The 54,337-nt window shown below is 70.1% G+C and carries 62 protein-coding genes and 1 tRNA gene (2 of these 63 running past the window's edge); 27 read left to right on the forward strand and 36 right to left on the reverse strand.

Going from position 1 to position 54,337, the window contains the following annotated elements; translation table 11 throughout:
* Together deoD and AB0N78_RS08845 are read right to left on the reverse strand one after the other, a co-directional pair.
* A protein-coding gene (gene deoD, locus AB0N78_RS08840) for a purine-nucleoside phosphorylase (protein WP_363388610.1) crosses the window boundary here: on the reverse strand, positions 1-690 show its 5' portion. 24 nt of this gene lie to the left of the window's left edge; 690 of the gene's 714 nt are visible here — the first part of the coding sequence; it begins with the start codon at positions 688-690; its stop codon lies off the left edge, out of view.
* A complete protein-coding gene (locus AB0N78_RS08845; protein WP_363388613.1) occupies positions 690-1,094 on the reverse strand; it encodes an FKBP-type peptidyl-prolyl cis-trans isomerase in 405 nt (134 codons plus the stop codon). Before AB0N78_RS08845 ends, deoD begins: the two co-directional genes overlap by 1 nt.
* 141 nt (positions 1,095-1,235) lie before the next feature.
* On the opposite strand from AB0N78_RS08845, the gene AB0N78_RS08850 reads away from it, so the two are divergent.
* From AB0N78_RS08850 to AB0N78_RS08860, 3 genes are read left to right on the forward strand one after another with little or no spacing between them, the layout of a single operon-like run.
* On the forward strand, positions 1,236-2,486 hold the full coding sequence (locus AB0N78_RS08850) for an FAD-binding protein (protein ID WP_363388615.1): 1,251 nt from the start codon (positions 1,236-1,238) through the stop codon (positions 2,484-2,486).
* Positions 2,487-2,511: 25 nt separating this feature from the next.
* Positions 2,512-2,769, forward strand: a complete 258-nt coding sequence (locus AB0N78_RS08855) for a hypothetical protein (protein WP_363388618.1) — start codon at positions 2,512-2,514, stop codon at positions 2,767-2,769.
* Positions 2,766-3,146 (forward strand): PIN domain-containing protein, encoded by a 381-nt coding sequence (locus tag AB0N78_RS08860; RefSeq protein ID WP_363388621.1) that lies wholly within the window; start codon positions 2,766-2,768, stop codon positions 3,144-3,146. Before AB0N78_RS08855 ends, AB0N78_RS08860 begins: the two co-directional genes overlap by 4 nt.
* A gap of 36 nt (positions 3,147-3,182) precedes the next feature.
* Here the strand turns inward: AB0N78_RS08860 and AB0N78_RS08865 are convergent, their stop codons facing one another.
* Both AB0N78_RS08865 and AB0N78_RS08870 read right to left on the reverse strand, forming a co-directional pair.
* A complete protein-coding gene (locus tag AB0N78_RS08865; RefSeq protein WP_363389875.1) occupies positions 3,183-4,580 on the reverse strand; it encodes a cystathionine beta-synthase in 1,398 nt (465 codons plus the stop codon).
* A gap of 102 nt (positions 4,581-4,682) precedes the next feature.
* Entirely contained in the window at positions 4,683-5,582 is a 900-nt protein-coding gene (locus AB0N78_RS08870) for a Bax inhibitor-1/YccA family protein (RefSeq protein ID WP_363388623.1), read from the reverse strand.
* Between the two features lie 192 nt (positions 5,583-5,774).
* Between AB0N78_RS08870 and AB0N78_RS08875 the strand changes: the two genes are divergently transcribed.
* The 5 genes from AB0N78_RS08875 to AB0N78_RS08895 all read left to right on the forward strand — a co-directional run bounded on the left by AB0N78_RS08875 (position 5,775) and on the right by AB0N78_RS08895 (position 10,623).
* Positions 5,775-6,569 (forward strand): hypothetical protein, encoded by a 795-nt coding sequence (locus AB0N78_RS08875; protein WP_363388626.1) that lies wholly within the window; start codon positions 5,775-5,777, stop codon positions 6,567-6,569.
* A 157-nt stretch (positions 6,570-6,726) separates the two neighbouring features.
* Positions 6,727-7,677, forward strand: coding sequence for an ATP-binding cassette domain-containing protein (locus tag AB0N78_RS08880; protein WP_363388628.1), 951 nt, complete (start codon positions 6,727-6,729; stop codon positions 7,675-7,677).
* Complete coding sequence (locus AB0N78_RS08885; protein WP_363388631.1) at positions 7,674-8,531, forward strand: ABC transporter permease subunit; 858 nt, start codon at positions 7,674-7,676, stop codon at positions 8,529-8,531. Before AB0N78_RS08880 ends, AB0N78_RS08885 begins: the two co-directional genes overlap by 4 nt.
* A 2-nt stretch (positions 8,532-8,533) precedes the next feature.
* Positions 8,534-9,955, forward strand: coding sequence for a histidine kinase (locus AB0N78_RS08890; RefSeq protein ID WP_363388634.1), 1,422 nt, complete (start codon positions 8,534-8,536; stop codon positions 9,953-9,955).
* The gene (locus AB0N78_RS08895; RefSeq protein ID WP_363388637.1) at positions 9,952-10,623 is read left to right on the forward strand and encodes a response regulator transcription factor; all 672 of its coding nucleotides are present in this window, start codon (positions 9,952-9,954) and stop codon (positions 10,621-10,623) included. Before AB0N78_RS08890 ends, AB0N78_RS08895 begins: the two co-directional genes overlap by 4 nt.
* A gap of 3 nt (positions 10,624-10,626) precedes the next feature.
* On the opposite strand, the gene AB0N78_RS08900 is transcribed toward AB0N78_RS08895, so the two are convergent.
* Complete coding sequence (locus AB0N78_RS08900) at positions 10,627-11,865, reverse strand: MFS transporter (RefSeq protein WP_363388640.1); 1,239 nt, start codon at positions 11,863-11,865, stop codon at positions 10,627-10,629.
* An 80-nt stretch (positions 11,866-11,945) separates the two neighbouring features.
* On the opposite strand from AB0N78_RS08900, the gene AB0N78_RS08905 reads away from it, so the two are divergent.
* Positions 11,946-12,401: a MarR family transcriptional regulator gene (locus tag AB0N78_RS08905; RefSeq protein ID WP_363388643.1), complete on the forward strand. Its 456-nt coding sequence runs from the start codon at positions 11,946-11,948 to the stop codon at positions 12,399-12,401.
* Positions 12,402-12,508: 107 nt separating this feature from the next.
* Positions 12,509-13,417, forward strand: coding sequence for a siderophore-interacting protein (locus AB0N78_RS08910; RefSeq protein ID WP_363388646.1), 909 nt, complete (start codon positions 12,509-12,511; stop codon positions 13,415-13,417).
* Here AB0N78_RS08910 and AB0N78_RS08915 read toward each other — a convergent pair.
* Complete coding sequence (locus tag AB0N78_RS08915) at positions 13,414-13,683, reverse strand: sulfurtransferase TusA family protein (RefSeq protein ID WP_363388649.1); 270 nt, start codon at positions 13,681-13,683, stop codon at positions 13,414-13,416. The genes AB0N78_RS08910 and AB0N78_RS08915 overlap by 4 nt on opposite strands.
* A 48-nt stretch (positions 13,684-13,731) precedes the next feature.
* Between AB0N78_RS08915 and AB0N78_RS08920 the strand changes: the two genes are divergently transcribed.
* On the forward strand, positions 13,732-14,037 hold the full coding sequence (locus AB0N78_RS08920; protein WP_363388652.1) for a DUF3467 domain-containing protein: 306 nt from the start codon (positions 13,732-13,734) through the stop codon (positions 14,035-14,037).
* On the opposite strand, the gene AB0N78_RS08925 is transcribed toward AB0N78_RS08920, so the two are convergent.
* Both AB0N78_RS08925 and AB0N78_RS08930 read right to left on the reverse strand, forming a co-directional pair.
* Entirely contained in the window at positions 14,029-14,445 is a 417-nt protein-coding gene (locus AB0N78_RS08925) for an ImmA/IrrE family metallo-endopeptidase (protein WP_363388655.1), read from the reverse strand. The genes AB0N78_RS08920 and AB0N78_RS08925 overlap by 9 nt on opposite strands.
* A gap of 47 nt (positions 14,446-14,492) precedes the next feature.
* Positions 14,493-14,945: a helix-turn-helix transcriptional regulator gene (locus AB0N78_RS08930; protein ID WP_363388658.1), complete on the reverse strand. Its 453-nt coding sequence runs from the start codon at positions 14,943-14,945 to the stop codon at positions 14,493-14,495.
* Positions 14,946-15,196: 251 nt separating this feature from the next.
* On the opposite strand from AB0N78_RS08930, the gene AB0N78_RS08935 reads away from it, so the two are divergent.
* The 15 genes from AB0N78_RS08935 (at position 15,197) to AB0N78_RS09005 (ending at position 25,429) form a co-directional block, all read left to right on the forward strand.
* Positions 15,197-15,436 (forward strand): helix-turn-helix transcriptional regulator, encoded by a 240-nt coding sequence (locus tag AB0N78_RS08935; RefSeq protein WP_363388661.1) that lies wholly within the window; start codon positions 15,197-15,199, stop codon positions 15,434-15,436.
* Positions 15,433-15,696 (forward strand): WhiB family transcriptional regulator, encoded by a 264-nt coding sequence (locus AB0N78_RS08940; RefSeq protein WP_363388663.1) that lies wholly within the window; start codon positions 15,433-15,435, stop codon positions 15,694-15,696. Before AB0N78_RS08935 ends, AB0N78_RS08940 begins: the two co-directional genes overlap by 4 nt.
* 189 nt (positions 15,697-15,885) lie before the next feature.
* On the forward strand, positions 15,886-16,386 hold the full coding sequence (locus AB0N78_RS08945; RefSeq protein ID WP_363388666.1) for a hypothetical protein: 501 nt from the start codon (positions 15,886-15,888) through the stop codon (positions 16,384-16,386).
* Positions 16,383-16,568: a hypothetical protein gene (locus AB0N78_RS08950; RefSeq protein ID WP_363388669.1), complete on the forward strand. Its 186-nt coding sequence runs from the start codon at positions 16,383-16,385 to the stop codon at positions 16,566-16,568. The genes AB0N78_RS08945 and AB0N78_RS08950 overlap by 4 nt, the downstream gene beginning before the upstream one ends.
* Before the next feature lie 158 nt (positions 16,569-16,726).
* Positions 16,727-17,320 (forward strand): hypothetical protein, encoded by a 594-nt coding sequence (locus tag AB0N78_RS08955; protein WP_363388672.1) that lies wholly within the window; start codon positions 16,727-16,729, stop codon positions 17,318-17,320.
* 94 nt (positions 17,321-17,414) lie between these two features.
* Positions 17,415-17,762 carry a hypothetical protein gene (locus tag AB0N78_RS08960; RefSeq protein WP_363388675.1) on the forward strand — a complete coding sequence of 116 codons (348 nt, stop codon included), beginning with the start codon at positions 17,415-17,417 and terminating at the stop codon, positions 17,760-17,762.
* Positions 17,763-17,842: 80 nt separating this feature from the next.
* Positions 17,843-18,184: a hypothetical protein gene (locus AB0N78_RS08965; RefSeq protein WP_363388676.1), complete on the forward strand. Its 342-nt coding sequence runs from the start codon at positions 17,843-17,845 to the stop codon at positions 18,182-18,184.
* A 15-nt stretch (positions 18,185-18,199) separates the two neighbouring features.
* A complete protein-coding gene (locus tag AB0N78_RS08970; protein WP_363388679.1) occupies positions 18,200-20,122 on the forward strand; it encodes a hypothetical protein in 1,923 nt (640 codons plus the stop codon).
* Positions 20,122-20,973: a hypothetical protein gene (locus tag AB0N78_RS08975; RefSeq protein WP_363388682.1), complete on the forward strand. Its 852-nt coding sequence runs from the start codon at positions 20,122-20,124 to the stop codon at positions 20,971-20,973. Before AB0N78_RS08970 ends, AB0N78_RS08975 begins: the two co-directional genes overlap by 1 nt.
* A 2-nt stretch (positions 20,974-20,975) precedes the next feature.
* The gene (locus tag AB0N78_RS08980; protein WP_363388685.1) at positions 20,976-22,085 is read left to right on the forward strand and encodes a hypothetical protein; all 1,110 of its coding nucleotides are present in this window, start codon (positions 20,976-20,978) and stop codon (positions 22,083-22,085) included.
* Between the two features lies 1 nt (position 22,086).
* The gene (locus tag AB0N78_RS08985; protein WP_363388688.1) at positions 22,087-22,656 is read left to right on the forward strand and encodes a hypothetical protein; all 570 of its coding nucleotides are present in this window, start codon (positions 22,087-22,089) and stop codon (positions 22,654-22,656) included.
* 33 nt (positions 22,657-22,689) lie between these two features.
* Complete coding sequence (locus tag AB0N78_RS08990; RefSeq protein WP_363388691.1) at positions 22,690-23,739, forward strand: hypothetical protein; 1,050 nt, start codon at positions 22,690-22,692, stop codon at positions 23,737-23,739.
* A 19-nt stretch (positions 23,740-23,758) separates the two neighbouring features.
* Complete coding sequence (locus AB0N78_RS08995) at positions 23,759-24,151, forward strand: hypothetical protein (protein ID WP_363388694.1); 393 nt, start codon at positions 23,759-23,761, stop codon at positions 24,149-24,151.
* Positions 24,152-24,311: 160 nt separating this feature from the next.
* Positions 24,312-25,151, forward strand: a complete 840-nt coding sequence (locus AB0N78_RS09000) for a CHAP domain-containing protein (RefSeq protein WP_363388696.1) — start codon at positions 24,312-24,314, stop codon at positions 25,149-25,151.
* Complete coding sequence (locus AB0N78_RS09005) at positions 25,151-25,429, forward strand: hypothetical protein (protein WP_363388699.1); 279 nt, start codon at positions 25,151-25,153, stop codon at positions 25,427-25,429. The genes AB0N78_RS09000 and AB0N78_RS09005 overlap by 1 nt, the downstream gene beginning before the upstream one ends.
* On the opposite strand, the gene helR is transcribed toward AB0N78_RS09005, so the two are convergent.
* The 26 genes from helR to AB0N78_RS09135 all read right to left on the reverse strand — a co-directional run bounded on the left by helR (position 25,420) and on the right by AB0N78_RS09135 (position 51,872).
* A complete protein-coding gene (gene helR / locus AB0N78_RS09010; protein ID WP_363388702.1) occupies positions 25,420-27,534 on the reverse strand; it encodes an RNA polymerase recycling motor ATPase HelR in 2,115 nt (704 codons plus the stop codon). The genes AB0N78_RS09005 and helR overlap by 10 nt on opposite strands.
* Positions 27,535-27,651: 117 nt before the next feature.
* A complete protein-coding gene (locus AB0N78_RS09015) occupies positions 27,652-28,215 on the reverse strand; it encodes a hypothetical protein (RefSeq protein WP_363388705.1) in 564 nt (187 codons plus the stop codon).
* A complete protein-coding gene (locus AB0N78_RS09020; protein ID WP_363388707.1) occupies positions 28,212-29,393 on the reverse strand; it encodes an MFS transporter in 1,182 nt (393 codons plus the stop codon). The genes AB0N78_RS09015 and AB0N78_RS09020 overlap by 4 nt, the downstream gene beginning before the upstream one ends.
* 45 nt (positions 29,394-29,438) lie before the next feature.
* Positions 29,439-30,188 carry an ABC transporter permease gene (locus AB0N78_RS09025; protein WP_363388710.1) on the reverse strand — a complete coding sequence of 250 codons (750 nt, stop codon included), beginning with the start codon at positions 30,186-30,188 and terminating at the stop codon, positions 29,439-29,441.
* Complete coding sequence (locus AB0N78_RS09030; RefSeq protein ID WP_363388713.1) at positions 30,185-30,943, reverse strand: ATP-binding cassette domain-containing protein; 759 nt, start codon at positions 30,941-30,943, stop codon at positions 30,185-30,187. Before AB0N78_RS09030 ends, AB0N78_RS09025 begins: the two co-directional genes overlap by 4 nt.
* 28 nt (positions 30,944-30,971) lie before the next feature.
* Entirely contained in the window at positions 30,972-31,301 is a 330-nt protein-coding gene (locus tag AB0N78_RS09035; protein ID WP_363388716.1) for a DUF1048 domain-containing protein, read from the reverse strand.
* Positions 31,298-31,636 carry a PadR family transcriptional regulator gene (locus AB0N78_RS09040; protein ID WP_363388719.1) on the reverse strand — a complete coding sequence of 113 codons (339 nt, stop codon included), beginning with the start codon at positions 31,634-31,636 and terminating at the stop codon, positions 31,298-31,300. Before AB0N78_RS09040 ends, AB0N78_RS09035 begins: the two co-directional genes overlap by 4 nt.
* A gap of 105 nt (positions 31,637-31,741) precedes the next feature.
* Positions 31,742-31,815, reverse strand: a tRNA-Leu gene (locus tag AB0N78_RS09045).
* A gap of 74 nt (positions 31,816-31,889) precedes the next feature.
* On the reverse strand, positions 31,890-33,317 hold the full coding sequence (locus AB0N78_RS09050; RefSeq protein WP_363388722.1) for an NAD(P)/FAD-dependent oxidoreductase: 1,428 nt from the start codon (positions 33,315-33,317) through the stop codon (positions 31,890-31,892).
* Between the two features lie 186 nt (positions 33,318-33,503).
* A complete protein-coding gene (locus AB0N78_RS09055) occupies positions 33,504-34,454 on the reverse strand; it encodes a Ppx/GppA phosphatase family protein (RefSeq protein WP_363388725.1) in 951 nt (316 codons plus the stop codon).
* A 92-nt stretch (positions 34,455-34,546) separates the two neighbouring features.
* Positions 34,547-35,056 carry a DUF501 domain-containing protein gene (locus tag AB0N78_RS09060; protein ID WP_363389876.1) on the reverse strand — a complete coding sequence of 170 codons (510 nt, stop codon included), beginning with the start codon at positions 35,054-35,056 and terminating at the stop codon, positions 34,547-34,549.
* Positions 35,057-35,143: 87 nt separating this feature from the next.
* Complete coding sequence (locus AB0N78_RS09065; RefSeq protein ID WP_363388728.1) at positions 35,144-35,944, reverse strand: septum formation initiator family protein; 801 nt, start codon at positions 35,942-35,944, stop codon at positions 35,144-35,146.
* A gap of 141 nt (positions 35,945-36,085) precedes the next feature.
* A complete protein-coding gene (gene eno / locus AB0N78_RS09070) occupies positions 36,086-37,366 on the reverse strand; it encodes a phosphopyruvate hydratase (protein WP_363388730.1) in 1,281 nt (426 codons plus the stop codon).
* Between the two features lie 108 nt (positions 37,367-37,474).
* Complete coding sequence (pntB, locus tag AB0N78_RS09075; protein ID WP_363388733.1) at positions 37,475-38,968, reverse strand: Re/Si-specific NAD(P)(+) transhydrogenase subunit beta; 1,494 nt, start codon at positions 38,966-38,968, stop codon at positions 37,475-37,477.
* Entirely contained in the window at positions 38,968-40,533 is a 1,566-nt protein-coding gene (locus AB0N78_RS09080) for a Re/Si-specific NAD(P)(+) transhydrogenase subunit alpha (protein WP_363388736.1), read from the reverse strand. Before AB0N78_RS09080 ends, pntB begins: the two co-directional genes overlap by 1 nt.
* Before the next feature lie 181 nt (positions 40,534-40,714).
* Positions 40,715-41,146 carry a hypothetical protein gene (locus AB0N78_RS09085; RefSeq protein WP_363388739.1) on the reverse strand — a complete coding sequence of 144 codons (432 nt, stop codon included), beginning with the start codon at positions 41,144-41,146 and terminating at the stop codon, positions 40,715-40,717.
* Positions 41,147-41,234: 88 nt separating this feature from the next.
* Positions 41,235-41,714, reverse strand: a complete 480-nt coding sequence (locus AB0N78_RS09090; RefSeq protein ID WP_363388741.1) for a hypothetical protein — start codon at positions 41,712-41,714, stop codon at positions 41,235-41,237.
* A gap of 124 nt (positions 41,715-41,838) precedes the next feature.
* Complete coding sequence (locus tag AB0N78_RS09095; protein WP_363388744.1) at positions 41,839-42,276, reverse strand: hypothetical protein; 438 nt, start codon at positions 42,274-42,276, stop codon at positions 41,839-41,841.
* A gap of 41 nt (positions 42,277-42,317) precedes the next feature.
* On the reverse strand, positions 42,318-43,505 hold the full coding sequence (locus AB0N78_RS09100; RefSeq protein WP_363388746.1) for a hypothetical protein: 1,188 nt from the start codon (positions 43,503-43,505) through the stop codon (positions 42,318-42,320).
* 409 nt (positions 43,506-43,914) lie between these two features.
* Entirely contained in the window at positions 43,915-44,547 is a 633-nt protein-coding gene (locus tag AB0N78_RS09105) for a MazG family protein (protein ID WP_363388749.1), read from the reverse strand.
* Complete coding sequence (locus AB0N78_RS09110; protein WP_363388751.1) at positions 44,544-45,098, reverse strand: hypothetical protein; 555 nt, start codon at positions 45,096-45,098, stop codon at positions 44,544-44,546. The genes AB0N78_RS09105 and AB0N78_RS09110 overlap by 4 nt, the downstream gene beginning before the upstream one ends.
* Before the next feature lie 68 nt (positions 45,099-45,166).
* A complete protein-coding gene (gene mfd, locus AB0N78_RS09115) occupies positions 45,167-48,769 on the reverse strand; it encodes a transcription-repair coupling factor (RefSeq protein WP_363388754.1) in 3,603 nt (1,200 codons plus the stop codon).
* Between the two features lie 70 nt (positions 48,770-48,839).
* Positions 48,840-49,274, reverse strand: coding sequence for a GNAT family N-acetyltransferase (locus AB0N78_RS09120; RefSeq protein WP_363388757.1), 435 nt, complete (start codon positions 49,272-49,274; stop codon positions 48,840-48,842).
* Positions 49,275-49,345: 71 nt separating this feature from the next.
* Positions 49,346-49,861, reverse strand: coding sequence for a DapH/DapD/GlmU-related protein (locus AB0N78_RS09125; RefSeq protein ID WP_363388760.1), 516 nt, complete (start codon positions 49,859-49,861; stop codon positions 49,346-49,348).
* On the reverse strand, positions 49,861-51,024 hold the full coding sequence (locus tag AB0N78_RS09130; protein ID WP_363388763.1) for a glycosyltransferase: 1,164 nt from the start codon (positions 51,022-51,024) through the stop codon (positions 49,861-49,863). The genes AB0N78_RS09125 and AB0N78_RS09130 overlap by 1 nt, the downstream gene beginning before the upstream one ends.
* Positions 51,021-51,872 carry a glycosyltransferase family 2 protein gene (locus AB0N78_RS09135; protein WP_363388766.1) on the reverse strand — a complete coding sequence of 284 codons (852 nt, stop codon included), beginning with the start codon at positions 51,870-51,872 and terminating at the stop codon, positions 51,021-51,023. The genes AB0N78_RS09130 and AB0N78_RS09135 overlap by 4 nt, the downstream gene beginning before the upstream one ends.
* Positions 51,873-52,013: 141 nt before the next feature.
* Here AB0N78_RS09135 and lhgO point away from each other — a divergent pair, with 141 nt between their 5' ends.
* A complete protein-coding gene (gene lhgO, locus AB0N78_RS09140; RefSeq protein ID WP_363388769.1) occupies positions 52,014-53,207 on the forward strand; it encodes an L-2-hydroxyglutarate oxidase in 1,194 nt (397 codons plus the stop codon).
* A gap of 4 nt (positions 53,208-53,211) precedes the next feature.
* On the opposite strand, the gene AB0N78_RS09145 is transcribed toward lhgO, so the two are convergent.
* On the reverse strand, positions 53,212-54,168 hold the full coding sequence (locus tag AB0N78_RS09145) for a glycosyltransferase (protein WP_363388772.1): 957 nt from the start codon (positions 54,166-54,168) through the stop codon (positions 53,212-53,214).
* Positions 54,165-54,337 carry the final stretch of a polysaccharide deacetylase family protein gene (locus AB0N78_RS09150; RefSeq protein WP_363388775.1) on the reverse strand. The gene runs 652 nt beyond the window's last position, so the window shows 173 of its 825 coding nt (coding positions 653-825); its start codon lies off the right edge, out of view; it ends in the stop codon at positions 54,165-54,167. The genes AB0N78_RS09145 and AB0N78_RS09150 overlap by 4 nt, the downstream gene beginning before the upstream one ends.

Below are 54,337 nucleotides of genomic sequence, written 5' to 3' on the forward strand. Positions count from 1 at the left end.
ACCCAGCTGCACTGCACGGTCGAACAGGTGCTCGCGTTCCTGGGCGGACAGCTCCTCGGAGCGGAACAGCAGGTCGGAGACCGAGCAGATGGCCAGTGCCTTCTTGTGCTCGCGGTTGGCCACGCCGTACAGCCCGGCGGCCTCCATCTCCACTGCCAGCGTGCCGTGCGCGACCAGACCGGCGCGCATCTCCGGCTCGTCGTTGTAGAACGAGTCCGAGCTGAACAGCGCCCCGGCGTGCACCGTGGCTCCGTCCACCTGCTGCGCAGCGGTGTAGGCCGCCATGGCTAGCCCGAAGTCCGGGGTGGCCGAGTAGTTTGCGCCCGGGACCAAGCGGCGCAGCACGTCGGAGTCGGTGTGCGCGGCGGTGCCGATCACCACGTCCCCGATGTTGAGGTGCGTCGCCATGCCGCCGACGGTGCCGATCCGGATGATCCGCTCCACCCCGAAGAACCGGAACAGCTCGGTGGCGTAGATCGAGATCGACGGGATACCCATGCCGGAACCCATCACCGAGACCGGACGGCCCTGGTAGGTGCCGGTGTAGCCGAGCATGCCGCGGACCTCGGTGACCAGGCGGGCGTCCTCCAGCACGGTCTCCGCGATGCGCTTGGCACGTCGCGGGTCGCCGGGCATCAGGACGTCCGGGGCGAAGTCACCGTTCTCTGCGGCGATGTGCGGGGTGGCCATCAGTGCGTGGAGACGATGTCGACCACGAACACCAGGGTGTCCCCGCCGCGGATGCCGGCCTGCGGGACACCACGGTCGCCGTAGCCCAGGTGCGGCGGGATCGACAGCAGCAGACGCGAGCCCACCGGCTGACCGACCAGGCCGTCATCCCAGCCGCCGATCACGGCTCCGACACCGATCGGGAAGCTGATCGAGGAGCCGCGGTCGTAGGAGTTGTCAAAGACGTTCCCGTTCCAGCTCTGGCCGAGGTAGTGCACCTCGATCTCGTCACCGGCCTCGACCAGCTGGCCGGTGCCCGGCTCGAGGACCAGAACCTCCAGCTCGGCGGGGGCGTCGCCCTCAGGGAAGGTCAGGGTCGGCTTCTGGCCGAAGGTGCCAGTGGCCTGGGGCAGCGTGGCGGACATGGTTGAACTCCTCGCGGGGTGGGGATGCGCGGTCATTCCCCATCCTGCCTGGTCCGCGGCGGTGGCGGCGAACGGATGGTCGACAACTCGACCGTCGTATTACGGTCGGGCAGCCGACGAGGGCAAAGGAGAGGGCACGCCATGACGCTGACCACCTGGGCGGGGAACCTGACCTACCACCACCAGCAGTTGCACCGGCCGACATCGATGTCCGAGCTGCAAGACCTCGTGGCACGCAGTCGGCACATCCGGGCACTGGGCACCCGGCACAGCTTCAACGATCTGGCCGACACCACCGGTGACCTGGTGCAGCTGCACGGTTTCCCGTCCCAGGTCGACATCGACCCGCAGGCGCGCACGGTGACCGTCTCCGCCGGGGCACGCTACGGGACGGTCGTCCAGGAGCTGGATCGTCAAGGCTGGGCGCTGCACAACCTGGCCTCACTGCCGCATATCAGTGTGGGCGGGGCGATCAGCACCGGAACACACGGGTCGGGCGACCGGTCGCAGAACCTGTCTGCCGCGGTGACCGGGCTGGACCTGGTCACCGCGGACGGCGAGCTGCGCCGGCTGCGCCGCGGCGACGGGATGCTGGAGGGGGCGGTGGTCGGGCTCGGCGCGCTGGGCATCATCGCCCGGGTCACGCTGGACATCGAGCCGACCTACGACGTCGCCCAGGAGGTGCATCTGGACCTGCCCTGGTCGGCGGTGCTCGAGGATCTGGATGCGGTCACCGGCTCGGCGGACTCGGTCAGTCTGTTCACCGACTGGTCCGGGCCGACCGTGCGGCAGTGGTGGCGCAAGACCCGGCTACCACGGGGCGAGGCGTACCAGCCCCGCGGTGAGTTGTTCGGCGCCCGACCCGCGCTAGGGCCGGTGCATCCGCTGCCCGGCATCGACCCGGTCAACTGCACCGAGCAGCTCGGGGTGCCCGGCCCCTGGCATGAGCGACTGCCGCACTTCCGGTTGGCCTTCACCCCATCCAACGGCGACGAACTTCAGTCCGAGTACCTGGTGCCGCGCACCCAGGCCGTCGCCGCCATCGAGGCCATGCGGGCGCTGGCACCCTCCGCGGCACCGCTGCTGCAGGTCGCGGAGATCCGCACCGTGGCCGCCGACGACCTCTGGCTGAGCAGCGCCGCGGACAGCGACCGGGTCGGGCTGCACTTCACCTGGCAGCCGCGACAGCCGGAGGTCGAGGCGGTGCTGCCCCTGATCGAGTCCGCGCTCTACCCGCTGGGGGCCCGACCGCACTGGGGCAAGCTCTTCCACACCGTGGACGCGGCGGCGAGCTGGCCCCGGTGGGCGGACTTCCGGGCACTGGTCGGTCAGGTGGACCCGGGGCAGACCTTCGCCAATGCGTTCCTCCGGCGAATCGGGGTGTACCACTGAGCGAATCGGTGACACACTAGGGCCTATGCCCACCACACTGCCCCGCACCCAGGTCACCCACACCGAGGTTGTGCGGCACGCCCTCGACATAGCCGAGGAGCGGTGGCCCGGGCAGTCACCGGGGGCACTTCTGCTCCGGTTGATCGAGGCGGGGGCCCAGGTAGTGGAGGACGAGATGAACGACGCGCGACGGCAGGAGCGGGTGCGGCTGATCGCCGGGCGGTACCCCGGGCTCTACGGCCCCGGCTACCTGGATCAGCTCCGCGAGGGCTGGCCCGAGTGATCGTGCTGGACGCGTCGGTCCTGATCGCCCTTCTGGAGCCGACCGACGCCCACCACCAGCGTGCGATCACCGATCTGGCCGGGCTGAACGGAGAGCTCGGCGTGCACCCGGTCACCATGGCGGAGATCCTCGTCGCCCCGTTCAAGGTCGGCCTGGCACCGCAGGTCCGCGCCGATCTGGCCTCGATCAGCGTCCGGGAGGTCACGCCAGGCCCGGATCACCCGATGGTGCTGGCAGAGATCCGGACCCGGGATCGACTCCGGATGCCGGATGCCTGCGTCCTGGCACTGGCCGTCGAGCAGGACAGCCCGCTGGTCACCTTCGACCAGCGGTTGGCCGCTGCGGCCCGCAGCCGGGCGTTGCTGTTCGGGGCGTGAGGGCTCAGCGGGCGCTGCTGTTCGGGGCGTGAGCACTCAGCGGGTGAGGAAAGCCAGCAGGTCGTGTCGGGTGAGCACACCCACCGGCTGACCGTCCTCCACCACCATCAGCGCGTCGTCGGCCTGCAACGCCCGCTGCGCGGACTCCACCGACTCCCCCGCACCGATCAACGGCAGCGGATCGGCCATGTGCCGGTCCACCCGATCGGACAGTTGCGCCTTCCCGGCGAACACCGCGTCCAACAGTTCCCGCTCGGAGACCGCACCGGCGACCTCCCCGATCCGGACCGGTGGTTCAGCGCCGACCACCGGCATCTGCGAGACACCGAACTCGTGCAGGATCTCGATGGCATCCCGGACGGTCTCGGTGGGGTGAGTGTGCACCAGCGCGGGCAGCGAGCCGTCCTTGGTGCGCAGCACATCCCCGACGGTCGACCCGGTGCCGCCCGGCAGGAAGCCGTAGGACCGCATCCAGGAGTCGTTGAAGATCTTGGCCAGGTAGCCGCGTCCGCCGTCGGGCAGCAGCACCACGATCACGGCCCGCGCCGCTGCGGCCGGGTCCTCCTCCTCCAACCGCCGGGCCAGGCGCAGCGCACCCTCGACCGCCATCCCGCAGGAGCCGCCGACCAGCAGCGCCTCTTCCCGGGCCAGCCGCCGGGTCATCGCGAAGGAGTCGGCATCGGAGACCGCGATGATCTGGTCCGGGACGCTCGGGTCGTAGGTGGACGGCCAGAAGTCCTCGCCGACCCCCTCAACCAGGTACGGACGCCCGTCACCACCGGAGTAGATCGAGCCCAGCGGGTCGATGCCGACCACCTGGACCGGCCCAGAGGCGCGGTCAGCGGAGACATCGTGCAGGTACCGCCCGGTACCGGTGATCGTGCCGCCGGTGCCGACCCCCGCCACAAAGTGCGTGACCAGGCCGTCGGTGTCCGCCCAGATCTCCGGCCCAGTGCTGGCGTAGTGGCTGGCCGGTCCGTTCTGGTTCGCGTACTGGTTGGGCTTCCACGCGCCCTCGATCTCGGTCACCAGCCGGTCGGATACCGAGTAGTAGGAGTCCGGGTGATCCGGAGCGACCGCGGTCGGGGTGATGACCACCTCCGCGCCATAGGCCCGCAACACATCGATCTTGTCCTTGCCGACCTTGTCCGGACACACGAACACGCAGCGGTAGCCCTTGCGCTGAGCGACCAGGGCCAACCCGACCCCGGTGTTCCCGGAGGTGGGCTCGACGATGGTGCCGCCGGGCTGGAGTTCGCCGGACTGCTCCGCCGCCTCGACCATCCGCTCGGCAATCCGGTCCTTGGCCGACCCGCCCGGGTTGAAGTACTCCACCTTGGCCAGGATCGTGGCGGACAGACCCGCGGTCACGGTGTTCAGCTTGACCAGGGGCGTGCTGCCGACCAGGTCGGAGATGTGCTCGGCGTACTTCACCGCGGGTGACTCCTGTCGCAAGGGATGACGGCTGCGGGCGGCGGACATGCCGCGACCCCGGCGCTCAGCGTAAGCCGGGCACCGGGGTCGCGGACATGCAGGTCAGTCGCGGCCTTGCAGAATCGCCAGGATCCGCAGGATCTCCAGGTACAGCCAGACCAATGTGACGATCAGCCCGAAGGCGGCGGACCAGGCGAACTTGGCCGGCGCACCGCCCTCGACGCCGCGCTTGATCGAGTCGAAGTCCATGATCAGGCTGGCGGCGGCCAAGCCGACCGCGACCAGGCCGACCAGCACGCCGATCCAGCCAGAGCGCAGCGGACCGAAGTCGCCACCCATGAAGAACGACAGCACCAGGTTCAGCACGCTGAACGCCAGGTAGCCGACCAGGGCCACCATCAGCCAGCGGGTGAACTTGGGGGTGACCCGGACCCGGCCGGACTTGAAGAGGAACAGCGCCGCACCGAAGGTGGCGAAGGTGCCGAGCACGGCCTGCAGCACGATCGGCTGCGCGCTCTCCTGGGCGATGTAGATGTTCTGGAACAGGTAGCTGATCCCACCCAGGAACACACCCTCGGCGACCGTGTAGGCGATGATCAGCGCGGGGCTCGGGTTCTTCTTGAAGGAGTTCACCAGGCCCAGGACCAGGCCGACGACCGCGCCGATCATGTACAGCGCGGGCATCTGCGGCGTGACCCACCAGGTGGCAGCGGCGACCACGACCAGCAGGGCCAGCAGACCACCGGTCTTGACGATCACGTCGTCGTAGGTCATCCGCCCGGTGTCCCGGGTGGTGGCCGCCGGGGCACCGTACATCTGGTCCAGCGTGGTGGCGTCCACCGTCGACGTCGGGCCGGTCTGCTGCTGGGGCTGGCCGGTGTAGTAGCCGTCCAGGTAGCCGGGCTGGGCGGTGGTCGCGCCGGGCTGACCGGCACGGGCCCGCTGCTTGCGGGTGCGCGGGTCAGCGAAGACGGCGCTGTTGTTGAACACCGGGTTGCTCATGGGTCCTCCGGGTCGGATCGGTGGTCTACCAGCCTAGAACGTGCATGGCCGGTGCACAGTTCCCGGACGCGAATGTCATCCCTGAGGACGATCGGAATCGTCCGGGATGCGGTTCCACAGCCGGAGGCACCCGCCCTAGCGTCATGCCGTCCCGACCACTCAGCCGCGATCCACGACCCTGAGGAGATCGGCATGCGCCCACGGGCAACCTTCCTTCGACTGCTGCGAGCGGAGTGGATCCGCCTGTGGTCGTTGCCGTGGACCGGCCGGGTGTGCGCCGGTGTCGTCGTGGTGCAGACGGCGTTCACCACCGTGCTCGCTGCCACAGCGAATCTCGGTGCTCTGGGGTACTCCCCGCACGAGGTCGGGCCCAATGTCATCAACTCGGCCTATCCGGTCGGACAGCTGGCCATGGCCGTGCTGGGGGTGCTCGCGGTGACCGGGGAGTACGACAGCGGGGCGATCCGGTCAACCTTCGCGGCAGCGCCTCGACGGACCGGGGTGATCCTCGCCCGAGCGCTGGTCCTCGCCGTCACAGCGGGGCTGACCGGCCTCGCGACCACCCTGGCGACCTGGGCGGCGCTGACCCCGTCGCTCACCGGTGCCTATGCCATCGACCCCCGCGACCCGACCCACCTGCGCATGCTGGCAGCCATGCCGCTCTATCTGATCGGCATCGCGCTGTTCGCCTGCGCGATCGGATGGGTGGTGCGCCGCACCGGGGCCGCCCTGGGCCTGGTCCTGGCCGTGTTCCTGGTGGTGGACACCCTGGCGATGATGTTGCAGCGGATCAGAGTGGTCCAGATCCTGACGCCGTTCCTACCCTCCGCGTCCGGGACCCGGTTGCTGACCACGGACACCGGCCCGATGCTCGGCGCCCGGGATGTGGTGGTGCTCGGCCCGTGGCAGGGCTGGGGCGTGCTGATCGCCTGGGCGGTGGCCCTCGGGACCGCGGCCGTGGTGCTGGTGCGTCGGCGCGACGTGTGAGCGCCAGCCTGCGGGAGTCATCCTTGAGGACGATGCCCTCGGTCGCCGGGAGGAGAGCCGACCGGAGCCAAGATCCGCCGTCCGACTGTTCCGCCGAACCACGGCCACCCACCACACTGATCAGTACATCGCTGTTACCGACTCGTGCGAGGACACCATGATCGAGGCCCACGGCCTGACCAAGAGATACGGCGCCAAGACCGCCGTCAATGGCATCAGCTTCACCGTCCAGCCGGGCAAGGTGACCGGGTTCCTCGGTCCAAACGGCGCCGGGAAGTCCACCACGATGCGGATGATCATGGGGCTGGACAGCCCCACCGCCGGCACAGTGACCGTCAACGGCAAGCCCTACGCCCAGCACCGTTCACCGCTGACCGAGGTCGGCGCGCTGCTGGAGGCCAAGGCCGTGCACCAGGGCCGCTCGGCCACCAACCACCTGCGCGCGTTGGCCGCCACCCACGGGATCGGCAAGAAGCGAGTCGCCGAGGTCATCGAGATGACCGGCCTCGGGCAGGTCGCCGGTAAGCGGGTCGGTGGGTTCTCCCTCGGCATGGGTCAGCGCCTAGGCATCGCCGCCGCGATGATTGGTGACCCGCGCACCCTGATCCTGGACGAGCCGGTCAACGGACTCGACCCGGAGGGAGTGCTCTGGGTGCGCAACCTGGTCAAGCACCTGGCGCACGAGGGCCGCACGGTCTTCCTGTCTTCGCACCTGATGAGCGAGATGGCCCTGACCGCCGACCACATCCTGGTGATCGGCCGCGGCGAGATCATCGCGGACGCGCCGGTGCAGGACATCGTGTCCGGTGCCTCCGGCCAGTCGGTCCGGGTGCGGAGCCCGCAGGCCACCCACCTGGTCGAGCTGCTGGCCGGGCCGCAGGTCACGGTGACTTCGCTGGAGGCCGGACTGATCGAGGTCACCGGCACCGACGCCCGTGCAGTCGGCGAGCTCGCCGCCGCCAACGGTGTGGTGTTGCACGAACTCACCCCGGTGCAGGCTTCGCTGGAGTCCGCCTACATGTCACTGACCGCCGACGCGGTCGAATACCACTCCAGCACTGGCGCCGAGCAGTCGGCCCCGCAGACCCGGAAGGAGGCCCGGCGATGAGCGCCGCGACCGCAACCCTCGACCCGATGTCCACGCTGGGCAGTCCGGGGGTGAGCTTCCCGAAGCTGGTCCGCTCGGAGTGGATCAAGCTGTGGACCCTGCGCTCCACCTGGTGGGTGGTGGCCATCACGGTGCTGGCCCAGGCCGGTTTCACCTGGATGGGCACGTACTTCACGTTGCAGAACATCACCCCGGAGGAGCTGGGGCTCGAGGGCTCGACAGTCGGCCCAGGCTTCTTGCAGAGCGGGATCATGATCGGGCAGCTGGTGATCTCCGTGCTGGCCGTGCTGGCGATCACCGGCGAATACTCCACCGGCTCGATCCGGTCGACGTTTGCCGCCGCGCCCAAGCGGGTCGACGCGGTGCTGGCCAAGGGTCTGGTGGTGCTGGTCGTCGCCTTCATCACCGGTGCACTGGCGACCGTGCTGTCCTGGGTGCTGATCACCCCCTCGCTCGGCGCGGACTACGGCATCGACCTGTCGAACGAGATCCACCGTCGGGTGCTAATCGCCATGCCGCTGTACCTGATGGGTGTGGCGCTGTTCGCCTTCGCGGTGGGTGCGCTGCTGCGGGTGTCCGCCGCTGCACTGGCCACCGTCTTCGGGGTGTTCCTGGTGGTGGAGACGCTGTTCGGAGCCTTCCCGAACATCCGGTGGATGGCCGAGGTCAGCCCGTTCCTGCCGTCGAATGCCGGGTACCAGGTGCTGTCCACCTCCACCGAGTCCATCGACGTGCTGAAGGCCGCCAGTGACGTCACCGTGCTCACTCCATGGCAGGGCTACGGCGTGCTGATCGCCTGGGGCGTGGTGCTGCTGTCGATCGCCCTGGTGCTGGTCCGCAAGCGCGACGCCTGAGCATGACCGCGTACACGACGCCCGCCCCAGAGCCAATCGGCTCGGGGGTGGGCGTCGTGCTGCCCGCAGCCGCTGGGGAGTTCACCGAGTTAGATGCCCGGCGGATGAACCGGGTGCGGCGGTTCTTCGCCCAGCATCCCCGGGCGTCGGACGTCCTGGTCTGTGTCCTGGCGGCTGCCGACCTCGTCACCACACTGATTTCCAGCCTCGGCACGATGGGCGCGATCCGGTGGATCGTGGCCGCCGTGTTCGGCGTGCTGGGTGTGGTCGCGCTCTGGTTCCGGCGGCGGTCGCCGGTGGTGGTGCTAGGGACCCTGACCGTGCTCGCTGCGGGGAACATCGCCGCCACTGGTCGGCTCTCACATTTCACGATGGCGCTGGGCTTCGGCATCTACGCCGTGGCTGCCGGCAGAGCTCCACGGATGACCTGGCTGACTGTCGGCGGCGCACTTCTGCTCGCCTTCGTCGCGTTGATGGTGGCGGATAGCGCCGCTGTCGGGGCGTTCGGCGAGGGATTCTCCGAGGGGTGGGAGAGCGTCGACGGCGTCGACAGCGGCGTCGCCGTTTCGGTCGTGCCCGACTTCTACTCGGACATCTCGGCTCTGATGTTCGTCGGCCTGATTTCGCTCGCCATCGGCACCAGCGTCGCCAGTCGCCGCGCCCATGTGCGCGCGCTGGTCGCCCGACACCGGGAGCTGGTCGACGCGGGTGAACAGGCGGCGACCCTGGCCGCGGCGGCGGAGCAGACCCGTATCGCCCGGGAGATGCACGACGTCGTGGCGCACGGGCTGACCGTCATGGTGGCGCTGGCCGACGGAGCGCGCACCGCGATGCGCCGCTCCCCGGACGACGCCGACCACGCGCTGGAGCTGCTGTCCGAGACCGGCCGCACCGCCCTGACCGACATGCGGCGGATGCTCGGGGTCCTCCGCGGCAGCGATGCGCCGTTGGAGCCGCAACCGCAGGACCTGGATGAGCTGGTGCAGTCCTTCCGCGCGGCCGGGATGACGGTGCATCTGACCACCTCCGGCCCGCCGCTGCCAGAGGACCCCACGCTGGCGCTCACCGTCTACCGGGTGGTGCAGGAGTCGTTGACCAACGCCCTGCGCCACGCGGGCACGCATACCCAGGCGGATGTCATCATCGCCCGGACCCGCCACGAGGTGCTGATCGAGGTCACCGACGACGGCCCGACGGGCACCGCCACCGACCGGCCGTTGATGGCACCCCGCGGTGAACGCATCCGGGCCCGGCTCGCCGGTGACGATGGCCCCGCACTGCCCACCCCACCCCGGACCGGCCGCGGACTGGTGGGCATGCGGGAGCGGGCCGCGGTCTACCGTGGCAGCGTCACCGCCGGACCCCATCTGGGCGGCTGGCGGGTACGAGTGCTGCTCCAGATCGACCCCGAGGAGGACCGGTGAGCGCGATCCGCGTGCTGCTGGTGGATGATCAGCCGTTGCTGCGGATGGGCTTCAAGCTGGTACTGCAGGACGAGGACGATCTGGAGGTCGTCGGCGAGGCCGGGGACGGCGCGCAGGCGGTCGCCCAGGTCGCCGCGCTGAACCCCGACGTGGTCCTGATGGATGTCCGGATGCCCGGCACGAACGGCATCGAGGCGACCCGGCAGATTGTCGCCTCCGGCGCGGCAGCCCGGGTGCTGATCCTGACCACCTTCGATCTGGACGAGTACGCCTTCGCTGCGCTGCGCGAGGGGGCCAGTGGGTTCTTGCTCAAGGACGCCCGGCCCACCGAGTTGGTGGCGGCGATCCGGTCGGTGGCCAGCGGTGACGCGGTGGTCTCGCCCCGGGTGACCCGGCGGATGCTGGAGATGTTCGCCGGGGAGATGCCGTCCGCCGGTCAACCCGCCCGGACCGCGGTCGACCCCCGGGTGGAGTCCCTGACCGCCCGCGAGCGCGAGGTGCTGCTCGCGGTGGCCGAGGGGCTGTCCAACGCGGAGGTCGCCGCGCGGCTGTTCCTGTCCGAGGCGACCGTGAAGACCCATGTCGGTCGCATCCTGACCAAGCTGGAGGTGCGGGATCGGGTGCAGGCGGTGGTGCTGGCCTACCGTTCGGGGCTGGTTCAGAGCTGAGGCTCAGACCTCCCCGATGGCCTCCTCCGGGCTGAGCTCGGCAGCGCGGGCCGCGGCGTCCGCCCGGCGTCGGGTCCAGGGCAGGGACTCCCCCACCGCGTGCGCCATGCCGTGGCCCTTCCAGACGAAGGCCAGCACGCCGATCACCAGCACCCCGGCGCCGACCCAGAACGGCAGCACGTCGCTGATCGGGTGCAGCAGACCGGCGATCACCGGAGCCGGCGCGGCCAGTCCCCAGCGGATCAGGTTGAACGCGGCGGTGGTGGTGCGGCGGTCCTGGCCACCGATGCCCAACGCGAGGTCGGTGAGGTTCGCATTCGCGATGCCCATGCATACCCCGGCGAGCACCAGCACGATGATCGACTCCGCCGTGCCCGCCGAGGTGGCCAGCAGCACCAGGGTGATCAACAACCCGCCGATGGCGGTGCCCACGGTGGCGACTGCGCCCATCCGGTGCGCGAGTCGGTGCCCGATCACCAAGATGCCGAGCGCCAGACCCACCCCCCAGGCGGTGAACACCAGACCGAGCGGGATGACGTCCAGGCCCAGGAACACCGGGGTGTAGCCGAGCACGATGAAGAACACGAAGTTGTAGGCACCGGTCACCACGCACAGGGTGCGGAACGCGGGCCGCCGGAACGGTGCGAGCACATCACCGATCCGCAGCGGTCCGGGGGCGTCCGCGGGGTCCTTCAGCCGGGTGATCGACACCGCGAGCGCCACGATCATGAACACCCCGCAGGCGGCGAAGGGGATGCGCCAGGAGATCTGGCCGAGCAGTCCACCGAGCAGCGGTCCGACCGCGAACCCGAGACCGACGCAGGTCTCAAAGAGTTCCACCACCCACTCGCGGTCGTTCGCCAGCGCGACCAGCAGCACCATCGCGGTGGCGAAGAACATCGCGTTGCCCAGACCCCACAGTCCGCGCAGCACAGACAGCTCCAGGATGGTGCCGGACGCAGCGGCGAGGATCGCGGCGACCGCGACCACGGTGACCCCGGTGGCCAGAATCTTGCGGTATCCGAACTTCCCGGTGGCGATCACAGCCGGGATCATCCCGACCGCCATCACCAGCAGGTAGGCCGTGAACAGCAGCTCGATCTGCCAGGTGGATGCACCGATCTCCTGGCCGATTACCGGCAGGATCGGGTCGACGATGGCGATGCCGGCGATGGCGAAGAACGCGGTGAGAGCGGTGGCGTAGATCGCGGTCTTATTCGGTTCAGCGTGGCGGCTGGGCACAACTCTCCTCGGACAGCACGACAATGGGATTACCTGCATCATACAGCCGTCTCGTGAGAACTGCGTGCCACACTGACGCCATGGCTCAGGACCCGTCCGTCAGCACCATTGAGGCCGAGGTGGCAATGCTGCTGCGACTCTCCGAGCGCAACCGGCGGTCTTCGGCTCGGCGACAGGGTGAGATCGACCGCTCCGCCTACCTGGTACTTGGCGTCCTCACCAGTCAGGGGCCGTGCAGCGTCAACACCATCGCCGACGCCCTCCGCCTAGACCCGTCCACAGTGACCCGCCAGGTGCTCGCGATGGAACGGGCCGGTCAGGTCAGCCGCAGCGCGGACACCGTCGACCGCCGGGTCACTGTGGTCTCCCCCACCGAATCCGGGGTGCACGCACTGGAACGCAGCCGGGAGATCCGCGCCGGCATCTACAGCGAGATCCTCGCCGCCTGGACCCCTGAAGAGCGGGCTGCACTCGCCACCGGCCTGCACCGACTGAATCTGGATCTGGACGACTGGGGCCGTCAGCACGCAGGCTGACTCAACACCGAGACCGAGGTCACACCGCCTCAATCAGTAAGGCTGCCCTAAGCTCGACGTCGGTGGTCCGCACCGGATCGCCCGCCAGCCGAGGGAACGGAACCGCGATGAGCGCGCCCGCACAGCAGACCGCCGGACACCGGGGCGGGCCCCGCGGACCCAGGCCCGGGATGCCCGCCGTCGTCCGCGCCACCGAGCGGATCACGCCGGAGATGGTGCGCCTCACCCTGGCCGGACCGGCACTGAGCACTCACTACCGACACAACCCGCACGCCGACTGCTACGTGAAGTTGCTGTTCCTGCCCGGCTCGCCGGATCACACCGGTGCAGCCACCCTCGCCCAGTGGGCGATGCCCGATGGCCGGATCGACCTGGATGCCGCCCGCGCCGCGCTCCCGGCGGAGCAGCAGCCCCGGATGCGCACCTACACCGTCCGGGACTGGGACGGGGAGCGCATGCTGATCGACCTGGTGGTGCACGGCACCGACGGCCTGGCCGGGCCATGGGCCGATCAGGCGCAGCCCGGAGAGACGGTGCTGGTGGTCGGACCCGGCGGCGGCTACTCCCCCGACCCGACCGCCGACCACCACCTGCTGGCCGGTGACGCCAGTGCACTGCCCGCCGTGGCGGTCGCCCTGGAACGTCTACCGGAGAACGCCCGCGGCCATGCGGTGATCGAGGTGCTGGGCCCGCAGGAGGTGCGGCTGCTCACCGCACCGACCGGGATGGACGTGCACTGGGTCATCGCCGAACCTGGCGCCCCCGGAGCCGCGCTCATCCGCACGGTGCGCGACCTACCGTGGCCTGAGGGGCGGGTGCAGGGTTTCGTGCACGGTGAGGCCGGAGCGGTCCGGGAACTGCGCCGCTACCTGCGGGTGGACCGTGGTGTGCCGATCACCGACCTGTCGATCTCCGGGTACTGGCGGCTGGGCGGCGACGACGAGGCCTGGCGGGCGAGCAAGCGCGAGTGGCTGCGGGCCATCGAGGAGTCCGAGGCCGAGGCGGGCGTCGCCTAGTCCGTCACCCGCCAGGGCGAGCCTTCGGCCGTGTCCCGGGCCTGTGCGACCACCCGCACCGCGTAGGTCGGGACCGCGCCAGGCACCGTGCCCAGATACTCGTGCCCGGTCATGTGACACCACACCGGCAGGTCGATCGGTGCCACCGGGTCGACCGTGCTCAGATGCACCACATCGCCCGCGGGCAGCTCGGCCACCCGGGCACGTAGCAGCACCAGCAACCGGGCACAGCCCAGGTCGCCGCCGTCCAGCTGGTGGGTGGTCACCGCGCGAGGCTATCTGGCGGACCTTGACCGGCGCGGCACACTGGGACAATGAACCAGCGCCCGACCAATGTGTCGATCACCATGCCGCCGGAGCAGGTCACCGGAGTGCACGCGGACTTTGTCAGCGCCTGGCACACCCAGGACGTGTTCGTGCTCGACTTCGCCGCGGTGGTGGGGCCCGGGCGTCCTGCTGAGGGGCCGGACGGGCAGCCGATCACGCAGGTGGACGCCCAGGTGATCTCCCGGGTGAAGCTGCCACCGAGTCAGGTGTTCGAGATCATGAAGGCATTGGAGCAGCAGCTGTCCGCGTGGGAGGCCGAGACCGGTCACCGTGCGACGCCGCCGTCACAGTGACTCCTCCCGGGCGGCGATGACCCGGTCGATGGCGTCTTTCTCCTCCTCGGTGAGTGAGCCGAGCCGGGTGCGGACCACGTCGATGTCGACCCAGAGATCCAGGGCCAGCTCCTCCTCGCTCATCGCCCAGACGATCGCCTCGGCCAGCTGATCCACCGGGACGAGCTTCGCGGCGGCGACCTCGTCGATCCGGCGTTCCACCGCGGGGGTCTGACAGCCGGTGTCCCCCGCCCGCAGGTGCTCCAGCTCGTGAGCGATGGTGGAGCGACGCTGGGCCTGGCGCTGCCGCCGGTCCATCCAGACCGTCTCGCCGTCACCGAGCGCGAGCACCCCGTCGGGAAGCTCGACCCATTGCACGTCCACATGCGTCATCGCACGCAGCGCCCGCCACGGGTGGTACATCTCCATGGGTTCGACGCTATCCCTGCGCGCCGACATCGATGCTGGTCAACGCCTCACTCCTGAGCGTCGGCCGGGCGGTGCAGCGCACCCCGCCGGGCGGCGGCGGCCCCGACCTCGGGCACCGGCTTCCGGCGGCGCGCGTCCAGCTCGTCGAGCAACGCCGGGGCGGGTACCTGGACGGCCTCACGGGCGGCGAGGCGGTGCGCGAGCTCCCGCAGCAACTCATCGTCGGGCACCCGGGAGGCGTCATAGACGACCACGGTGCGACCGACCGGAATGCCCATCGCCTCCCCGACCACGCCGAGCAGGACGTCGCGGTCCACCGAGAACGCGGCGGCGAGTCCGTCGATGGTGTCGCGGGCCGGGAGCATGCGCAGCTCGTCCCGGTCGTCATTGAGCAAGTTGCTCAGCACCTGCTTGGACACGCCGGAGCGCTTGGCGAGCTCGACCGGCTTCCAACCGCGGCGGTCCATCTCGCCCTGGACGTACTGGCGGAGCGCATGCATCGGGGTTCCTTCCCTGGGACTCGACCGGTGACCGGGAGAGGGCCGGGCCGGGCGGTGCGAGGACCCAGGCTAGTCACACCTGGGCGATCCCGCGTCAAGCAGTGCGCGACCGAGCCGCGCGTGCCCACTGTGCAGGAGACGAGGGGTTGACGTCAACCATAGGTGGACTTCGAGTCGCCTTCTGATTGACATTAAGCCACCTCGCTCGGGACACTGGGGGCAACATCCGCACCGATCACCCAGGGGGATCCATGCATCTGCGCGACGCGCACCAACTCACCCGCTACCTGCACGCCGGCGGGCTCAGCCAGGCCGATCTCGGCCGCGCCGTCGGCGTCTCACGCCAGTTCATCCACATGCTCACCACCGGCGCCCGGCGAGGCTGCACCGGCCCGGTCGGAGCTCGCATCGAGGAGGCCCTGCACCTGCTCCCCGGCACTCTTTTCGCGCCCAGCGAGTCGCCCGATGGGCGACTCGGAGTCAATCGATGATTCCACAGCGCCAGTCCCGCGACGCCGTTGAACCCTGGCAGCACCACGGCGCCTGTGTCGGCCGCTCTCCTGCCCTGTTCGAGCCCGACGACCGCGGCACCCCGCTGCCCGACGCCTGGGATCTGGCCCGGCGGATCTGCGCCGGCTGCCCGGTGCGGGAGATCTGCCTGGCAGACGCCCTCGACCCCGAACGTCGCGCCGACTTCGGGATGCGCGGCGGTCTGACCCCGGCCGAGCGCCGCGCCATGCGGATGGCCTGACCACCCGCGCCCATCGACCGACCACTGTGGAGGAGATTCATGACCCACTGCCTCACCGACTGCCGCACCACCGGAGCGCACGACACCGGCTGCACCGCACCGAACTGTCGTGGTTGCCTACCTCGACCCGCTGACCACGGACGACTCTGCGCCTGGTGCTGGTCGCGTCTGGTCGACGCCCTCAACCAGGTGCCCACCCTGATCGACCGCCTTCGCGAGATCGGTGAGCCCACCACTCGTTCCCGCGCCCTGGACCGTGCTCCCCGCGGACATGCCGACCCCAGCACCCTGTCTGTGCTGCCCCCGGCCTGGTTGGACGCCGACGACCTGCTCGGGCTGCTCGACTCCTGGGCCGACCTGATCCTGGACGAGCACCCGCATGCGGCGGCCCGGATCGGCGACCGTGCGAGCTGGCTGATCGGCTACCTGCCCTGGTGCGTGCAGCAGGAATGGGTCGGAGATCTCCGCCGCGAAGTGTGCGAGACCGTGGACACCCTGCGCCGCCGCTACCCGGCCGCGGACGAGTCGATCCGCCCCCAGCAGGTGGATCGCCCGTGCCCGGCATGCGGGCTGTTCGCGCTCTACCGCACCCCGCCGCAGGCCCCGGGCGACCCGGTGCGGGTGGAATGCTCCGACCCGGATTGCGCGCGGGTGTTCACCGAGGACGAGTGGGAGGCGATGTGTCGATGACCGAGCAGTGGGCACGGGTCGACGACGCCGCCCGGGCGGTCCGAGTCCGCCCCGGGACGATTCGGGTCTGGGCCACCCGCGGCAAGGTCCGCACCGACGTCTTCGCAGGTCGGAGGGTGGTTCATCTCGGCGACGTGCGCCGGGCGGAGAAGAATTGGCGCGATCGGATCACCGCCCCGTAACGTCATTGGCACGCGGAGCTCTGCCCGCAGGACGATCCCACCGAAGCCCCGACCTCGACCTCACGAGGCCGGGGCTTCGTCGTACCCGGACCCGTCCGCACCGACATGCGCGGATCGCATGTCGCCTCTTTCCATCTACCTCAAGGAGGACGCCTGCCATGGCCACCCCCGAGTACATGCAGACGAACAACACCGAGCTGGTCCGCCTGGTCAAGAACGGTGCGATCTTCATCCGCAAGGCCGGCAGCGCCACGCCGCCGACCGGCGTGGACTGGACCCCGACCGAGGCCGATGGCCGTCTCGGCTACTACTCCGACGCCGGTTTCACCCTGTCCGCGGTGCCTGGCGACGAGACCACGATCTCGGCGCACAACGGGGACAGCGTCTTCGCCGAGTTCGCCCCGGGCTACTGGACCCTGACCTTCTCCGGTCTGGAGGCCAACGCGCAGAACGCCGAGGCCTACTTCGACACCGAGATCGCGGCGGACGGCTCCCTGGAGGTCACCTCGGCCGCCGCCTCCCGCCGGTACGACATCGTCACCGTCGGGCTCGACCAGAACGACGCGCTGGTGCTGGTGCACTACCCGAACGTGCAGATCAACGCCCGCGAGGACATGGCCTTCAACCGGACCACGCTGCTCGCCTACGGGATGACCTTCCGGACCTTCTCCGGCGGCGCGGACGCCCCGTACCACTTCAAGGCCTGGGGCTTCGTGCAGGAGCAGCTGGAGAACCCCAGCACCGTCGGCTGAGTCCCACCCCCGCATCCCCGCCGGGCCGACTGACGGCAACCAGTCGGCCCGGCGGTTCCCGTTGCCGCGTTGCCCGCACCACCAGGAGCACCCCATGACCGACTACCTCGAGATCTCCCCCGCCAACGACATCGTCTCCAGCACCGACCTGTTCCGGTTCACCATCGACGGCGAGCGATTCGAGCTGCCTGCCCTGATGTCCGCGGACATCCCGCTCGGCCTGATCCCGGTCGTGCTGACCCTGCGCACCGAGTCCGCATCCGACTCCGACACCCAGCTGCGGGTGATCGGGGCCTTCGTCGGATGGTTGCAGGAGGACCAGCCGAAGCTCTGGCAGGTGATCAAGCGGCAGCAGACCCCGCTGGCGTGGGTCGGCGGCCTGTTGGCGCAGTGGGCGGAGCACTCCCGGCTGGACCCCACTCCGCCGGTCTCTGGGCGCTGATCCGAGACCACCGACCGGCGCTGGAATACGACTGGCGCACGCGCTTCGGCCTGGGTCTGACCCCGTTCCTGCGACGGGAGATGACCTGGGCCGAGGCGTGGGCCCTGACCTCTCAGATCCTCCGCGACCCCGACTCCCACACGGTCGCATCGCTGCTCAACTGGTCCTACGTGCCCGGCTCGGCCCGCCAGATCGGCGTGGACCTGTTCGAGGGCTATCTCAACGCACACCGGGGCAAGCACACCCGGCCGCAGTCGCTGCCCCGTCCGTGGACCGCCGGCACTGCACCGGACTCCGGTCCGCTGCGACCTCTCACCGAGGAGGACCGCGCCCAGCGCGCCCTGCTCGACGACCTGCTCTTCGGCCGATCCGCCGCGGAGCCCACCGAACCCGGGGGCGGAGCCACACCGCCCTCGCCCTGACCCAAGGAGGGCGGCGTGAGCGAGAACGCCACAGTCACCACCCAGGACATTTTTCCCCGCAGTGTCTCCAAGGAGGTGGAATCCGGCATCGCCGGAGCATTCGACCGCGCGGTGAGCGCGGCCAAGGGGAGCTTCGACAAGTTACTCGACGCCATCCCGGACGGGGTGAAGGAGGCGGCTGCCTCCATCCGGACGATCGTGCCACGGGCCGCCGAGGAGGCGATGCAGCTGTGCGCCGCCGCCTTCTCGAAGTTGGGCAGCCTCGCGTCCACGGGGCTCGGTGCCGCACTCGGTGGCCTGTCCGCCCTGGGCGGCAAGATCTTCGCTGATGTGTCCTTCGGCGATGCCTTCGGGCCCCTGGACGAGTCGCTGAGCCGGATCGGGACCAACCTGACCTCCGGCCTGATGCCGGCCGCAGAGTCGGCGCTCGGTGGGCTGGTCGGCATGCTCGGCCCGGTCGAGGCGGCCGCCCAGAACGTCGGTGACCAGTTCGCCGCGCTCGGCTCCGGTGCGCCGATCGCCGAGGTGCTGCCGCAGGTGGCCGAGTCCGTGGCAGCAGCCCTGCCCGGTCTCGCCTCCGCTGCGACCGAGATGGTCACCACCCTGTCCAGCACCGTGTCGGAGGTCGCTCCGGCCCTGCTGACCGCGGTCGCTGACCTGCTGCCCCAGGTGGCGACCACGCTGATCGGGGCGCTCCCGGGCATCGTCACCGCCGGGCTCGACCTGTTCAACGGCCTGGTCACCGCCCTGGCCGACACACTCCCGACTCTGATCGACACCCTGGTCGGGGAGGTACTGCCCCAGCTGATCACCACCCTCGGTGGGATGCTGCCGCAGCTGTTGGAGTCGGCGCTGACCCTGTTCACCGCCCTGGTCACCGGTCTGAGCACCATGCTGCCGCTGCTGATCGACTCCCTGGTGAACGAGGTGCTGCCGACGCTGATCGACACCCTGGTCACCGTCGTGCTGCCGGGGCTGCTGGACACCCTGGTGACGATGCTGCCGCAGCTGGTCACCGGCGCGTTGGACCTGTTCCTGGCGCTGGTGGAGGGGCTGAACACCGCCCTGCCGACCCTGGTCGACACCCTGCTCACCGTCGGTCTGCCGACCCTGCTCGAGACGCTGATGACGATGCTCCCGCAGCTGATCCTCGGGGCGATGGACATGTTCCTCGCCCTGGTGACCGGGCTGACGCAGATGTTGCCGACCCTGGTCGACACCCTGCTCACCGTGGTGCTGCCGAACCTGCTGGTCGCCCTGGCCACCATGCTGCCGGAACTGATCACCGGGGCGGTGACCATGTTCTTCGGTCTGATCGACGGGCTCGCCCAGGTGGTCCCGCAGCTGATCCAGGCCGTGATCGGGATGCTGCCCCAACTGGTGGCGTCCCTGGCCACCGGGGTGATGCTCATGCTCGCCGCCGGTGGTGACCTGATCCGCGGTGTCTTCCAAGGCATCGAGCAGGTCTGGCCGACCGTTCGGGACTGGTTCGCCGGGCTTCCCGACCGGATTCTCGGCTTCGTCGGTGACGCGGGGAGCTGGCTGCTGGATATCGGCGGCAAGATCATCGACGGCCTGATCAACGGGATCTCCAACGCCTTCGGCCGAGTCCGGGACGTCTTCACGAACCTGACCGACCTGATCCCGGACTGGAAGGGGCCGATCAGCCGGGACAAGGTCCTGCTGGTCGGTGCCGGTCGCCTGATCATCGGCGGACTGGTGGACGGGTTGGAGTCCGAGTACGGCGCCGTGGAGCACTCCCTCGGCCGGCTCACCGCGTCGATCGCCCCCACCGTCGAGGCCTCCATCGGGGCCGTCGACATCCCCACCCCGTCGCGGAACACCAACCGGACGGGCACGACATTCAACATCACGACGCCGGACCCGCTCGCCGCTGCTGCGGCGGTGGCGCGCCGGCAATGGCTGCAGGAGGTGTGATGCGACCGCTCTCACGTGAGTACATGACCATCGGCGATCTGGTGATCAGTGGCCGGGACGACGAGGCCGGGGTCAGCATCGTCCTCGGCGACCTGGACGGGGCGGCGGGTTCGCCCGCGCCCACCCTGGCCACCACCCAACGGTCGCTCGGGCACGGGGTCTGGACCGGCGGGTCCTACCTCGGGGGCCGGAGCATCGCCGTCTCCGGCTGGATCCACGGCGACGACCCGGAGGCCGCCGCCGCGGGCCGGGACCGCCTGAAGTCCGCGATCACCCTGGATCGCACCGATCTGGTGCTGGTGGACGGAAAGGACCGCCGCTCGACCACGGTCCGCCGTGACGGCGAGGTGATCGTCACCCGGATCACCGACCGAACCTTCAGTTGGTCCGCGCAGGTGATCGCGGAGGACCCGCGCTGGTACGGCGAGTGGCAGGAACGCTCCACCGGAGTGCCGACCTCCACCGGCGGTCTGGCCGTGCCGTTCACCGTCCCGGTGGTGATCGCCTCCACCGTGACCAGCGGTGAGGTCTCGCTGATCAACGCCGGGACGATCGCCGCACCGGTGACCGTCCGATTCGACGGGCCCTTGACCGGACCGTCAGTGCGGCACACCCGGACCGGGCGCACCGTGGCACTGTCCTCGGCGCTGGAACTCGCCGAGGGCGAGCACCTGATCGTCCAGATGGACACCCGTCAGGTCCTGGCTCAGGGCACGGCCTCACGGTCCCGACTGCTGACCCGGCGGGAGTGGTCCGAGGCGCTGCCCGGGGAGAACACCTGGGCGTTCACCACCGCCACCGCCGGACCGGGTGCCCGGATGACCGTGACCACGCGATCGGCCTGGGAGTGAGCATGGGATACCAGTGGATCGCCACCGAGCTGCGCACTGGCCGGATCATCTGCGACCTGCCCAGCTTCGCCGTGCCCTCGGTCTCGGTACGACTGTGCGACTACAGCACCGCCAACGGCACTCTGCCGGTGACGCAGGCCCCGGCCGAGTGGGAACGGGCCACCGCACCGCTCGGATCAGCCCTGGTCCTGCTGGACGACGACGGCGACCCGGTCTGGGGCGGGCTGGTCCTCAAACGGATCCGCTCCGCCGACGATCAGGTCACGATCACGCTCGCCACGATGGAGACCTATCTGGGCCGCCGCTATCTGGGCACGCTCAGCTACACCGCACGCGAACAGTGCGCTCTGGCCGCCGACTTGGTCACCCGATCGGTGCTCGACGGCTCCATCGCGCTGCGGGTCCAGACCCGGCCAGGCCACACCACCCGGACCCGCAGTTGGACGCACGACTCCGACACCACGGCCCTCGACGCGCTGGACGACCTGGCCTCAGCTGCCGGTGGTCCGGAGTTCACCGTCCGGTGGGATCGGGAGACCGAGGCGGACGGCACGCTGCGCTACGTCCCGGTGCTGGAACTCGCCGATCGGATCGGGTCCGCCGCCGGGGCCCAGCCACCCGCCGCTGTGCTGGACCTACCCGGGGCGCTCAGTGACCTCCAGATGGTGGAGGACTGGGCGGAGGGCAAGGGCGCGAACCGGGTGATCGCCACCGGCAAGAGCGCGACGTCCGGTGGCACCCGTCCCGAGTCGACCCCGCAGGTGCACGACGACCCCGACCGCCCGACCGTCGAGCATCGCTGGTCGCCGGGCAGCGCGACCTCCACCGCTGTGCTGAATGAGGCCGCCGCCGGGGCGCTCACCGTGCTGCGGGACGGCGCGCAATCCCTGGCGCTGACCGCCCGGGCCGACCGCCCCCCGCTGCTCGGCACCGACTGGGCTCTCGGGGACGACATCGGCTACCACGTCGACCCCGGTGTGCCGTCCTTCCCCCGCGGGCTGGACGGCGTCGCCCGGTGCATCGGTTGGACGCTCGACCTCGACCCGGCAGCGCCCACCGTGGTGCCCGTACTCGCCGACACCGAGGCCCTGATCACCATCGAGGAGGACTGACATGCCCGGCGGAATCGCCGCACACCATCCACCCGGTGAGGACCATCTGACCCGGCAGATCGCCGCGCTGCGCACCGAGCTGCGTCGACTCCGGGCCGAGGTCGCGACCACCGTTGCCACCGCGAGCGGGGTGACCGCACGTGTCACCGCGAGCGCCGTGGCCGCCCGCACCGTTGCCCCGCCAGCCGCGACTACCGTCGACGGGTTTGCCGCCGACACCGCGGTGGGTTTCACCGGTCCGGTCCTCGCGCTCCCGGTCACCGGTCAGGTCCGGGTAAGCATCGACTGCGACCAGGTGCTGATCGACCCCGGGACCGGCTCCGCCACCGCTGGGCTGGCCTGGGGCGTCGAGTCGGCTGACGGCTCCGATCTCATCCCGCTCCACCCCGGGCCGGGTTCTCGCTCAGCTCTGCTGCGCACTGACGCCGGTGTGATCGGTGGCTCGTTGTCCCGCTCCGGCACCACCGACGGCACCGGTGATCGCCTGGTCGCACGGGCGTGGGTCCACTGCACCGACCCCGCCGCCACCGTCACCTTCGGCCCCTGCACCCTGCGGGTCGACCCGCTCTGACCACCCTTCCCCTTCATCTCAGGAGGTTCTCCGATGGCTCACGCCTGGCCGCTCGATTCCACCGACGGCACCACCCCCACCTACACCGGCCGGGCCCTGCGCCTGGCCCAGGTCTCCCCCTTCCTGTCCGGCGCCACCGCCGACCGTCCCTTCGGGGCGCGCTCGGGTGTCCGCCCGGGCACCTCCCCTCACACCGTCACGGTCAGCGGATCGACCTGGACGGTGCACCCCTGCGCCGGGGTGATCGATCCGCATCTGTCCGCTGCGGCCGGGCCGTACAGCTGGGCGGTGGCCGAGCCGGAGTCGGGCACGATCCCGTCGGCGTCGCAGGTGTACACCCGCTGGGACGGCATCTGGCTGGTGCTGGACGACCCCGCCGAGTCCGAGGGCGAGACTGCCCCATCGGCTCGAATCGAGTACCGCGCGGGACAGGCCTCGGCTACCCCGACCATGCCCACGGCGCCGGAGCGCTCCATGGTGCTGGCCCAGGTCGTTGTGCCTCCGGCCGGATCTGGCGAGCCGAGCGCCGTCTGGACCGCGCCCCAGATGTCCGCCGCCGGGGCACCGATCCGGGTGCGCTCGACCGCCGAGGCCACCGCACTGCTTGCGACGATGGGCGCCTCGAACGAGAGCCCGCTGTGGGTCGAGCACATCGGGGAGACGAACGCCTTGAGCGGACGATTGTGGCGGCACGACGGCACCGGGTGGCAGACGCTCGCGCCAGCTGTCGCACCGGTCATCGCGACCTTTGACAACGGCAAGATCGCCACAGGCGCGGTCGCTGGGACCGTCGTGATTCCGGCGGTGCCGTTCCCGACCGTGAATGTGATCTCAGTTTTGGCCACCGGTGGTTTCGACACCGGGGCTCGCAAGGTCCAGATCGCGCTGAGCGTGAGCGCAGGGACGTTGAGCGGACGCAACCTCTTCCCCGTCTCCGCGCCGGCCGCTGGCTGGGCGACGTTCGCAGCGCAGCAACGTTTGGTCCTTCCGGCGAACATGGCGTGCACCGTGACACTGAAGTCCGCATCGGATGGCCCGAGCTATCACATCGGTTCGGTCGCGGTGCACCGCACGCTGAACTGACCACACCGAAGGGAGGATCATGACCAGCACCGACCTCCTCCCGATCCTGGCCGGTGGTGGTGCGGTCGCCGGGCTCGCCAGCCTGCTGGGTGCCTGGTGGCAGCGCCGCCGATACCGGGCCGACGCCCACCTGATCGAAGCGCAGGCCCTGGCCACCGAGGAGGAGACCAAGGACGCGCACTGGGAGCGCCAGGTCCGCACCCTCACCGAACACATCATCGAACCCCTGCGTGAGGAGATCGGCGGTCTGCGGGCCGAGGTCCGGCAGCTGCGCGCAGAGGTCGACGTGGTGCGCACCCGGTACTGGCGTGCCATCACCCACATCCGGACCCTGATCGCCTGGGCCGGGGCGCTCGGCCATGCGCCGGAGGAGTTGCCGCCCTCGCCGCCGGAGATCAGCGCCGACATCTGACATCCATCCCCACGGCCCCGCCCGGTGCACCCACCGGGCGGGGCCTCGCTGTGTCTGGAGCACCTATGGACCCCACCCCGATCGACACCTCCGCCTTCGACCCCGACGGACCGCAGCCGCAGGTGTCCCAAGACCCGCACTGGACCCCCGAGGAGGACCGATGAGCACCGCCGCCCGCGTGTTGGAGATCGCCCGGTCCCAGCTCGGCACCGTCGGCGGTGCCCGCTACCAGAGTGCGCACGGCGTGCGCAGCGGCGCCTGGTGCGCGTACTTCGCCACTTGGGTGCTGCGTGAGGCCGGGCTGTCCGAGTACCCGTGGACCGGCTGGACCCCGGCGCTGGTGACCTGGGCCCGCGCCCGTGGCCGGTGGAAGACCACCGATCCGCGGCCTGGGGATCTGGTGCTGTACATGTGGCCCGGGGTGTCCCCCTCCGGCCGGGGTTCCCCGCCGGTGTGCCACACCGGAATCGTCGAGGCCCGCAGCGGCGGCGGCCTGTACGCCATCGAGGGCAACACCTCGGCGGGGACGGCGGGGTCGCAGTACAACGGCAACCGGGTCGCGCGGCGGTTGCGGTCGTCGGCCATCGTCGGCTACGTCGACCTGCAGAACCTCTACGGGGCGACGAGCGCGGCCGGGTCGGCGGTGATCGCGGAGGACGGCGTGCGCGGACCGGCGACGATCACCCGGTGGCAGCAGGTGCTCGGCACCCCCGCCGATGGGGTAATCAGCCGACCAGTGTCCAGCCTGATCCAGGCGGACCAGCGCTATCTGAATGCCACGGTCCCGACCGCGCACATCCGCGACCTGACCGGTGCCGCGGCCCTGGTGGTGGACGGCATCGAGGGTCCGGCCACCATCCGGGTTCGGCAGTTCTGGCTGTTCAACACCCAGGGTCAGTCCCCGACCGTCGCCGACTTCGACGGGATCGCCGGACCGGCCACCACCCGCCTGCACCAGCGTGCGCTGAACCGGGCGTCGATCGGCTCGGGGAGGTACTGATGACGGCGGACACCCCTCGGCACGCCCGGGCGGGCACGCCGTGGTGGCGGCGGGTGGGCGGCACCCTGCGCCGGGTGCTCGCCCTGGAACCGGTGGCGGTGCAGGCCGTGCTGCGGGCCGTGTTCGTCCTGGCCGCCGCCGTCGGGCTGACCGTCTCGCAGGAGGTCCAGAGTCGCATGCTCGCGGTCGTCGCGGCGGTCTACGCCCTGGTGGAGGCGGCGACCACCGCGTGGGCCCGGTCGCGGGTCAGTCCGGTGCCGCCCGACGGTCAGGCCTGATCCGCCAACACCACCAGATCCCCGGTGGCACGGGTCATCGCCACGTACCGGTCCACCGCCCCCTCGATCCCGGAGCCGAAGTCCGCGGGGTCGACCACGACGACCAGGTCGAATTCCAGGCCTTTGGACTGTTCCGGGGTCAGGGAACGGACCCGGTCGTCGGTGGGGCGGTAGTCCGGGGCACCGATCACACCGGCGATGCCGTCGTGTGTGGCCAGCCACCCGTCCACCACGGCGTCCAGCTCGGCCACCACACCGTGCCGGACGGGGCGCCCGCTCTCCCGCACCGAGGTGGGCACGTTGGCCTCGGGCAGAGCCGCGCGGATCACCCGCTCCGCCTCGGCCATCACCTCGGCCGGGGTGCGGTAGTTGACCGTCAACGAGGCGACCTCCACCCGGTCCAGTCCGACCCGGCGCAGTCGCTCGGTCCAGGACTCCGCGAAGCCGTGCCGGGCCTGGGCGCGATCCCCCACCACGGTGAAGCTTCGCGACGGACAGCGGGCGATCAGCATCTGCCACTGCGCGTCAGTGAGCTCCTGCGCCTCGTCCACCACCACATGGGCGAACGGCCCGGCGAGCTGATCGGGCTCGGCCACCGGCAGCGCGGCATCGTGGACCAGGGCGGAGCGCAGATCATCGCCGCGCAGCATGTGCATCACGCCCAGAGTGGAGTCGTCGGCGGCGATCAGGTCGTCGATCACGTCGGCCATCCGCGCCCGATCGGCCGCCACGGAGGCGTGGTGCACCTCTGCCCGGCGGGAGGCCTCGGGGTCTCCGAGCCGGGTCCGGGCGGCATCCAGTAGCGGCAGGTCGGCGACGGTCCAGGCCCGGGGGTCATCCCGACGCAGCGACGCGCGTTGCTCCGCGGTGAGCCAGGGCGCGCACAGGTGCAGGTACGCGGGGACCTCCCAGAGGTCGGCGACCAGATCCTCCGGGTCGAGTAGCGGCCAGTGCTGCCGCACCGGTTCCCGTAGCGCCCGGCGTAGCTCCGTCTCGGTGACGTCCTGCGGGGCACGGTCCACCAGGATCGCCAGCAGCCCGTCGCGCACCTGATCGCGGGCCTCGTTGTGCGGGGTGCCGGGCTCGACGCCGTCGATGGCCTCCGCCCAGTCTGCCGGGGTGAGCACCAGGTCGACGGTCGGGGTCTCGATCACGGTGTCGGTCCGTGGCGGGCGCTGGTAGAACCGCACCGCGGGGTCAACGGCGTCCACCATCCTCCGGTCCGCCTTCAGCGCCGCCGCGGGATCGGTCTCCTCGACCGCCGCTGCGCCCTCGGGCACCAGATCGCGCAGGGTGCACACGCTGACCCCCTCCTCCCCGAGGCTCGGCAGCACATCGCCGACATAGGACAGGTACGGTCGACTCGGCCCGACGAACAGCGCCCCACCGCGGCGGTGTCCCAGCCGCGGATCGGCGTAGAGCAGGTAGGCGGTGCGGTGCAGGGCCACCACCGTCTTGCCGGTGCCGGGGCCGCCGTCCACCACCAGCGCCCCCGCCGATCCCGCCCGGATGATCGCGTCCTGGTCGGCCTGGATGGTGCCGAGCACATCCCGCATCCGCTCCGAGCGTGAACCGGCGAGGCTGGCGATGAACGCCGACTGGTCGTCCAGCGTCGCGCTGCCGTCCCACTGCTCCGCGTCGAAGACCTCATCCCAGTAGTCGCTGATCTGTCCACCGGTCCACCGGTAGCGACGCCGACTGGTCAGGCCCATGGGATCGGCGTGGGTGGCCCCGAAGAACGGCTCGGCCACCGGCGACCGCCAGTCCACCAGCAGCCGCCGTCCCGCCGGGTCGGTCAGGCCGATTCTGCCGACGTACACCGGATCGGCCCCGTCCGCGGGCAGCATCCGCCCCAGGCACAGGTCGAGCCCGAACCGGCGCAGCAGTCGCAACCGGGCACTGAGCCGATGGATCTCCTGATCGCGTTCCAGAGCGGCGGTGCCCTTGACCCCGGGTGCCCGGCGGGCCGCGTCCAGCCGCTCGGTCAGGTCGGCCACCGAGTCGGCGAGTGTCGCGGCGATGGCATCGAAGTGCCGCTGGTCGTCGGCGATCAGCGCCGGATCAGCCTTGGCGGCACGAGTGTCGGGGAGCGCGAAGACAGCCACAGAATCCTCCGGTCGGACCCGGCCACGGTGGTGGGGTCCGACCGGAGAGTCTGGGTCCACAGGGGGGCCTTGCCGCAAGACCCCCACTGCGCTATAGCTTGGTAGTGGCGGAACAACTCATGACTGCGTGAGTCTGGCCAGCGGGGCGTCGAACTCAGGACCGCCGGCATCGTGCGCGGCGACCCAGTGATCGTGCAGCCACATGTGGGTATGACGACGGGACTCGCTGCCGATCCACGCGACGTCCCGCTCGTAGGTGATCACCTGGCCACCCTCCCCGACGATCACCCAGGTGTAGAGCCCGTTCGGGTGCACCGTCTTCACTTTGATGCCCGCCACCGTCGCCGCGGAATCGGCGAGGCGCTCGTCGTGGCGACGCACCCACAGCACCTCCAGACCCGCCGAGTGGTCGGCATCGATCCGCTCCAGGACGTCGAAGGCGATCCGACGCGCCTCCTCGGGGCTGGGCAGGCGGGAGTCATCGGCAGTGGCCACGTGTCGGGTGTAGCCGTACAACCGGTCGTCCTCGGCCCCGACCACCGTGGTGACGTGTTCGATGCCGTAGACCAGATCCGGGGTGCGCTGGTAGCGAGTGACCAGCACGGGGATCCGCTCGTGCAACTCCTTCCGGACAAACAGGTGGGTGAACCCTTCGGGCAGCGGGACGAGGTGGGGAATCATCGGGTACCTCCTGTGTCGTGACGGCGGGTAAGAAGGACGAGTCCGGCCGCCAGTACCGCAGCGGCGGCACTAGTCAGCCCGGTGCCGACGATCCCGGCGCCGGAAGAGGAGACCAGGGCGGGGGCGATGCTCGCGCCGAGGAAGAGGAAGCACGTGTACAGCGCGGTGATCGACCCTCGGGCCTCCGCTGCCAAGCCGGTCAGTCGCTGGATCATCGCCGGTGCCAGCACTGCCACCGCACCGGCCAGCGCGAAGGTCGCCGCACCGATACCGAGCACGCTGTCCCGGAGCACGACGGCCACGACCGCCGCTGCCGCGACCACGAGGAAGCCGACGAGCAGCCTCCGCTGGGCGGCGAAGCCGCCGAGCCATCGTGAGGCGAACGGTGCCCAGAGCACGGCCGGCAGCGCACTCGCCCGGAGCACCACCAGGCCGGTGCTGTCCGTCAGACCGGAGGAGCCGATCGCGGTGTAGAGCGCGATCATCGGGCCCAGCACCATGACGGTGGCGACCAGCAGCAGGATGATCGACCGCTGCGCGAGCAGGCGCAGCAGGGTGCGCACCGGGGCACCCGCGGCGGTCGCCATCGGCAGATCGGGGAGCAGAACACTCCGGACCATGACCGTCACCACGACCAGAGCCGCGGCTCCGGCCCAGAAGAACCACTCCCATCCCCAGAGTTCCGACACCAGCTGCGCCAGGACCTGTCCGACCACTGCGGAGGCGAGGAACGAACTCGTCAGCACGGTCACTGACAACGCGCGACGGTCCGGTGCGGGCCGAGCACCGAGGTAGGCAAAGGCAGCCGGTGCGAAGGTCGCGGCGGCCACTCCCTGCGCCACCCGGCCGACGATCAGCCAGCCGAAGGTGGGCACGAATGCGCTGGCCCCGGTCACCACCACGAGCGCGATCAGCCCGCTCGTCATCACTCGGCGGGGGCCGAAGCGGTCAACCGCGGGGCCCCAGACGATGAAGCCGGCGGCGTACGCGATACCGAAGGCGGTCTGGACCCACGCGACCTCAGCGATGCCGACATCGAAGGCGGCCTGGACCGGCGCGAACAGCGGGATCGCACCGTAGAGCTGGGTGAGCACGACCACGGCGGCCGTCGACATGACGGCCGCCGTGCGCCCGAAGGGGGCGGTGCGGGGTGGAGCGGGATCGAGGACTGCGGACATCAGCACACCTTCCAACCGTTTAGTTGGAATTAGCGTACCCGACGATCAGGCGGCCTTCCGGCGGTAGAGCAGGTTCGCCGCGACGAACGCCACCGCCAGCACCCCCACACACCAGGCCAGCGCTACCCACAGATCGCTGCCCGGCGCCTGTCCGGCCAGCAGCTCCCGGATCGCGTTCACGATGGCGGTCACCGGCTGGTGCTCCGCGAACGCCCGCACCGGCCCCGGCATCGAGTCGGTGGGCACGAAGGCCGAGCTGAGGAACGGCAGGAAGATCAGCGGGTAGGAGAACGCGCTGGCCCCGTCGACCGTCTTGGCGGTCAGTCCGGGGATCACCGCGATCCAGGTCAACGCCAGCGTGAACAGCGCCAGAATCCCGGCCACGGCCAGCCAGTTCAGCACCCCCGCGGTGGAGCGGAAGCCCATGATCAGGGCCACCGCCAGCACGACCAGCAGCGAGATCAGGTTGGCCACCATCGAGGTCAGCACATGGGCCCAGAGCACCGCCGACCGGGCGATCGGCATCGAGCGGAACCGCTCCACGATCCCGCTGCGCATGTCGGTGAACAGCCGGAAGGCGGTGTAGGCGATGCCGGAGGCGATGGTGATCAGCAGGATGCCCGGCAGCAGGTAGTCGACGTAATTCGCCCCACCCACGTCGATGGCCCCACCGAAGACGTAGACGAACAGCAGCAGGAAGGCGATGGGCATCACCGCGGTGGTGATGATCGTGTCCATGCTGCGGGTGACGTGCTTGAGCGAACGACCGAGCAGCACACGGGTGTCGGTGATCATGAGCGTTCTCCGATCAGCGTGAGGAACACGTCCTCCAGGGTGGGTTGCTTCTCCACGTACTCGACCGTGGCCGGCGGCAGCAACGCCGTGAGCTCGGCCAGAGTGCCGTCCTGGATGATCCGCCCGCCGTGCAGAATGGCGATTCGATCGGCCAGCTGCTCGGCCTCCTCCAGGTACTGGGTGGTCAGCAGCACGGTGGTCCCAGCCGCAGCCAGCTGCCGCACCGCCTCCCAGACCTCGATCCGAGCCTGCGGGTCCAACCCGGTGGTCGGCTCGTCCAGGAAGATCACCGCCGGGTCGCCGATCAGGCTCATCGCGATATCGAGTCGGCGACGCATCCCACCGGAGTAGGTGCCGACCCGGCGTCCCCCGGCCTCGGTCAGCGAGAAGCGGGCCAGCAGGTCATCGGCGATGATGCCCGGATCGACCAGGTGCCGGAGTCGGGCGACCAGCACCAGGTTCTCCCGCCCGGTCAGCACCTCGTCCACCGCGGCGAACTGCCCGGTCAGGCTGATCGCCTCCCGCACCTGTTCCGGCGCAGTGCGCACATCGTGTCCGTCGACCTCGGCGGTGCCGCCGTCCGCTGTCAGCAGGGTGGACAGGATGCGGATGGCGGTGGTCTTCCCGGCCCCGTTGGAACCGAGCAGGGCGTGGATACTGCCGCGCCGGACCTCCAGATCAACCCCGTCCAGGACGCGCAAGTCGCCGTAGGACTTGGTCAGCCCGCGTAGCCGGATCGCGTATTCGGTGCTCATGGTGTGCCCCCTTCGCTTCTCGGGTCAGTCAGGACTCGGTCGAGTCGATGGCCTTGGTCAGGCGAGCCCGCTCCTTGGCGATCCACGCCCCGGCCGGGTAGTTGCGCAGCAGCTCCTCGGCGAACTCCACCGGGTCCTCCCCCACCACCGCGCGGACGGTGACCCCATCCGCGGCACTCTGCTCGAAGAGCTCGGCCAGATCGTCGAAGAGCTGCTGGAGCTCCTCGGCGCGGCCCGGTCCGAGCACGCTCACGTAACGCTCGAGCGCCTCGGCAGCGCTCCGGTAGTCCGTCGGCAGTGCGGCCACCCGGGCCTTGTACGCGCGGTACTGCTTCTTCTGATCGATCCAGTTGCTCATCGCTGCTCCCCTTCGGTGCGGTGCAATCCGTCCAGTCGTGCGGCCAGGAACTCCCAGGTCCGCCAGAACTCGTCGAGATAGGCCTGCCCCTGCGCGTTGACCGTGTAGACCTTGCGCGGCGGGCCCTTCTCGGAGGGGACCTTGGCCACGTCGACCAGGCCCTTGTTCTCGATCCGGACCAGCAGCGCGTAGACCGTGCCCTCGGCGATGTCGTCGAAGCCCTGATCGCGCAGCCAGCCGGTGATCTCGTAGCCGTATGCCGGGCGCACGGTGAGGATCGCCAGGACGATCCCCTCCAGCGTGCCCTTGAGCATCTCCGTCATCTGCTTACCCACGGGATGCCACCTCCCTCGAACTACTTGGTGACGCTGAGTACGAGTACCAAGTTACACTGAGTACCGGTACTTGGCAACACTGAATAGTGAGGATTTTCGGAGAGGTGCCCCCGGTGGGGTTCGAACCCACACTGGATCGGGTTTAAGCCGACTGCCTCTGCCGATTGGGCTACGGGGGCGCGTTCACATCCTGCCGCAGACACGAGGATGCCCCGCACACCATCGGGTGTACGGGGCGTCCTCGATCAGCAGGTCAGGCCTTGGCCGGGGCCTTCGCCTCGGTGCTCGGTACCGGGGAGTGATCCTCACCGGCGGGCTCCGCCTTCGGCTTCGGCGGCACGGACGCGGCTCGGAACTCCGCACGCGGGTCGTGCAGCGAACCCAGCGGCACGACCTCACGGCGCCACAGCAGGTTGGCGGTCCAGCCAGCCATGATGTTGATCTTGCGGTTCCAGGTCGGCATCGCCATCACGTGGTACGTGCGGTGCAGCACCCAGGCGAGGAAGCCGCGGACCTTGATCTTGCCGAACATCTGGGCGACACCCTTGTACATGCCGAGGGAGGCCACCGCGCCGACGTTCTTGTGCTTGTAGTCGGTGGGCTGCGCCGAGCGGAGCACCAGCGCGAGGTTGTCCGCCAGGTGCTTGGCCTGGCGCAGCGCGTGCTGGGCGTTCGGCGGGCAGAACGCCCCCGGGTTGTACAAGTCGGGCACCGCAGCGCAGTCACCAGCGGCGTAGGCGTCCGGCACGATGTTGCCGGTCTCGTCCGCGATCTGGAGCGTGGCCAGCGCGGTGACCCGACCCATCTTGTCCAGCGGCAGGTCCGAGTTGGCCAGCACCGGGTTCGCCTTCACACCGGCGGTCCACACGATGGTCTCGGAGTCGAACTCGGTCTTGTCGGAGAGCACGACGTGCCCGTCGACGCAGGAGTTCAGGAAGGTCGACAGGAAGACCTCGATGCCGCGCTTGCGCAGCTGCTCCAAGGTGTAGCCGCCCAGCTCCTCGGAGACCTCCGGCAGGATCCGGCGCGAGCCCTCGACCAGCACGAACCGCAGGTCGGACTCGTCCAGCGAGGCGTACTGCTTCACCGCGTCGCGGGCCATGTCCTCGACCTCGGCGATCGCCTCGACACCGGCGAAGCCGCCGCCGACGAAGGTGAAGGTCAGCATCTTCTTGCGCAGGTCGGCGTCCCAGGTGGACGAGGCCAGGTCGATCCGGCCCAGCACGTGGTTGCGGACCGCGATGGCCTCCTCCACGTTCTTGAAGCCGATCGCCTGCTCCGCCAGACCCGGGATCGGCAGCGTGCGGGCGACCGAGCCTAGACCGACGATCAGGTGGTCGTAGGTGACCCAGTACGGCTCACCCTCTTCCGGGGTGACCTGCACGGTGCGGTCCGCGTGCTTGATCTCCGAGACCTTGCCCTGCAGCACATCCACACCCTTGAGGGCGCGCACATGCGGGGCGACCACGTGGCGGGCGTCGATGGACCCGGCAGCGGCCTCCGGCAGGAAGGGCTGGTAGGTCATGTACGGGCGCGGGTCCACCACGACGATGGCGGCCTCGCGGTGACCCAGACGCCGACGCAGACGCTGAGCGGAGTAGAGCCCGACGGTCCCGCCACCGAGGATCAGGATGCGGGGCACCTTGCGCGGCTTGGCGCTGGACACAGAGGACTGAGGCATGCCTTAACGGTAGATCCGCCGAACTCCCCGGGTCGACTTGGGACTGCGTGATTCTGGGCACAAAGTCCTAGCGGGCGACTCGGGCGGTTTTGCTAGCCCGGGGGCCGAGTTCGACGGATCGGGCACGAGGTCGGATGCGCCACGTTCGACCTCGACGCCGAAGCACCGAACTCGCGACGCGAACCCTCAGGCCCGCTCGGCAACGCTCCAGGCGATCCCGTCCAGGATGTCGTGCTCCGAGGTGATCACCTCGGTCAGCTCACCGCCGGCGGCGGCGACCTCGCGCTGCACCCGCAAGACCACCTCACGCCAGACCAGCGCACCGGCGGCGATCACATCCACCCGGCCCGGGTGCATGAAGCCCAGTGCGGAGCGGGACTCCCGATCCCGGGCGATCAGGTCGTCACAGGCGGCCACCACCTGGTCGACGGTGAGGGTCGCGCCGTCGATCCGGTCCGGGCGGTACCGGTCCAGGCCGAGGGCGTGCGCGGTAACGGTGGTGACCGAACCGGCCACCCCGACCAGGGTCCGGGTGCGACCGACCGGAACCTGCGCCAGGGCGACGTCCAGGGCAGCGTGCACATCCGCCACCGCGGCCTCGACCTGCTCCGCGGTGGGCGGGTCGGTGCGCAGGTGACGCTCGGTGATCCGCACGCAGCCGACATCCATCGAGTAGGCGGCGTCCGGGGTCGACTCACCCAGCACCACCTCGGTGGAGCCGCCGCCGAGGTCGATCACCAGGTACGGCCCGGGCCGACCGAGCACACCGGTGGCCCCACGGAAGGACAGCGACGCCTCCTCGACCCCGCCGATCACCTCCGGCTCGACCCCCAGCGCCTCACGCACACCGGTGACGAACTCGTCCCGGTTCTGCGCATCGCGGGAGGCGCTGGTGGCGACGAATCGGATCGCCTGCACGTTCAGATCGGCGCAGATCGCGGCGTAGCGCCGGGCGGCGTCCAGGGTGCGGGCCATCGCCTCCGGGGCGATCCGACCGGTGCGGTCCACGCCCTGGCCGAGGCGCACGACCTCCATCCGGCGGTCCAGATCCACCAGCATCCCGGCCGCGATGTCCACATCGGCCACCAGCAGGCGGATGGAGTTGGTCCCACAGTCGATGGCAGCCACACGAGTCACGGCGGACATCCTTCCATCCCCCGGTGACAGGTGCGGATCAGCGCGGCGCGGCGACGCGGGCGGCCGGGTGCGGTCGGCAGTGCTGCGACAGATCAGCAGGTGCAGCGGTCGGGACGCCAGGTGTCCCGCAGGCGCAGCAGCACCTCGTCACCGACCGGGTTCACCCCGGGCCCAGCGGCCAGGGCGTGACCGAGCAACGCGTGCAGGCATTTGACTCGGGTGGGCATGCCACCGGCGCTGATCCCGGCGATCTCCGGCACGTCGCCCAGCTCCGACCGGTCGGCCAGGTAGGACTCGTGCGCTCGCTGGTAGGCCGCGGCGATGGGCTCGGTCCGCACCCACTCGGTGAGCCCGACCATCTGACCGGTGGCCTCCAGCGTGCTGGCACCAGCCACCGCCTGCGGGCTGGTCAGGTAGTACGTCGTCGGGAACGGGCTGCCGTCGTCCAACCGGGGCGAGGTGCGGACCACCAGCGGGCGACCACAGACACAACGAGCCGCCACCCCGACCACCCCGCGGGCCGGCCGGCCCAACTGCTCACGGAGCACGTCCAGGTCCGCATCGGTGACCACCGGGCGGGTGCGGTCAGCGGACGGCACCATGGCGGGGTCCGGCAGGACGGGCTCGGGCAGGGCGACGGGCTGGTCGGTCACGGGGTCCTCAGACGTCTCCGGTCGGGGCGCGCCGGATCACTCGGACGGCGCGGGGTCGGGAGCATTCTCCCCCGAGGTCGACTCATCCGCGGAACCGGTTCCGGCGACCCCGGCGACCTGCACGGAGTCCCAGATCTGGGCGTACCAGGGGCGGGTGGGGTCGGAGGCGACCGCCGGGCCGTCGGTGGCGTCGGTGTCGGCCGTCTGCTCGGGCACGATCTCCGGGTCGGCGACGCGCAGCGCCTGCTCACCCGGCATCACGAAGGCCAGCCGCTCGCGGGCCTGAGCCTCGACATAGGCGGGGTCCGACCAGCGGTCCAGCTCGGCCTGCAAGTCCTCGTTCTGCTGCTCGGCCGCAGCCACATCGGCCCGCAACTGCTGCAACTGCACCTGCTGGTTGAGATAGGAGCGCATGGTCGGGAACACCAGGATGAACGCGACCGCCACGACGATCAGCATCACCAGTGCCCGCACGGTGAACAGGCGCGGCACCCGCTGTTGCACCGACTCCGACCCGCCCCCGCGTCCACCCGAACCAGGGCGGGCAGCGGGCCGGGCCGAGGCGGGTCGGGTGGCTGACGACTTGGGGGTGGCGGCCCGCGCCGGTCGCGCCCGCGGCGGGGTGGGACGGGGTGCTCCACCAGCGGGACGCAGGGTGGCCGGACGCGTGTCCTCCGCCGGGCGCTCGACCTTCCCGGGAGTGTCGCGGCGCTGGACCGCTCGCTGCTGCCCGGATGCCGCCGCACGGTCATCCGACCCCGTACCGGAGCGTGAGCTGCGGCCCGACGCGCTGCCGGACCCCGAGCGGGGCACGGAGGGACGGCGGGGGGCGGACACGGGCTCGATTCTGCCGTGCCGGGCCAGGGTCGTCCGGGACGTGGGCTGGTGTGTGTCGGTGAAGACCTGGTGCACGACATGCCGGAGGCCGGCGACCCACTCAGGGTCACCGGCCTCCGGTTCACGCGATGAGCTGTGCGCTCACGCCTTCCAACGCGGGAAGGCGGTGCGGCCGGCGTAACGACCGGCGTCGTCCAGCTCCTCCTCGATGCGGAGCAGCTGGTTGTACTTGTTGATCCGCTCGCCACGGGCCGGGGCACCGGTCTTGATCTGACCGGCGTTGGTGGCCACCGACAGGTCGGCGATGGTGACGTCCTCGGTCTCACCGGAACGGTGCGAGGTCATGGTGGTGAACCCGTTGCGCTGGGCCAGGGTGACGGCGTCCAGGGTCTCGGTCAGGGTGCCGATCTGGTTCAGCTTGACCAGCAGGGAGTTGGCGGCCTTGAGCTCGATGCCCTTGGCCAGACGCTCCGGGTTGGTGACGAACAGGTCGTCGCCGACGATCTGCACCTTGTCGCCGATCCGGTGCATGAGGGCCTGCCAGCCCTCCCAGTCGTCCTCGGCCAGCGGGTCCTCGATGGAGACCAGCGGGTAGTCGTTCACCAGCTGCTCGTAGTACTCGATCATCGCGGCGGCCTGGAGCTGCTTGCCCTCGAAGGCGTACTTGTCGTCCGAGAAGAACTCGGTCGAGGCGACGTCCAGGGCCAGACCCACGTCGACGCCCGGCTTGAAGCCGGCCTTCTCGATCGCGGTGATGATGAGGTCCAGGGCGGCACGGTTGGACTCGAGGTTCGGCGCGAAGCCACCCTCGTCGCCCAGGCCGGTGGCCAGACCGTTGGACTTCAGCACCGACTTCAGCGAGTGGTAGACCTCGGCGCCGGTGCGCAGGGCCTCGCGGAAGGTGGTGGCGCCGATCGGGGCGACCATGAACTCCTGGATGTCCACGTTGGAGTCGGCGTGCGACCCACCGTTCAGGATGTTCATCATCGGGACGGGCAGAACGTGCGCGTTCGGGCCACCGATGTAGCGGAACAGCGGCAGGTCGGCCGAGTCGGCAGCGGCCTTCGCCACGGCCAGCGAGACGCCGAGGATGGCGTTCGCACCCAGCTTGCCCTTGTTGGGGGTGCCGTCGAGGTCGATCAGGGCCTGGTCGACCAGGCGCTGCTCCGAAGCCTCGAAGCCGATGATCTCCGGGGCGATCTCGTCGATGACGGCGTTGACCGCGCCCTCGACACCCTTGCCCAGGTAACGGGACTTGTCACCGTCGCGACGCTCCACGGCCTCGAAAGCACCGGTGGACGCGCCGGAGGGGACACCGGCACGCGCGATGGTGCCGTCGTCGAGGGCGACCTCGACCTCCACAGTGGGGTTGCCGCGCGAGTCGAGGATCTCGCGGGCGCCGACGGCCTCGATGGTGGCCATGCGTGCTCCTTCGAAAGCGGATTGGGTATGCGACCTCAGCCTAGTGCCGTCGGACGCGGGAGTCGTCGGGACCTTCGGTGAACAGTTGCCCCGACCTGTCGGACCTGGTCAGAGCGCCTGGACGATCGCCTCGACCTGCTGCTTGGCATCGCCGAACAACATCGCGGTGTTCTCGCGGAAGAACAGCGGGTTCTGCACCCCGGCGTAGCCGGTGGCCATCGACCGCTTGAAGACGATCACCTGGCCGGCTTCCCAGACCCGCAGCACCGGCATCCCGGCGATCGGCGAGTTCGGGTCGTCCAGCGCGGCGGGGTTCACGGTGTCGTTCGCCCCGATCACCAGCACCACGTCGGTGTCGGCCAGGTCGTCGTTGATCTCGTCCATCTCCAGGACGATGTCGTAGGGCACCTTGGCCTCGGCCAGCAGCACGTTCATGTGGCCGGGCAACCGTCCGGCCACCGGGTGCACGCCGAAGCGGACCTCGATGCCCTGGGCACGCAGCCGGGACACCAGGTCGGCGACCGGGTACTGGGCCTTCGCCACCGCCATGCCGTAGCCGGGGGTGATGACGACGGACTTCGCGCCCTTGAGCAGCTCGGCGACCTCCGCGGCCTGGATCTCGCGATGCTCGCCGTAGTCCTGGTCGCCACCCGCGGCCGGGGCGCCGCCCTCGGAGCCGAAGCCACCGAGGATGACGCTGATGAACGAGCGGTTCATCGCCCGGCACATGATGAAGCTGAGGATGGCACCGGAGGAGCCGACCAGGGCGCCGGTGATGATCAGCAGGTCGTTGCTCAGCATGAAGCCGGTGGCCGCGGCTGCCCAGCCGGAGTAGGAGTTCAGCATCGAGACGACCACCGGCATGTCGCCGCCGCCGATCGCCGCGACCAGGTGCCAGCCGAGGGCCAGCGCGATCACGGTCATCAGCAGCAGCGGCCAGATGTTCGGCTCGGTGAGGAACCAGACCATGAGTCCGGCGCTGGCCACCAGGGCACCCAGGTTCAGCCAGTTCCGGCCGGGCAGGGTGAGCGGGGCGGACTTCATCTTCGCCGAGAGCTTGAGGTAGGCGACGATGGAGCCGGTGAAGGTCACGGCGCCGATGAGCACGCCGAGGAAGACCTCGACCAGGTGAACCGTGTCGGGCTTGGCGTAGAAGATGTCGCCGGACAGTGGCGCGAAGGCGATGGCGTGCGCCGTGGACTCGGTCAGGTACGAGTTGATCCCGACCAGCACCGCGGCCAAGCCGACGAAGCTGTGCAGCACGGCGATCAACTCGGGCATCTGGGTCATCTCGACCCGCTGCGCCCGCCAGACCCCGACCGCCGCGCCGACGATGAGCACCAGCGCGATCAGCAGCAGGGTGACCAGCGCGTTGCGCTCCGACTGGTCCAGCGCGAGCACGATGGTGGCCACCAGGGCGACCACCATGCCGACCATGCCGAGGACGTTGCCACGGCGGGCGGTCTCCTGGCGGGAGAGCCCGGCCAGGGACAGGACGAACAGCACCGCGGCGATCACGAATGCCGCCTGGACCGCGGAGGTCAGGTGCGAGGAGCCGTCAGCGGCCTCCAGCACGGCCGGAAGGAACGTGGGGACGGACATCAGGCGTCCTCCTTCCGGAACATGCCGAGCATCCGGTACGCCACCAGGAAGCCGCCGAAGATGTTGATGCTGGCGACGGTCGCCGCGATCACGGACAGGACGGTCACCCAGGTGTTGGACGACCCGATCTGGAGCAGCGCACCGACCAGGATGATGCCGCTGATCGCGTTGGTCTGGGCCATCAACGGGGTGTGCAGCGAGTGTGTGACCTTGCTGATCACGTAGTATCCGACGAAGCAGGCCAGCACGAACACCGTGAAGTGGCTGAGGAACGCGGCCGGTCCGAAGGTCATCGCCAGGCCGAGCAGCACCGCACCGAGCGCGAGCCCGACCATCTGCCGCTGCCCCTTCCGCTTGGCCTCGGCGCGCTCGCGGGCGGCCTTCTCCGCCGGGTCCTCCACCGGGGCGGCGGGGGCGGCGGGCTGGGCCGCGGAGACCTGCACCGGCGGCGGGGGCCAGAGCACGTCGCCGTCGTGCGCCACGGTCATCCCGCGCTGCACCACGTCGTCCAGGTCGAGCACGAGTTGCCCGTCCTTGCCCGGGGTGAGCAGCTTCATCAGATTGACCACATTGGTGCCGAAGAGCTGGGCGGTGTGCCGCGCCATCCGGCTGGCCAGGTCGGTGTAGCCGAGGATCGTCACGCCGTTCGCGGTGACGACCTTCTCCCCCGGGACGGTCAGCTCGCAGTTGCCGCCGCCGGAGGCCGCCAGGTCGACGATCACGCTGCCCGGACGCATCGCGGCGACCATCTCGGCGGTGATCGTGCGCGGGGCCTTGCCCCGGACCAGCGCGGTGGTGATCACGATGTCCGCCCGGGCGGTCTCCGCGGCGTACATCTCCGCGGTGAGGCGCTCCTGCTCGGCGGTCAGCTCGGAGGCGTAGCCGTCAGTGGAGACCTCTTGCTGGGCGGTGCTCGCGGTCTCCGCCTGGACGAAGCTCGCGCCCATCGACTCGATCTGCTCACCGACCTCGGGCCGGACGTCGAAGGCCCGCACCTGAGCGCCCAGACTGCCCGCCGCACCGATGGCCGCCAGACCGGCCACACCCGCGCCGATCACGAACACGGTGGCCGGGGGCGTCTTGCCCGCCGCGGTCACCTGCCCGGTGAACATGCCGCCGAACTCCTCCGCGGCCTCGATCACCGCCCGGTAGCCCGCGACATTCGACATCGTGGACAGCACATCCAGCGCCTGCGCACGCGAGATCCGCGGCACCGCATCCAACGCGAGGCCGGTCACCCGCTGCGCGGCCAACGACTCCACCAGCTCCGGGTGCGCAGCCGGGGCCATCGTCGCGATGACCGTCGCACCTGCACGCAGGCTCTGGACCTGGTCGGCGGTCGGAGCGTCGATCAGGGTCACCACATCGCTGGACCACACCGCATCGGCATCGCCGATGGTCGCGCCCGCGTCGGCATAGGCCGCATCCGGGAAACCGGCGGCCTCCCCCGCGGAACTCTGCACGACCACGTCATAGCCGAGCTTGCCCAACTGGGTGACGGTGGCCGGGGTGGCGGCGACCAGGCGCTCGCCCGGCCTGCTCTCCTTCGGCACGCCGATCCTCATCGGCTCTCCTTCTGTTCGAGGGTGCGCTGGTGTTCGAGGGTGCGCGGACCGCTGTGGGTGCGGATCGGCCCGGGTCATCCTGCCGACGGCGGTGGTGATCAGGGGCAGGACCTACGGCCCATCGGCCCAGGGTAGGGGGACGGATCGGGGGCCGGGGTGTCCGAAAGGTGGGATGGGCGGTTCAGGCGGGGCAGTCGGCGGGGTTGCAGAGGACTGCCGTGTTCTCCTCCCTGACCAACAGCACGTCCCTCCCCCACGACTCCGGGTCGTAGCCCAGCACGATCCCGGTCAATCGGTCATCCCAGTTGAACGCCCGGACAAGCTGGTCACCTTGGACGAAGTAGAGACCGTGGAAGGCGCACCACGGCCGCGAACTCGGGATCCGACCCAGGTCGGTGACGCCCATGGCGTCCTGCATCACGTCGGGTTCCGTCTCGGTGGAGAACGACCACACGGTGTCCCACTCGAAGTCGGTCAGTTCTGCGAGCGGCACCCGCTCACCGGCGGTCATTGCACGGGCGGTCTCGGCAAGATCGATGCTCTCCTGCACAGATCCGCACATGATGGGTTCGCGATGGTCGACCAGCCCACATCCCGCGACGACGGCGACCATGCATGCCACCGTGGCAGCACCGAGCGCTGAGGCCGTACGGGTCATGGCGTCCCTACCCGAGAAGCGGGCCGCCGACGCCAGGTTCCGGTCACTGCCCACACTCATGAGGTTCACAGATGAGGGCAACCGCGCCCTGCTTCACGAGCAACGCGCCACTCCCCCACGACTGTGGCTCCACGCCGACGCTGATCCCTGACCAGCGATCATTCCAATTTGCCGCTCCCACCAATCGATCCCCTTCGACAAAATACAACCCGCCGAAGGTGCACCAACGCCATTCACTTGGAATCTTCCCCATATCAGACACCCCCATGCGATCCTTCATCTGCTCGGGGCCCATCGAACCCGGCAGGCTCCACACCGCATCCCAGGTTACGTCCGTCAGATCTGCGAGTCGCACCTGCTCGCCGTCATCCATGTCGAGAGCATAGTGAGGAATGTCGACGCCCCCATTCAGCGAGTTGCACAGAATCTGCTCGCGGTGATCAACCACCCCACACCCGCCGAGAACCAGCGCGAGCACTGACACGCGAGCAAGCGAGGAGGCGATGCTCGGCCGCGCATTCACGACAGCGCCTGCCTACAGCCCGTCAACGAGCCCGAGCTTCGGGGCCCGCCCGAGACCAACCTGATCCACCGCTCAGGCACGTCAGCGCGATTCGGATCCGTCGCGACGGCTCGCCTACTCCTCATCACCGGTCAGCGTCCGAACACTCGCCGGGCTCGCACAGGGCGGCTGCATGCCCTAATCCGACAACCTCGACCTCCCGGCCCCACGAATCTCCCCGGTCACCAAAAAGCAGCCCGTACTCCTTGTCGCTCCAGTTCAACACCTCGACGAGCTCGCCATCGTTGACGAAGTACAGTCCGTGGAACGCGCATGACGCCCGCCACCTGGGGATGCGACCGACCGAGTCGACCTGCATCGCCTCCTTGAGATCAGTCGGATCTTCGGTGCCACCGAAGTACCAGACCCGGTCCCAGTCGAAGTCGACGAGGTCTGCCAGGGAACGAACTTCCCCCGCATTCAACTCTGCAATCTTTTCAGCAAGAGCGTTGCTCTCTTCCCCGCTCCCGCAGATGAGCTGCGCCTCGGCGTGCGAATAAGCACAACTAGACAGCGACGCCATCACGCAGACGATCACAGCCGGAACCAATCTTTTATTTGCACTCACGATTGAGCGCCTTGATTATTGGGGAATCCAGAGACTTCTGATCGAGAATGCCCGTCGATTTCGGGGAGCCCGCTGACTAGCTCAGGGTCAGCTGTCTCCCCTTGCAGCACCTCGTTGGACCATCGGAGATCGCCACGGGCGTCGATCACCAAGAGATCGCCATTCTCTACCGCCTCGGCAACACGATCTGCCAGCGAGACATCAACACTCCGATAGGGGCTCGAGGACACCCCGGCGAGAGACCGCCCGACCTCGTTGTTGTAGAGATCCATTGCCTCTCGTTGCCCTTGATTCCCTTGAAGCGCCTCGTGAGAGGTCCCGTACTCGGCAGCCCAGCCTTCACCGAAGTGCGATGCCATGAGTGCGTTCCAGTACGCATGCCTGAATGCGTCATTGTGATTGTCATTCTGACTGGAGCTGGGATACCTTTTATCAGCTTCGGCGAACGCGTCCTCTTTTAGCTGATTGAACATGTAGAGCCGATACGGAGACAGGGCTCGGATCATCTCGAGCTCGTGTGGAGTCACCTTCACTTGAGACAGATCACCACCAAAATTCTCGACCAGCCAGGCATTGAACCCGGTCAGAGTGAGTGGAACTGTCGCCCCGTCCGACTCCACCTGATATTCGTACAGAATCCGGTCGTTTGGATCCTCCCGGACCGCGGTGGTGCTGATCGTGGTCGCCGTGGACGGCAGCGCAGCGGTCGAGACCGCCACTTGGGCGGCGACCTGGGCCATGACCGCGCGGTACTGCATGTGCGCACTCGATTGCCGGGCCATGATCGTCGACGCGCGGGCAATGAACGCGGACGGCTGGATCCCGCCGGTCAGCGCCTGCCGGTTGAGCGCTTGGGCGTCGTCGGTGGCGGCGGAGAAGTCCGCGCGGAGGGTGTCGATCTGTCGGCGGGCGTCACGAAGCACCTGGGCGTAGACGGCAACTGAGGCGCTGCCGCGCCCGGCGACACCGGCGGTGTCGTCCGACCAACGTGCGGTCGCGGTCAGCGATCCTGTGGCGGCCTCGGCTGCCGGGCCGGACCACGCAGTGGCCAATCGGGACCGGGTGCGGAGCAGTTCACTTCCCGTGTGGCGGATGGAGTGCGCCCACCGGTCAATGTGGTCCGCGCTGCGCTGGATCGTGTCCGGGTCGTCCGGCGGATAGGGGAACCGGTCGACGGGGCTCATTGGGGGATCTTTCGGCCGAGGGGCGATGCCATCGCGGCGAATCGTTCCTGCACCGCCTCGTCAGTCTGTTGATACGCCCTGCCACAGGCGACGATTCGGTCAGCGTCTGCGATCACGGCGTCGCGCAAGGACCGAGCCGCTGTCGACCACGCCTCCGCGGCCATGGTGAGCGCGCTTGCCAGTGACGGGCCAGAACTGGACGCGGCACCACTCGGCAACGGACCCATCTCCTTCACTGCACCGCCCGCAGCACGAAGCCCAGCCGCAGCGGCGGCCAGCTCTCCCAGGTCAACCTCGATGTCCACACGGTCAACGATGAGGGTTCGATGCCCTTTTCGGCTCACGATCGGGCCCAAAGGGGGGCGTCGAGCGCACCGTTGAGTAGTCGGCCAGTCCCGGCGGGGGTGTGTCAGCCCGCGGACTCCGCGGCGCTCAGTCGGTCCTCCCACGCGCGGGCCGCGCGGCGCAGCTCCCCCTCGGCGTCCAGACCGGTGGCGTGGGCCTCGGCGACCAGGGCGAGCAGTCGTGATCCGAGGGAGTCGTCGGTGGGCAGCGGGGCGGCGATGCCGTTGCGGGCGGCGCGGGCGGTGACCTTCTGGGCGCGGGCGAGGGCGCTCAGGCCGAGTGGGATGCCCTCGAAGACGGAGCCGCGTGCCTTCTCCGCCTGCTTGCGCTCTTCCCACTGACGATGGATGGCGTCGATGTCGTCAGCGACGGCGTCACCAAAGACGTGCGGGTTGCGACGGATGAGCTTCTCGGACAGAGCAGCAGCGACGTCGTCGATGTCCCAGGGGTCGGTGGGGTGCTCCTGGGCGATCCGGGCGTGGAAGAGCACCTGGAGCAGCAGGTCACCGAGCTCCTCGCGGAGGTTGTCCCGGTCGTCGTGGTCGACGGCCTCGGCGACCTCGTGGGCCTCCTCGATGAGGTAGGGCACGAGGGTGGCGTGGGTCTGTTCGGCATTCCAACGGCACCCCTGACGCAGGCGGTCCATCACCGCCACGACATCGCGCAGCGGATCGGGAGCGGCCTGGTCGGTGGTCACTGGGTGACGAAGGCGGGGTCGGTCTCGGTGGGGACGATCCAGGAGTAGGCGGCTGGGGTCACCGTTCCGGTGGTGTCGAGCTGGCCGTAGCGGGGGTTGACCTCGATGTCCGAGTTCGCGAGTTCTTCTTGCACGGCCGCCTGCACCGCGGCCTGCTGCTCGACAGTGGCCTGCTTCAGGGCCGTGACGACCACTGAGTAGCGCAGGATGTCCAGCGATGCGGCAGTCAGCTCAGTGTCAGGGTCGAGGCCTGGCACGGATGGCGCGGTCTCCTGGTACAGCTCGGTCAGTTGCTGGTCGCTGTAGGCGACTCCCAGGTCATCAGTGACCGTCCGGTAGGCCGACTGCTGGACCAGGGTGGTGACGAAGTCACCGAACGTGGCACCGGAGAAGATCGGCCCGACCTGCTCGTAGGCGGTCTGCACCTCGGCCACGCTGGTGGCCTGGCCGTCGACGACCAGGGCCGCGCCGGGGGTGCCGCTGCACGCTGCCAGGGTGGCGGCGAGCACACCGGCTCCGATGAGGGCGCTGAACCGCTTACGGGTGGACATCCGTCGTCTCCCTGGTGGTAGGTCTGCTGCTCGCGGTCATGCTAGGCCCTCGACCGGGGGCCGTGTGGTCACCGGGTGGTGCCGACCGAGGCTGCCGCGGACACATCGCCGAGGATGACGGCGTCGATCAGCGAGCGGGTCCAGTCCAGGATCGCCTCACCGTGCAGCGGTTTGCCGCCGATCCGGGCGGTGGTCGGGAACGGGACCAGGATGGTGCGCAGGGCAGGCTTGAGCACGGTGCCGGGGTACAGCCGCTTGAGCCGCAGCTGCGCGGACTCGGGCAGCTCGACCGGTGCGAAGCGGACGAACTTGCCCTGCGCGGTGATGTCGGTGAGACCTGCGCGGCGCGCGTGCAGCCGGAATCGGGCGACCGCGAACAGGTTGGCCACCGCCTCCGGGATCGGGCCGTAGCGGTCGATGAGCTCAGCGGAGATCTCGGACAGTACGGCCTCGTCGGTGGCGTTGGCGAGCTTCTGGTACGCCTCCAGCCGCAGCCGCTCGTGGGCGATGTAGTCGTGCGGGATGTGCGCGTCCACCGGCAGCTCGATGGTGACATCCGGCACCTCCTCCGGCTGGTCGCCGCGGTAGGAGGCCACCGCCTCCCCGACCATCCGGATGTACAGGTCGAAGCCGACGCCCTCGATGTGGCCGGACTGCTCGCCGCCGAGCAGGTTGCCCGCACCGCGGATCTCCAGGTCCTTCATCGCCACCGCCATGCCGGCCCCGAGGTCGGTGTTCGCGGCGATGGTGGACAGCCGGTCGTGGGCGGTCTCGGTCAGCGGCTTCTCCGGCGGGTACAGGAAGTACGCGTAGGCCCGCTCCCGACCACGGCCCACTCGGCCGCGCAGCTGGTGCAGCTGGGACAGGCCGAGCCGGTCGGCGCGTTCCAGGATCAGGGTGTTGGCGTTGGAGATGTCCAGGCCGGTCTCGACGATGGTGGTGCAGACCAGGACGTCGAACCGCTTCTCCCAGAAGTCAGCGATCACCTGCTCCAACTGGTGCTCGTTCATCTTGCCGTGTGCCACCGCGACCCGGGCCTCCGGCACCAGCTCGTTCAACCGGGCGGCGGTGCGCTCAATGGACTCGACCTTGTTGTGCACGTAGAACACCTGGCCCTCGCGGAGCAGCTCACGGCGAATCGCCGCGGCGATCTGCTTCTCCTCGTAGGGCCCGACGAAGGTCAACACCGGGTGCCGCTCCTCCGGCGGGGTGGCCAGGGTGGACATCTCCCGGATGCCGGTGACGGCCATCTCCAGGGTGCGCGGGATCGGGGTGGCGGACATCGCCAGCACGTCGACGTTGGTGCGCAGCGCCTTGAGGGTCTCCTTGTGCTCGACGCCGAAGCGCTGCTCCTCATCGATGATCACCAGGCCGAGGTCCTTGAACCGGATCTCGCCGGTGATCAGCCGGTGGGTGCCGATCACGACGTCGATGCTGCCGTCCCGCAGCCCGTCGACCACGGCTTCGGACTCGGCCTTGGTCTGGAACCGGGACAGGGCCTTCACGGTGACCGGGAAGCCGGCGTAGCGCTCGGAGAAGGTCTCCAGGTGTTGCTGGACCAGCAGGGTGGTGGGCACCAGCACGGCGACCTGCTTGCCGTCCTGCACCGCCTTGAACGCGGCGCGCACGGCGATCTCGGTCTTGCCGTAGCCGACGTCGCCGCAGATCAGCCGGTCCATCGGGATCGACTTCTCCATGTCGGCCTTGACCTCGTCGATGGTGGCCAACTGGTCCGGGGTCTCGACGTAGGCGAAGGCGTCCTCCAACTCGCGCTGCCACGGGGTGTCCGGCCCGAAGGCGTGCCCCTCGGTGGCCATCCGCGCGGAGTACAGCCGGATCAGTTCCCCGGCGATCTCCTTGACCGCCTTGCGCGCCCGGCCCTTGGTCTTGGTCCAGTCCGCGCCACCCATCTTGTTCAGGCTCGGCGACTCGCCACCGACGTACTTAGTGACCTGGTCCAACTGGTCGGTGGGCACGAACAGGCGGTCGCCGGGCTGGCCGCGCTTGGAGCTGGCGTACTCGATCACCAGGTACTCGCGGGTGGCCGCGGCGGCACCGGTGCCGATGGTGCGGGAGACCAGCTCCACGAACCGGCCCACCCCGTGCTGCTCATGCACCACGAAGTCACCGGGCCGCAGCTGCAACGGGTCGACGACATTGCGCCGCCGGGAGGGCATCCGGCGCATGTCCTTGGTGGAGCTGCCCGCCCGACCGGTGAGGTCCGACTCAGAGAAGACGGCGAGTCTCAGCGCCTCGGCGACGAACCCGGGACCGACCTGCGCGGGGGTGACCAGCACGACGCCGCCGTCAGGGGCCTCGTCCAGTCCGGGCACCAGGCGGGCGGGCACATCGGCGGACTTGAGCTGCTCCGTCATCCGCTGCGCCGGGCCGTGACCCTCGGTGGCGAGCACCAGTCGCCAGCCCTGCTGCTGGAGGGTGCGGACGTCGTTGACGGCGCGCTCGACCTCGCCGCGGTAGCGCTCGACCTCCCGGGCGGCGACCACCACCGTGTTGCTGCCGTCAGTGGTGAGGTCGTCGGACTCGACCGCGTCGGCGTCCAGGGTGAAGGGGCTGAGGGTCCACCAGCCGAGTCCGCGCACGGCCGCCAGGGCACGCACCTCGGCGAAGGACGCGAAGGAGGCGGCAGACAGGTCCAGCGGGGTGGCGGCGCCGGCCGCGGCGGAGGTCCAGGCGGCAGCCAGGAACTCCTCCGTGGTGGCGACCAGATCGTGTGCGCGACGGCGGACCCGCTCCGGGTCGGCCACCACCACCAGTGCGTCGTCGGGCACCAGGTCCAGCACCGGCACCATCGAGTCGACCAGGGCCGGGGCGAGGGATTCCATGCCCTCGACCGCGATGCCCGCGGCCATCTTGTCCAGCATCTCCACCGCGCCCGGCAGCTGCGGCACCAGGGCGGCGGCCCGGTCGCGGACCTCGTCGGTGAGCAGCAGCTCACGGCAGGGCGGGGCCCACAGTCCGTGCTGGGCGACCTCGAGCGAGCGCTGGTCGGCGACGGCGAACCAGCGGATCTCCTCGACCTCCTCGCCCCAGAACTCGATCCGCATCGGGTGGTCCTCGGTGGGAGGGAAGACGTCGAGGATGCCACCGCGGACCGCGAACTCCCCGCGTCGCTCGACCATGTCCACCCGGCTGTACGCCGCTGCGGTCAGGCGGTCGGCGACGTCGGTCAGGTCGGCGCTGTCACCGGGGTTCAGCGCCACCGGGACCAGCTCACCCAGTCCGGCGACCACCGGCTGCAACAGGGCGCGCACCGGCATGACCAACACCCGGATCGGTCCGGTGTGGCCGGGCTCGGGGTCGGGGTGGGCCAGTCGACGGAAGACCGCCAGGCGTCGCGCCACGGTGTCCGAACGGGGCGACAGGCGCTCGTGCGGCAGGGTCTCCCAGCTGGGCAGCACGGCGACGTCGTCGTAGGGCAGGTAGCAGCGCAGGGCGGCGGCCAGTTCATCAGCGTCCCGACCGGTGGCGGTCACCACGACCAGGGGGCGTCCCTGCTTCTCGGTCACCGCACCGGACATCGCGGCCAGCAGCGGCGGGCGAATCCCGGGCGGACCGACCACATCGAGTTCACCGCGGGCGCGGACCAGCTCCACGGCGCGGGCGACGGCCGGGTCCTCGAGCAGCAGCGGCAGCAGGCCGGCGACGTTCATGGGGCCCCTTCAGGCGGGAGTGACAGCACGACGACCCCGAATCCTCTGGGATCCGGGGTGCCAGCAGAGTCTACGAGCGCCCGCCGACATCGCGCGGCGTCAGCTCCTTGCGGAACACCAGCTCGGTCGCCTGGTCCGGCAGCAGCAGCGCGCCGCAGTCCCGATATCCCCGTGCCCGGTAGAAGTGCTGCGCCGACTCATCCGCCTGGGCGGAGGTCATCACGGTGCGGTGTCCCCGCTCGGCCATCGTCGCCTCCCAGGCGTTCACGAGCGCGGCACCATGACCTCGGTCGCGGACCTCCTCGACCACCATCAGCATGTTCATGAAGGGGATCTCGTCCCAGAACAAGTTCCAGCGCAGCAGCCCGCACGCGTGCCCGTCGTCCTCAGCCACCAGGAAGCGACCATCAGCGATCAGGCCCGGGAACAGCGTCGGATCAAGATGCCGGTCATGGGCGGTGAGAAAGGGAAGATCGGCAGTCGTCGCCGGTCGTACCTGGGTCACTCGGGCCTCCGAAGGGTCGGGAACATGCGGCACCGATCCTGGACCGTAGTCGACGGGAGCAGGGGTGGACGTCAATACCGTTCCGGGCCGTAGTCGATCCGGTAGTGCTGCTCACGGGGCCGCTCGCCCATGGGTGCGGCCGGGACACCGCCGACGATGGTCCAGGGCGGGACATCCTGGGTGACCACTGCCCCGGCGGCGACCACCGCGCCCTCGCCGATGCGCACACCCCGCACCACCGTGCACCGGCTCGCCAGCCAGGCCCGGTCGCCGATCACGATGGGCCCGAGCCGTCCGGCAAAACCGGGATCGCGCAGATCGTGGTCGGCGGTGATCAGCAGGACGTGCGAGGCGATCACCACGTCGTAGCCGATGTCGATGCCGCCCCGGGCGTCGATCTGGCAGAACCGTCCGATGTGACAACGCCCGGCGATCCGCAGGTTGCCCGGATCGAGCACCTCGGACCCACCGAAGAGGTAGACGTGCTCCCCCAGATCAGCGCCGAGTCGACGCAGCGCCGCGATCCGCAGACGGTTGCTGGGGATGTCGGTCAGGAGACGGTTGAACAGCAGTTCACCTCGGCCCATCAGGCACCTCCACGCAGCACGTCCGCCACCGCGGCGGGGGTGTGTTCGGCGGCAATCAGCTCTCGACCGGCGGCTGCACGGCGGCGGAGATCAGCCTGATCCCGCACCAAACCGGTGACGGCGGCGGCAAGAGCAACAGGCGTGTCGACGACGAGGGCACCGGCGCGGTCCAGCAGAGGGGCGGCGCCGCGGTCGTCATTGGTCACCACGGCGCAGCCGTGAGCGAAGGCGGCGATCAGCGGGCCGCTCACCGCGTGCCGACCGGCAGGCCCGGACCAGCCGTCGGCGCGCCATCGGACCACGATGGCGGCCCGCGCGAAGGAGGCACGGACTGCGGCCTCGTCGGTGAAGCCGAGCAGGTCGACCCGATCGGTCATGCCGAGCACGGTCGCGTGGCCGGCGATGGCGGTCCGGGCGGCATCCGGGCATGCGCCGACGGTGAGCCGCCAGTCGTCCGGGAGGTCGGCGAGGACGGGCAACAGCGGGAGGACATCCGCAGCGGAGGCGATGTAGCCGGGCACCAGAATGTCGCGCCGCGTGGGCGGTGGTTCCTGGGGCAGGACGGCGACATGCGGCATCGGCTCGATGTCACGGGTCAGTCGATGGGCGCGGATCAGGGCCTCGGCGCCGGAGGGCGAGAGGCAGAACACCCGCTCGGCCCGGGTGAGCAGGCCCCGTTCGGCGCGATGGCCCAGGGTGCTGGAAAGCAGCGTCGCCAGTCGGCGACCGCCGCGACGGTCCAACGCCCGGGTAAAGAACGCTCCGCCGGACAGCGCGGGGACGTCGTGCACCATCAGCCATACCCGGGCCCGTCGCCGGGTCAGCCACCACGCGGCCCAGAACTCGGCCTGCCCACGGCCGGCCTGCTCGACCATCAGCACCGTGCCCGGGTCGGTGAGCGGGGCGCTCAGGCGGCGGATCAGCTGTGCGGCCAGGCGGAGGGACTGCGAGGCGGTCGGGTCGGGCGGGAGGTGGACGGTGGTGGTGGGGGCGACGGCGTCGAGGGCGTGCCGGAAGACAGCGGCGTAGGCGGCGACACCGCTGGGGCTCGGGGGCATCCGGGTGAGGTGCAGGATGCGGGCGGGCGCGGGGCGGGCGGGTGGGGGCGCAGGCTGGGTGGCCGGGGCGGGCGCGGCCAGGGTGGGCGGGATGAGCCGGGTCATGGCTGGCGGGGGCGGCGGAGGGTGTCGCGGGCGGCGACCAGGGCGCGTTGGATGGACTCGGCTGCGGCCAGGATGCGGGTGCGGCGACGAGGGAGGTCGGCGGTCAGGGTGCCGTCGCGTTCGGCGGCGATCAGGGAACCGGACAGCTGTCCGACGGTGTGCAGCGCCGCCACCGCGAAGCCCGCGCGACCGTCGCGCCACGCTCCGGAGAACACCGTGGTGCGGGCCAGCTCCCGCAGGAGGGCGATCGGGTCGTCGATCCTGGCCAGGCGGTCGGGATTGTTCGCCGCGTAGCGCAGAACCTTCTCCTGGGTCTGGGCGATGCTGCGAAAGTTGAGGTGCGTGATCGGGGGCACCGTCGAGGGGGCACCGATGGTGCGGCCATCGATCATCGGGGGCACGTGGGCGAGGGCGGGTTCGGTGTAGCGCACTCGCTCGCGGCGGAGCAGGGCGTATTTGGCGCTGCCTTGCAGGCTGTGGCGCAGGGGCCGCCCGAAGGCGGTGTTGTCGTAGCGCAGGCGGACGGCGGCCAGGTCAGGGTCATCCAACAGTGGGTCGATGGCGGCACGGAACCCGGCGGGCAGGCGTTCGTCCGCGTCGACGAACAGCACCCAGTCATGGCGGGCGGCGTCAAGACCGTGCTGGCGGACCTCCTCCACGACGGGGGCATTGGGCACCGGGACCAGACGTGCCCCGTGGGCGGCGGCGATCTGCGCGGTGTCGTCGTCGGAGCCCATGTCGCAGACCACGATCTCGTCCATCTCGGTCAACAGGGGCAGGCAGTCGCGCAGCAGGGTGCCCTCGTTCCGGGAGTACACGACGGCACTCACCCCGCTGCGGCTGGTCATGCGGTGGAGCGTAAGTCCGCACCGCCGACCCCGGAGACCGCCCGAAGGGTGAATTGGGATGATTCGCGACATCTTTCTCATAACGGACCGATAACCTGCCCGCGCAGCGGGGTGCACACCGCCCTGGCGGAGGGAGCAGCGATGCGTCACGTCCTGGTGGTCGGCGGCGGGATCGTCGGGCTGGCGACCGCGGCACGGCTGGCCGCCCGCGGCGACCGGGTCACGCTGGTGGACAAGGAGGACGGTCTGGCCCGCCACCAGACCGGACGCAACAGCGGGGTGATCCACTCCGGCCTCTACTACCCCGAAGGCAGCCTCAAGGCGCGGATGGCGGTGGCCGGCGCACGGTCGATGGTGACCTTCGCCCGGGAGCACGGTGTGCCCGTCGAGGTGTGCGGCAAGCTCGTGGTCGCCACCGACGAGTCGGAGTTGCCCGGCCTGCACCGACTCGCCGAGCGAGCCCGGGCCAACGGGGTGCCCGCCCGACTACTGGACCCGGCGGGTGCGCGCGCCTACGAGCCGCAGGTCCGCACCCTGGCCGCGCTACGGGTGGAGAGCACCGGCATCGTCGACTACACCGGGGTGTGCCGAGCACTGGCCGAACAGGTCGAGGCCGACGGTGGGCGCATTCTGTTGGGCGAGCAGATGATCGCGGCACGCACCGTTGGCGACCGAGTGCAGGTCCGGACCTCGGTCGCGGACCGGGAGGTGGATGCCCTGGTGGTCTGCGGCGGGCTGCACGCCGACCGGCTGGCGCGAGCGAGCGGCCTCGAACCGTCGGCGCGGATCGTGCCGTTCCGAGGCGAGTACTACGGACTGACCGAGGCTGCCGCGGGGCTGGTGCGCGGGCTGATCTACCCGGTGCCGGACCCGCGATTCCCGTTCCTCGGGGTGCATCTCACCCGGGGAATCGACGGGGGTGTGCATGCCGGGCCGAATGCGGTGTTGGCGCTGGCCCGGGAGGGGTACCAGTGGGGTGAGGTCTCACCGCGTGACCTTGGCGATGCGCTGACCTGGCCGGGGCTGTGGCGGATGGGCGCGCGGAACTGGCGGCCCGGGGCGGGTGAGGTCATGCGCTCGCTGTCACGGGGTACCTTCGCCCGGAGCCTGTCCCGCCTGGTTCCGGGCCTCACCGCGGAGGACCTGGTGCCCGCGCCCGCCGGGGTGCGGGCGCAGGCGGTGCGGCGCGATGGCGGGTTAGTGGACGACTTTCTGGTGCAGACCGCGCCCCGGCAGGTGCATGTGCTGAACGCGCCCTCCCCGGCGGCGACGGCCTCGCTGGAGATCGCGCGACATCTGGTGGGCGAGGTGGATCGGGTACTCGCGGCGGGGTGAGGGGTCAGACCGCCACCCCACCGCCCACCGGGTCGATCCGCACCGGCTCCGGTTCCCCCACCGGCGCGCAGGCGTAGCCGATCCCCCAGCCGAGGTCCCAGCACCATGCGCCGAGATCACCGAGGGTGCGCACTCCGGCAAGCGCGCGGGTGGTGGCGGCGGCGCGGTGCAGCAGTCGGTGCGGGCGCACCGACGGCACGGAGTCCCCGGACGTGGCCATCGGGTCGGGCAGCGTGCACGCCGCGGGTGTGGGACCGGACTGCTCCCGGTAGCGGCGGGCGAGCCAGCGCTCGCCGGAGCCGTAGTGGTAGCCCTGACCCAGCGCGGATCGCAGCGTGCCACGCAGCCGGACATGGACCAGGGCCTGCGGGGTCCAGATCAGTGGCACCCCAGCCAGTTGCACCCGCCAGCACAGGTCGGTGTCCTCCAAGTAGCGGGCGTCGGGGTCGAACCCGCCGACGGCCTGGAACAGCTCCCGGCGCAGTCCGAGATTGCCCGCTCCGGCGTGCCGCAGACCGGGCAGGTGGGCGGAGGTTTGCAGGCCGTCGCGTTGCGGGAGGGCGCGGCTGCGGCGGACTCGGGCGGTGTTGAGCAGCGTGTCGTCGAATCGCCCGGCGACGAAGGCCCGGGAGCGCAGGGCGGCGTGCAGGGCGGCGAGCCAGTCATCCGCCACCACGTCATCCGCATCGCAGAACACCACATCCCGCCCGGTGGCGACCTCGACGCCGAGGTTGCGGGCGGCCCCGGCACCGCGGCGAGCGCTGGCATCGATCACCCGGAGGCCGGGCAGGCGGTCGGTCCAGGTGGCGGCGACCTCGCGGGTGCGGTCGGTGGAGCCGTTGTCGGCGACGATCACGTCCCACCGCGCGGCGACCTGCTGTCGTGCGAGGGCGGCGAGCTGTTCACCGAGTGTGTCGGCGGCGTTGTAGGCGGCGATCACCACGCTGAGGTCGACGGTCATCGCCACAGCTCCCGCTGGACGGCGCGGACCGGACGGTGCCGGGCGATCAGATCGCCGACGGTGCGCGGGGTCCAGCCGGGCAGGGCGTCCACCAGGAGGGCGGTGGCCTCGGCGCGGTCGAAGGCGGGCATTCGCTCACCGGGTTGGAGGGTGTCGGCGTCGGCTCGGG

This window comes from Cellulomonas sp. NPDC089187 (genome assembly GCF_040685135.1).
Taxonomy (GTDB): domain Bacteria; phylum Actinomycetota; class Actinomycetes; order Actinomycetales; family Cellulomonadaceae; genus Cellulomonas.

What these genes read in the sequence shown, in the direction of transcription:
- AB0N78_RS08855 (WP_363388618.1), top strand. Translation starts at nt 2,512, where the DNA reads ATGCCCACCACACTGCCCCGCACCCAGGTCACCCACACCGAGGTTGTG.
- AB0N78_RS09060 (WP_363389876.1), bottom strand. Translation starts at nt 35,056, where the DNA reads ATGGTGCCGTCCGCTGACCGCACCCGCCCGGTGGTCACCGATGCGGAC.
- AB0N78_RS09095 (WP_363388744.1), bottom strand. Translation starts at nt 42,276, where the DNA reads ATGGCGTCGCTGTCTAGTTGTGCTTATTCGCACGCCGAGGCGCAGCTC.
- AB0N78_RS08890 (WP_363388634.1), top strand. Translation starts at nt 8,534, where the DNA reads ATGACCGCGTACACGACGCCCGCCCCAGAGCCAATCGGCTCGGGGGTG.
- AB0N78_RS08885 (WP_363388631.1), top strand. Translation starts at nt 7,674, where the DNA reads ATGAGCGCCGCGACCGCAACCCTCGACCCGATGTCCACGCTGGGCAGT.
- AB0N78_RS09035 (WP_363388716.1), bottom strand. Translation starts at nt 31,301, where the DNA reads ATGAGCAACTGGATCGATCAGAAGAAGCAGTACCGCGCGTACAAGGCC.
- AB0N78_RS09145 (WP_363388772.1), bottom strand. Translation starts at nt 54,168, where the DNA reads ATGACCGTCGACCTCAGCGTGGTGATCGCCGCCTACAACGCCGCCGAC.
- AB0N78_RS08850 (WP_363388615.1), top strand. Translation starts at nt 1,236, where the DNA reads ATGACGCTGACCACCTGGGCGGGGAACCTGACCTACCACCACCAGCAG.
- AB0N78_RS08975 (WP_363388682.1), top strand. Translation starts at nt 20,122, where the DNA reads ATGCGACCGCTCTCACGTGAGTACATGACCATCGGCGATCTGGTGATC.
- AB0N78_RS08880 (WP_363388628.1), top strand. Translation starts at nt 6,727, where the DNA reads ATGATCGAGGCCCACGGCCTGACCAAGAGATACGGCGCCAAGACCGCC.
- lhgO (WP_363388769.1), top strand. Translation starts at nt 52,014, where the DNA reads ATGCGTCACGTCCTGGTGGTCGGCGGCGGGATCGTCGGGCTGGCGACC.
- AB0N78_RS08935 (WP_363388661.1), top strand. Translation starts at nt 15,197, where the DNA reads ATGCATCTGCGCGACGCGCACCAACTCACCCGCTACCTGCACGCCGGC.
- AB0N78_RS09050 (WP_363388722.1), bottom strand. Translation starts at nt 33,317, where the DNA reads ATGCCTCAGTCCTCTGTGTCCAGCGCCAAGCCGCGCAAGGTGCCCCGC.
- AB0N78_RS09125 (WP_363388760.1), bottom strand. Translation starts at nt 49,861, where the DNA reads ATGGGCCGAGGTGAACTGCTGTTCAACCGTCTCCTGACCGACATCCCC.
- AB0N78_RS09100 (WP_363388746.1), bottom strand. Translation starts at nt 43,505, where the DNA reads ATGAGCCCCGTCGACCGGTTCCCCTATCCGCCGGACGACCCGGACACG.
- AB0N78_RS08995 (WP_363388694.1), top strand. Translation starts at nt 23,759, where the DNA reads ATGACCAGCACCGACCTCCTCCCGATCCTGGCCGGTGGTGGTGCGGTC.
- AB0N78_RS09015 (WP_363388705.1), bottom strand. Translation starts at nt 28,215, where the DNA reads ATGATTCCCCACCTCGTCCCGCTGCCCGAAGGGTTCACCCACCTGTTT.
- AB0N78_RS08905 (WP_363388643.1), top strand. Translation starts at nt 11,946, where the DNA reads ATGGCTCAGGACCCGTCCGTCAGCACCATTGAGGCCGAGGTGGCAATG.
- AB0N78_RS09130 (WP_363388763.1), bottom strand. Translation starts at nt 51,024, where the DNA reads ATGACCCGGCTCATCCCGCCCACCCTGGCCGCGCCCGCCCCGGCCACC.
- AB0N78_RS08920 (WP_363388652.1), top strand. Translation starts at nt 13,732, where the DNA reads ATGAACCAGCGCCCGACCAATGTGTCGATCACCATGCCGCCGGAGCAG.
- AB0N78_RS08985 (WP_363388688.1), top strand. Translation starts at nt 22,087, where the DNA reads ATGCCCGGCGGAATCGCCGCACACCATCCACCCGGTGAGGACCATCTG.
- AB0N78_RS09135 (WP_363388766.1), bottom strand. Translation starts at nt 51,872, where the DNA reads ATGACCAGCCGCAGCGGGGTGAGTGCCGTCGTGTACTCCCGGAACGAG.
- mfd (WP_363388754.1), bottom strand. Translation starts at nt 48,769, where the DNA reads ATGAACGTCGCCGGCCTGCTGCCGCTGCTGCTCGAGGACCCGGCCGTC.
- AB0N78_RS09085 (WP_363388739.1), bottom strand. Translation starts at nt 41,146, where the DNA reads ATGGTCGCCGTCGTCGCGGGATGTGGGCTGGTCGACCATCGCGAACCC.
- AB0N78_RS08925 (WP_363388655.1), bottom strand. Translation starts at nt 14,445, where the DNA reads ATGGAGATGTACCACCCGTGGCGGGCGCTGCGTGCGATGACGCATGTG.
- AB0N78_RS08955 (WP_363388672.1), top strand. Translation starts at nt 16,727, where the DNA reads ATGGCCACCCCCGAGTACATGCAGACGAACAACACCGAGCTGGTCCGC.
- AB0N78_RS09110 (WP_363388751.1), bottom strand. Translation starts at nt 45,098, where the DNA reads ATGTCCACCCGTAAGCGGTTCAGCGCCCTCATCGGAGCCGGTGTGCTC.
- AB0N78_RS09025 (WP_363388710.1), bottom strand. Translation starts at nt 30,188, where the DNA reads ATGATCACCGACACCCGTGTGCTGCTCGGTCGTTCGCTCAAGCACGTC.
- AB0N78_RS08965 (WP_363388676.1), top strand. Translation starts at nt 17,843, where the DNA reads ATGACCTGGGCCGAGGCGTGGGCCCTGACCTCTCAGATCCTCCGCGAC.
- AB0N78_RS09030 (WP_363388713.1), bottom strand. Translation starts at nt 30,943, where the DNA reads ATGAGCACCGAATACGCGATCCGGCTACGCGGGCTGACCAAGTCCTAC.
- eno (WP_363388730.1), bottom strand. Translation starts at nt 37,366, where the DNA reads ATGGCCACCATCGAGGCCGTCGGCGCCCGCGAGATCCTCGACTCGCGC.
- AB0N78_RS08990 (WP_363388691.1), top strand. Translation starts at nt 22,690, where the DNA reads ATGGCTCACGCCTGGCCGCTCGATTCCACCGACGGCACCACCCCCACC.
- AB0N78_RS09080 (WP_363388736.1), bottom strand. Translation starts at nt 40,533, where the DNA reads ATGAGGATCGGCGTGCCGAAGGAGAGCAGGCCGGGCGAGCGCCTGGTC.
- AB0N78_RS09020 (WP_363388707.1), bottom strand. Translation starts at nt 29,393, where the DNA reads ATGTCCGCAGTCCTCGATCCCGCTCCACCCCGCACCGCCCCCTTCGGG.
- AB0N78_RS08950 (WP_363388669.1), top strand. Translation starts at nt 16,383, where the DNA reads ATGACCGAGCAGTGGGCACGGGTCGACGACGCCGCCCGGGCGGTCCGA.
- AB0N78_RS08910 (WP_363388646.1), top strand. Translation starts at nt 12,509, where the DNA reads ATGAGCGCGCCCGCACAGCAGACCGCCGGACACCGGGGCGGGCCCCGC.
- AB0N78_RS09005 (WP_363388699.1), top strand. Translation starts at nt 25,151, where the DNA reads ATGACGGCGGACACCCCTCGGCACGCCCGGGCGGGCACGCCGTGGTGG.
- AB0N78_RS08870 (WP_363388623.1), bottom strand. Translation starts at nt 5,582, where the DNA reads ATGAGCAACCCGGTGTTCAACAACAGCGCCGTCTTCGCTGACCCGCGC.
- AB0N78_RS08940 (WP_363388663.1), top strand. Translation starts at nt 15,433, where the DNA reads ATGATTCCACAGCGCCAGTCCCGCGACGCCGTTGAACCCTGGCAGCAC.
- AB0N78_RS08980 (WP_363388685.1), top strand. Translation starts at nt 20,976, where the DNA reads ATGGGATACCAGTGGATCGCCACCGAGCTGCGCACTGGCCGGATCATC.
- AB0N78_RS08960 (WP_363388675.1), top strand. Translation starts at nt 17,415, where the DNA reads ATGACCGACTACCTCGAGATCTCCCCCGCCAACGACATCGTCTCCAGC.
- AB0N78_RS08930 (WP_363388658.1), bottom strand. Translation starts at nt 14,945, where the DNA reads ATGCATGCGCTCCGCCAGTACGTCCAGGGCGAGATGGACCGCCGCGGT.
- AB0N78_RS08845 (WP_363388613.1), bottom strand. Translation starts at nt 1,094, where the DNA reads ATGTCCGCCACGCTGCCCCAGGCCACTGGCACCTTCGGCCAGAAGCCG.
- AB0N78_RS09000 (WP_363388696.1), top strand. Translation starts at nt 24,312, where the DNA reads ATGAGCACCGCCGCCCGCGTGTTGGAGATCGCCCGGTCCCAGCTCGGC.
- AB0N78_RS08875 (WP_363388626.1), top strand. Translation starts at nt 5,775, where the DNA reads ATGCGCCCACGGGCAACCTTCCTTCGACTGCTGCGAGCGGAGTGGATC.
- pntB (WP_363388733.1), bottom strand. Translation starts at nt 38,968, where the DNA reads ATGTCCGTCCCCACGTTCCTTCCGGCCGTGCTGGAGGCCGCTGACGGC.